Origin of the sequence: Peribacillus butanolivorans, from assembly GCF_001273755.1 — a bacterium.
Taxonomy (GTDB): Bacteria; Bacillota; Bacilli; order Bacillales; family DSM-1321; genus Peribacillus; species Peribacillus butanolivorans.
Map to the genome: position 1 here is coordinate 1,856,216 of NZ_LGYA01000001.1, position 57,671 is coordinate 1,913,886.

Below are 57,671 nucleotides of genomic sequence, written 5' to 3' on the forward strand. Positions count from 1 at the left end.
TAAACAGGGTATTAACGGTTACTGGAAAAAATGCGAATGGATGGCTAAAGGTAAGCTTAAATGGTCAAACAGGGTATGTTAGTGGCCAATATGTAAAAATATCAAACTCTTCATCTAGTACAGAAACTGTAACCTATACAGCAACTGCTAACCTGAATGTCCGTACAGGTCCTTCTACTTCTAATAAAATTATAGCAACAGTTAAACAGGGTACAAAGTTAACGGTTACTGGAAAAAATGCGAATGGATGGCTAAAGGTAAGCTTAAACGGTCAAACAGGGTATGTTAGTAGCAAATATGTAAAAATATCAAACTCTTCATCTGACGCCATTCAGGTTGTTGCAAAGCCTGAAAGTATTCCAGTGCTAGTCAATAAAAAAAATAAGCTACCAGAAAACTATGTACCAAAAGACTTAGTGTATACATCGATACCGTTTACTTTTAAAGAAAAGACAGAAAAGAGAAAAATGCGGAGTGAAGCAGCTGCGGCCATTAGCAAATTATTTACGGAATCCAAGAAGCAGGGAGTAAGTCTTCTCGGTGTATCTGCTTACAGATCACATGCTACACAAGTTGCTCTATTTGATTCTTATGTAAAAAGGGATGGTTATGCCAAAGCAATCACATACAGTGCATTACCTGGAACAAGTGAGCATGAAACAGGCCTTGCTATTGATGTGACAGGAGGCAATGGTAAATGCGCGGCACAGGATTGCTTTGGAGGTACTAAAGAAGCAAAATGGCTACAGGCACATGCAGATGATTATGGATTTATTATCCGATACCCTAAAGGAAAAGAATCAGTCACTGGGTATAAATATGAACCATGGCATCTTCGATATGTAGGTAAATCAATAGCTCAAACTATTATGAGCCAAGGAATTACTCTTGAAGAATATTATTATACTAGAGCCGTTCAAAAATAAAGAAATGCTCCTAAAGATATATTGGTTCTAGTGCAAAAACTTTAATAAACTATACGCAGTAAATAGCCTCATCAAAAACTTGATGAGGCTATTTATATTTAGGTATACTACCTAGATCTATGATTTATGTAAGAGATAGACAAATAATGTGCTTTTCTTAATGAACTAACGGGTGCGTTAGTTCATTAATAGGGGTTGCTTCGGCAGCCTTTTTCTTATGGCACTAAATGGGCAGGATAATTCAGTAATGTCGCATAAGACATATAGTGAACAAATAAAAAAAGACAGTGTACTACTGAACTATGCCCCGGATGACGAACATATTTCACTTTTTGCATTAATTTCATTTGTAGCACATGAGGTAATAGATACCACGAAAACCATGCACGAAAAAGTTAATGATTGGATAGATGCAAATATAAAAAATATTGAATGAAAATGATATCAATATCAATAAATTAGGGGTTGAAGTGAAAAGGCTTCAGTTGTAGACTTAAGTTTGATCAAAATCCTGTATTAATTTAAGCAGTATTTTTCTTTTTTACATTTGTTGATGTTGTAAAATTCCAGTCGTGTTACTCCACTAAAGGGCCATTTTCTTGAATACGATATAAGAAATTGTTAGAGTTGAGTAAATCAATAGATTCTATCTTGCCATCATTTTTTCCTACTAGTCCGATAGGATTTTTCTCTTGGTTCTCCCAGTTTATCGAATTGTAGAGCATCCATTCTGATCAAACTTTATTTCAAAACTACAATATAATCAATCATGTACAACGAGAAAATTTTGTTGTCATGACTATTATATGTACGTAATTATGCTGAAAGGAAAATGAATATTACAACAAAGAAAAATAACAGGAGCATATGTTTATGAGACCTACAAAATTAACGAATAGCATTTTAATTCTACTTGGTATCTTTTTAATAGGATATCTTTTTATGAACTTACTACAAGAAACTAAGGCGGAAGGAAACAAAAAAGGTAAAACAAATGGAACATTAGTGGAGTATTCTAAATACCCGGAAGTGGATCTAATTACAGATATAACGGATAAAGAAAAGTACCACATTTCCATGCATTACCCAAAGTTTAAAAGCAAAAAACTGAATGAGGAAATAGAAGAATATGTATCTACTATTGAAAAAGGTTTTATAACAACTGTCAATGAGAATAAGAAGTATATTAAAAATCATAGTGCCAATTTGTCCTTGACTATGGATATCTATACAATGGCAGAAAACACCTATTCTATTGTATTTTCTGAAGGAAGTTATGTTGTTGGTGCAAATGCTCAGCAAAAAGCAAAAGTTTATTTGGTCGATATAGATAAAGGGAATTTTATTCAACAAACAAAAATTTTTAACGATACAAAACAAAATAGGGAGCAACTATATACTCTCTTAAATGAGAGTTTCAAAGAATCGAGCGAATATGAACCGTTATTATTCGAAGAGAGTTTAAAAGAATGGACAATGAATAAGGAAAACAATTTTTCAAACCTGTATTTCACTGACAAGTCAGCAGTATTTAAATTTGATAAATATGAAGTAACAGCAGGAGCAGCAGGGATGCCAGAGATTTCCATACCATTAGAGAAGATGCGAGATTTACTAACAGATGAATGGAAAGATAAATTATGGATTAATAACACGAAAAAAGACGATAAAGGCGATTCTAATGATAAACAGATAGAAAAAGAAGAAACACCTGATAGAACTTCTCCAACAGGTGGTAAACGAGTGGCGCTTACTTTTGATGATGGTCCTCATCCAAAAAACACCTTGAAGATTATTGATATATTGGATAAATATGATGCGAAAGCAACATTCTTTATGCTAGGAAACAGGGTTAATTTCTATCCAGAAATCGCTAAAAAGGTCGCGGATGAAGGTCATGAATTAGGTAACCATACATGGGATCACAAAGACCTTTCTACCTTAAGTAAGGAAGAAGGCATTCAGGAAGTCGAACAAACAAATGAAATAATAAAAAGTACTACAGGAAGAGAATCAACGGCATTTCGCCCACCATATGGGGCTGTTAACGAACAAGTCCAAAAATCCATCAGCAGTCCATCTGTTCTGTGGACAATAGATACATTAGATTGGCAGTCACATAACCCAAATGAAATATTAAAAATTGTTAAGGAAAATGTAAAAGACGGTTCCATCATTCTTATGCACGATATTCATGATACAAGCGCACAAGCAGTAGAACCAATTTTAAAGTATTTAAAAACAGAAGGGTATGAATTCGTGACGGTGTCTGAACTATAAGATACAGTTTAAATCGTTAGACAAATTCTTAGACGACAGAGACTTTACTGGTCCTCTGTCTTGAGCCACGGAGATGTCTACGGAATAATTGATATTAAAATGATCAAACTTTTTTATAAAAGAATGATTCAATTGAATATATTAAGAGCTTGTTTTGATCAATCTTTTTTCAAAACAAGCTCTTTCTTTTTGTTCGTTTATCAAGGTTATTAGTATTGATTTGATCAATCATTATTCCAAAGCTACAAAAGTTGGATGTGAAAAATAGCACTTAAAATAAGTGCAAATTACCTCCTAAAGTGACAGATAAGGTTGTAACTTTGATTTATCAGGATTCTTAAAACGTCCCTATTGGGTGTACACTATTGAGATTGTGAAAGAATGTACTTAAACTATAGGGGCAGGTTACTTGAAGAAAATGTGGTATTTTATAAATAACTGAAGAAAGGAGACTAGATATGGAGGATAAAGAGAAAATCTACTACAAACGAGGTACGGATGAACTAAGGTTGAAAAATATCATTGCCCATAAACTTGTTCAAGAGTTTAACAATTGTCCAATCGAAGATTCAGAAAGAAAAGAGGAAATTATAAGGGAATTATTCGGAAGTGTCGGAGTAAATCCGAGTATTGAGCATAATTTCCACTGTGACTTAGGATACAACATCCACATTGGAGACAACTTCTATGCTGGATATAACTGTACTATATTAGATATGGCAGAAGTAAGGATTGGTGAAAACTGTATGATTGGTCCTAATGTTGGACTATACACGGCTGGTCATTCAATTGAACCTAAAGATAGAAACAAGAGTGGTTATGCGATTCCAATAACAATAGGAAATGATGTGTGGATTGGTGGAAGTTGTGTTATCTTACCTGGAATCACTATTGGTAATAATTCAATTATTGCTGCTGGTTCTGTTGTTACGAAAGATGTACCTACTAATTCAATAGTGGCGGGAAATCCAGCGAAGATACTGAAAAGTATATAAAGTTCTAATGTTCCAAGAAAGATTGTGAAATATTGTACTTAAAGTAACGGGTGCGTTAGTTCATTAAGGAACGAGTTTTGTAACAAATAGCGTTTATGAAATTATCAACATGTTGTTTTTTGATAAAGTTGTTTTAGCAGCATAAATGTCTGTTTATGGAACCTTATTTATGAACTAAATAACAGATAGCTAAAGAATGCTTTTTTAATTTTGTTCAGCAATCGGACCAGATTATGGAGCAACGCCTTTAAAGAAAATTGGATTTCTAGGTTAAAGTTTAGAAGAGATTGTGAAATTTTATACTTAAAGTAACTGGCAGGTTAATTCAATAAGCAAAAATTAAAACATTTCTTTTTATGATTATAAGAAGGAGTAAATATTTAAATGCTTCTATCATTTTTATCTGCTTAGTTATTTTTGTAGTAGCTTTTGTTTGTGTTACAGTAATAATTGAATTACTTTTAGCAAATTGATATATTAATTTATAAATATGTAATCAATGATGTGCTCAAGTAAATAAGGATTGTGAAACAGAAAATATAGCCTTGGCTGAAAGCTATATCACCCCTTCTTATTGAACCCTACCACGGAGATGTTAGATAAAAATTAACCGAGTCGTTTCGTTACAAACGTTTAGAGGACTTAATATTTATTATTAATGTCGAACTAAGGTGGTACCACGTCTATTAGCGTAAAGACGTCCTTTTTTAAGGACTCTTTATGCTTTTTTTATTTTTTAAAGTTATTTCATTTTCTCAGGAGGTAAAGACGATGTCACAAATAACAAACGATTTTTCAAAATGGTATATTGATACGATTCAAAAAGCTGATTTAATGGATTACACCCCAGTTCGTGGTTGTATTGCATTTAAGCCAGATGGCTATGAATTATGGGAACATATTCAAGAAGAGATGGATAAACGGTTTAAAGAAACCGGTCATCGCAATGCATACTTCCCAATGTTAATTCCAGAATCCTTCTTCGAAAAGGAAAAGGATCATATTGAAGGATTCTCACCAGAGCTTCCTTGGGTAACAGAAGCAGCAGGAGAGAAATTAGAAGAACGTTTAGCACTGCGTCCAACTTCAGAAACAATGATTGGACATTTGTATTCAAACTGGATTAAAAGTTATCGAGATCTTCCAGTTTTAATTAATCAATGGGCAAATGTATTCCGTTGGGAAAAGAAAACTCTTCCATTCATCCGTACCTCTGAATTTTTATGGCAAGAAGGTCATACTGCTCATGTGGATCAAGAAGATGCGCGTAAGGAAACAATGCAAATGTTAACTATTTATAAAGAAGTCGTAGAAGGATTACTTGCGATTCCAGTTTATGATGGGCAAAAGACACCAGTAGAACGCTTTGCTGGTGCGATTGATACATTCTCCATTGAAGCAATGATGAAAGATGGAAAAGCCGTACAAGCAGCTACCTCACACTACTTAGGTACAAAATTTGCGGAAGCATTTGATATAAAATATTTAAATAAAGAAAATAAACACTCATATGTTCATACAACATCTTGGGGTACTTCCACACGTTTAATTGGTTCGGTCATCATGGTTCATGGCGATGAACAAGGTCTTGTTTTACCACCAAAAATAGCACCGACTCAAGTTGTTTTGATTCCAGTTGGTCCATGGAAAAAGAACCATGCAATTATGGAGAAATTAGATGAAATCTTTGCAGCTTTAAAAGCGAAAGGAATTCGCGTTCGTCTTGATGATTCTGATCAATCACCAGGCTATAAATTTAATGAATGGGAGTTAAAAGGTGTACCTGTACGTATTGAACTTGGTCCACGTGATTTGGAAAATAATCAAGGTTTAATGAAAGCACGTGATGTAGAGGAGAAAGTTTCCGTACCTTTAGAATCAATTGTTGAAAGCATTAAAAAAGAACTTGAAACAATGCAAACTCGTCTATTTGAAAAAGCAAAAGCTTTCCGTGCGGAGAATTCACACACACATATCGATACAATCGAACAGTTAAAACAACATCTAGCAGAATCCGAACAAAATGGAACAATTCCTGGTTGGATATTAGCTGGTTGGTGCGGAGAGGATGCTTGTGAAGAAAATGTAAAAGAAAAAACAAAATTCACAACACGAAACATTCCATTTAACCCACCGACAACAAAGCACACATGCCTTCATTGTGGTAAAGAAGCAAAACATACGGTTTGGTTTGCTCGTGCTTACTAATCTACGATTGTTAAATATTATGCTTAAACTATCGGGGGCTTTCGTGAAAGAGGAATTAATTGATTTTAAGACTAAGATCATATTTTAGGTATTCCAAGGGCGCTTTTCCGAAGTAACGGTAAAAGTCCAATTTCTCAATTTTAATGCTGAGAAATTGGGCTTTTTATATTTACTTATAGGGGTACGGTCAGGAAAATGCGGATTTACAACGCTAAGCCCATTTCCAAGACGATTTCCCCATTTTTAACAACGCTAAGAAAGTTTCAGTGGTCTTAGAGAATCTAGTGAGTTCACTTTCTCTGAATTAAAATGGTATTCTCCTAGTAAATTGATATGTTCCCAGCCTAAAGGTGACATATGATGCAATAAGTAGTGTCCCTTATTCTTTGAGGATTATTTTTTTAAACCAGCTGCAAAGTAGGGACCATTAACCGTAATGGTCGTTAGGATACGAGCCATTTCTTGAGGAGATTCTTTCCTGCCACTTTCCAACCATTGTTGAATTACCCCTATTATTGCAGTTCCCATATAAGAAGCTAAATATTGTCCTGGAACAAGGAAATTTTCTTCCTTTATAAATGCGTTTGGATTATTTCCATAGAGTGTTTCCCACATAAATTCTTTCAGTCTTGTTTGAAATGATAAATCCCCTTTTGGACCTAACACAGCTTTCATAAATCCACTATTTATATTTAAATACTCAGATAATGAAACTGTAAGGGAAAATGGTGCCAAAGGCTGAGAGTCAGTTTCAAGTGCGGCAATAACACTTGGGAAGTTTTGTTTTGTAATTTTGGACATATCAAGCATAATTTTCTCCTCACATTTAGTCATTAAATCAAATTTGTCTTGATAGTGTGCATAAAATGTGCCTCTATTAATTTTCGCCCTAGTTGTTATGTCTTTAACCGTAATGGCTTCAAAACCCTTTTCATTTATTAATTCTACTAGTGCGTGTCGAATTGATTCTTTTGTCCGAACGACACGTAAATCAGTATTAATATCACGCAAGCAAATTCCTCCTTAATTTTACCCAACACAATTATTAAAGGTGTTCCGTAATCAACACATTTGCCATTTTTAATTATTGAACAAAACCTAATCCAATTTTATAATTTGAAGAGTAATACACAACAGGTTGTTTATTATTATAACTAAACATCTAGGAGGGGTACAGCCAACATTTGAACGATAATATACGCTAAGCAAAATTCGACATCAACTAAGCCAAGTTTTCAATCAAAGTTGGGGATACTGTTTTAGGAGTTTATGGGGTTCCAGCAATCAATTTCTAATGAAAGGAAGTAGATGTAAAATGAACAAATTCTTGGGTCGCCCTGACCTAAAACCGACGGATATAGATGACATTAAACCAGGATTGAATAAAATAGTAGTGAGAACAGTGCATTACGGTGATCAAGAGATGATTATGGAGAAGGATGTTCCCGTCAAAACGCGAAGTGGGATTACACTTTATGTGAATGTTTTTCGCCCCGACAAACCCGGAAAGTTCCCGGTGGTAATGTCAGCTGATACTTATGGGAAAGATAATAAATCCCGTTTTGGCTCATTGGGTCCTCTATGGCCGACCTTAGGCGCTATCCCGATATCTGATTTTACTGCTGAAGAATCGCCGGACCCCGGTTTTTGGGTTCCAAACGACTATGTGTTGATCAAAGTTGCCTTACGAGGAAGTGCAAAATCGGAGGGAGGGTTTCGTCCATGGTCTCGCATTGAATCCGAAGACTATTATGATGTCATCGAATGGGCCGGCGTTCAGGAATGGAGCAACGGTAATGTGGGAACAAACGGTGTGTCCTATCTGGCAGTTACCCAGTGGTGGGTGTCATCTTTAAACCCTCCTCACCTGAAGGCGATGATACCTTGGGAAGGGCTCAATGATGTGTATCGGGAATGTGCATTTCACGGCGGAATACCAGATACGGGTTTCTTCCAGTTTTGGGTTGAAGGTCTTTTTGCAAGATGGCCGGACAATAAAGATAATGAAGATATGAGAGAAGGACAAAAAGAGCATCCATTGTTTGATGACTACTGGAAGAACAGACAAGTGAAGTTGTCCGATATCAAAGTGCCAATGTTGGTTTGCGCCAGCTGGTCCACCCAAGGCTTGCATAACCGTGGCACCTTTGAAGGCTTTAAACAGGCTTCATCCGAAGACAAGTGGTTGTATGTCCATGGTCGCAAGGAGTGGGAAACCTACTACGCGAGAGAATCGCTGGAACTTCAGAAAAAGTTTTTTGATTATTTCCTGAAGGGTATTGAGAATGATTGGAGAGATACCCCACGGGTAAGCCTCGAAGTTAGAGAGGAATTCTACAAGGGACAGCGCCACTTCGAGAATGAATGGCCGATTGCCCGGACAAATTATACCCAATTATACCTTGATGGCAAAGCAATGGCGTTGCAGAACGAACCGTCCAAGGATGAAATAAAACTGAGCTACAAAGCTGATCCAGGACAAACAGAGAATAATGAGTTAAGATTTAAAACCACCTTTAAAGAAGACACCGAGCTTACTGGATATATGAAGCTCAAGCTTTGGGTCTCTGCTGAGGATACCGATGATATGGATCTTTTTGTCGGCATTAAGAAGTACGATAGAAGGGGTAATGAAGTTTACCTGCCGGACTATAATCATATTGAAAACGGTCAAGTAGCCACTGGATGGTTGCGGGTTTCCCATCGAGAGCTGGATACGGAAAAATCTACTCCTTATCAGCCATGGTTGAAGCACGAGAAATTATTGAAGCTAAAGAAAGGCGAGATCGTGCCAGTGGAAATTGAAATCTTGCCTTCGAGTACACTATTTAAAGCTGGTGAAAGTCTGGTGCTTGTGGTTAAAAGTAGCGAGATCATTGCTGAAGGCAGCGCGCAGATGAAAACACGTTACGAACATACAGAAACAGTGAACAAAGGAAATCATTTGGTTTATGCCGGCGGAAAGTATGATTCATTCCTTTTGGTACCGGTGATTCCTCGGAAAGATTATTAGGTAAGTTAATGGTAACTTTAATCAATATACAAAAATGATTGTGTAAACTTTTTTCTTAAAGAAGATCTTCCGTTATCGGGCGCTTTAATGAAGTAATGAAAAAGCCTAATTCCTCTGTTAATTTACGGAGAAGTTGGGCTTTTTAGTATTGGAAGTTCCTTATCGTTGTAAATCCGCATTTTCCTGACGGTACCCCTATATGAAAGGAGGTAGAAATGTGACAGAGTTTGAGGATATTTACAGTCAATATTTTCGAGATGTTTACTCGTTTGTATTATCAGTAAGCCGTAAACAGGTAATTCGTATCGTTGACGTATTAATTCTTCAATTAAAATTCACATCAATAAGATTTACAAAAAGCTGAATGTAAAAAGCCGTTCACAGGCAGTCATTTATGCCGTTCGAAATCAACTTGTTCCGTTTTCTTATTTAAAAATCACTTATAAAAAAATGTCCTGTCCCTTATTATGTCACTCTTGGTATAGTACTTTTGTTTTATGCAGGTATAGAACCAATAACAGCAAGAGTTACATCCTATGTTTAATTTTCAGAAAAGGAGAAATGTGGGATGATAAGGGTTAATTGGGTGATATTTCTGAATATTGAATAATTTGAAAAATTTTAATAACCTGATGTTGAAAGACAGATCAGTGTATTAAATGTGAAGTTAAGTCATCAGCACAAAACCCTCACATTTTTACAAATATATTAATCTACTATTTAGTTAGGAGGGGGAGAGGTTTAATGAGGAAAAGGAGAAAAAAAACAAACAACAAAAGTAAGGTCGTAAAAAGCTTAGCTGTATTTGCTCTATCATCTAGTTTTATTTTAGGTTCACTTGGACATGTATCAAATGTTACCCAAGCAGTTGGTAATACGAATGTTGATAGTTTACTTGCTAATTTAACATCAGAACAAAGAGAAGCTCTTAACCAACTTTCAACAAAAGAAGAGACAGGCCTTCAAATTTCTTCAGATACAGATTTAAATTCTACGAAACGGACTTCTGTCATTGTCGAGTTTGCAAATAAACCCGCAAAAGTTGCTAAGATTGAGGCGGCATCAGAAGGTCAACAACTATCAGATTCTGAAGCATCAAATTTAGTCGATCAAGATCATGAAAAATTTCAAAAAGATTTAGGACAAGTTTTAGCTGATAAAAATAGTAAAAAAGTAAATTATAAGATTAATCGCTCATATAAACATGCATTTAATGGTGTTTCAATGAGTTTACCTGCTAACAAAATTAAAAGTCTATTAAAATCAAAAGCTGTCAAATCAGTTTGGAGTAACGAAACGTTTACGATTGATCCGCCTGTTCAAGGAAAAGATAATGAACAATTAAAAGCAGATGAATTCAATATCGCAAATTATACTCCTTATGATGGATTAAACCGGTTACATGCTGAAGGCTTTACCGGTAAAGGAATTAAGGTCGGTATTCTAGATACAGGTATTGATTATAACCATCCAGATTTAAAGGATGCTTATAAAGGTGGATATGATTTTGTAGATGACGATAGTAATCCGATGGAAACGACCTATGCTGATTGGAAACAATCAGGTAAGCCAGAAAAGAATGGATCGTCGGTTTATTATACTAATCATGGTACACATGTTGCTGGGATTATTGGAAGCCGTGGAGTAGCGAAGGATACTGAGTATACAACAGTTGGAGCAGCACCAGAAGCAGATATTTATGCTTACCGAGTGCTTGGACCATATGGCAGCGGACAAGCTGATGACATAATTGCAGCTGTCGATCGAGCTGTGAAGGATGATATGGATGTTATTAATATGTCACTAGGTAATTCACTTAATGATCCATTATATGCAACTTCAATTGCTGTAAACAATGCAGTATTAAGTGGAGTAACAACCGTTGTTGCAGCGGGGAATAGTGGCGATAAAAATTATACGCTAGGTTCACCAGGTGCTGCAGCCTTAGCGTTATCTATTGGTGCATCATCTGTTGCAATTGATATTTATCAATATGCAGGTGCACATAATGGGAAGAATTACAATTTAAGACAATTAGCAAAAAACTATAAAGATGATTTGTCTACATTAAAAGGAAAAACTATCCAACTTGTTGATGTGGGGCTCGGAGATAACTATACAGGAAAAGACGTAAAAGGGAAATTTGTACTCATGAGCCGAGGAGTTTATACATTGGACTCTAAAATTGCGAATGCCAAGGAACAAGGTGCTGCGGGCGTTATCATGTATAATGATGAAGCAAACAAGGCCGAGGGTGCAATTCAGTCTTTCTTAGGTGAATCAGTTAATGCGATTCCTTCATTCTCTGTTTCAAATGAAGAAGGATTAACGATCTTGGAAGCATTAAAAACTGGTAAAACTGATTTCACATTTGGCGATTTTACTAAGATACAAACAGCATCCGATGAGTTAGCATCATTTAGTTCTAGAGGTCCATCTCGAATGAATTATGACATTAAACCGGAAATAACTGGACCAGGTGTTTCGATACTTTCAACCGTCCCATTTTACGTAAACGATAAAACAGTAGATGGAACAAAACCGGAAGATTATAAATATGCATATCAGCGTTTATCAGGAACTTCAATGGCAACCCCTTATGTGGCAGGTGTTTCAGCATTATTATTACAATCGAATAAGGATCTTGAGCCTGCAGACATTAAATCAATTTTAATGAATACGGCTGATCCACTTTCAAAAGCTTATAGTGTATTTGAAATCGGTAGTGGTCGTGTTGATGCATATGAAGCACTTCATTCTAATGTCGAATTTGAAGTAGTCGATAAAACGCCTACAAATATCAATGGAAAACAAAAGTTAATCAAAGAATTAACGGGTGGAATCAGTTTTGGTTCATATGGATTTGATGACCAAGATATTCGTGATTCACGTAAGATTACATTGAAAAATAGAAGTGAAAAAGCAAAAACATTTAGTGTAAATGTTAAATTCCAAACAGGATTAAGAGGTTCCAAAGATGCAGCTCAAAATGGAGTGACCTTAACAGGTCCAACTTCAGTCAAATTAAACGGAATTAGTCAAAAATCAATTGAATTTGACTTAAACATTCCGAAAACAGCTGAAAAAGGAACATATGAGGGATATATTGTCTTTACAAATAATGCAGATCCAACTGAAACGTATCAAATTCCATTTGGCGGACGTGTTATTAATGAAGGGATTGATACCTTAACATTACCAAATCCAATGTATTCTGGTGATACACGTTGGCCAGAAAAAGCCAGGCCATACCTTGGTTTTCAATTCTCATTAAAGTCCTTTATGAAGACTTTAGATGTAGTATTACAAGATTCATCGGGTCAAGATATTGGTTTAATAGGGTCTTTTGATCCTCGAACATTGAATGAAAACCAAATTTATGGTATTGCTAATGGATTTACTGGGATTTACTATCCGTTTACAGGTGATCCAAAAAATCCGATTAACAGTGATTATGTTTATGCAAAAACAGGTAACTATAAATTAAAAATGACTGGAACAAATGATCAGGGGAAAGTATTTACGAAAGTAGCGGATTTCATCTTCGAAAAAGGCAAACCAACAATGACTTCAAGTTTTGATTCGTTAGATCAAAAAGTTATTGAATATAAAGATAGTCAATTCGATTCAAATGGAGAATATTTATATGATTTCAATATTAATGTAAATGATCCTGAAGTGGCTGATGCTAATCGTCTTGGAATTCCAATTGATCAATCAAGCAATGCAGTGGTTTCATTTTACGATAGTGCATATTCAAGTCCAGCAATTAACACTGATAAAAATGGAAATTACAACGATCAAATACTAGTGAAAAAAAGGTCTACACCTTTAAAAGTTCAGTTTTATGCTTATGATGATGCAAGAAACTTTACTTCAGGTTCTGGGTCCATGCTAAGGGTAGCTTATGTTTCTAATACTTACCCTTACTATTACTTAAAAGCAAATAAACAAGCTGCTTCAACCGGAGATACTATAAATTATTCTATTCGTTCGAATAATATTAAAAACCTAAAAACATCAAAGATTACAATTCCAGTATTAAAAGACAATGGTGACTTAGCTACAATTAATAATGTTGTTGTTAGTGATGCAGTTAAGAAATATGGGGATGCACAAGTATCTGTAACATCAACATCTGATGATGTTTATACGAAATATACAATTACTTTTAACTATTTAGGAAAAAAAGCATTACCAAAGGATATTCAATTAGTTAATTTCGATTTAAATACAGCTAAACATTATTCGCCAGGTTCAAGTTTCTCTGTCAGTTGGTTTAACATGGAAATGACTGGAACTACAATTGATCAATCAAATGTAGTAACAAATAATGTATATACTTATATGGATAGTGTTAATATGAAAAACACATATTCAAGGATAAAAGGTAACTTGAATTTAGAAGGAACGATGGATCCTTTAACAGGCCAACAGAATTACAAGTTTGATCAAACCAAAATTGGTGCAAAAGCAACTGTAACGTCATATGATGGTAAAACTGTTTTTGAGGCTGATCCAGTAAAAAATGGAAACTACATTTTAGATGGAATGAAAGCTGATAAAAATGCTTATACACTAAAAGTAGATGCACCAGGTCATTTTACGATGTATAAGTCGTATAAGCTATCAGATGACGTTCGTGGAGAATTAATCGGAATCGACAGAGTTTTTTCCACTCAACCTAAAGCTGGGGATGCAAATAAAGATAATGTAATTGATGTAATGGATGTTTTATATCTACAAACATATTGGGGAACAAATAAATCAGGTGCAGATTTGAACTTCGATGGAGTTGTTGATAAAAAGGATATGGATCTTCTTATTAAAAACTATGGATTGCAAAATAGTACAGTTCCGAATGCACCTAAAGCGAAAACTAAGTATAAAGGTTCTACATTAGATACTGTGTTAAATCAGTTAGGATTAAAATAATCCTAAGCTAGTTTCTATAATTAAACGAAGAACCATTTTATGGATTACTACAGTAAATAGACAGTAAATAAATAAGATTTTAAGTAGCCTTAGCCCTGTATTTTATTGGGTTAAGGTTTTTTAATACCTTTTGAAATCAATCTCTCTGCGTTCAAAAAGCATCAGTTCCATAAGGGTACATTTTAAATATCTGGCTGACCTTTATAATACGAAAGGGGCAGGATAGTTCAACAAGCATAGTGTATTCGTACTGTACGTTTATCATGAGTAAAATTCCTTAACGTTGAACTGCACCCCAAGGCAAGCGTTTACTCTAACAAAACAAGGGCAACAATAGGGATTATAACCATTGATGGGATGTTGAACTATGGTAAAAGATATTAAAATTAGTGCTCGGCAATTTGCAATATTAGTTATTTTATTTTCTATAGGTACGACCATCTTGGTGATTCCTGGAGTTATGGCTCAAGAGGTAAAACAAGATGCTTGGATTGCAGCTGTAATCGGTACAGGCATAGGCTTATTGCTGGTGGCTTTATATATCGCTGTAGGCAGGATGTTTCCCACTAAGACACTGGTTGAAATAAATGAAACACTTTTTGGCAAATGGTTAGGTAAGGCGGTCTCACTTACGCTTGTTTTATTTTCACTTTACAACACGACAGAACTATTGTTTTATGTTGGGAGTTTCTTAACTACGCAGATTATGCCTGATACACCAATTGAAGCGATCCATATTCTTTTCGCATGCATCTTAATTATGGGAATTCGCCTTGGTCTTGAACCGTTGGCTCGTTCTGCAGAATTGTTATTTCCTATCTTTGTTTTTTTATTCATAGTTCTAGTGGGCTCAGTATTTTTACCTCCTGTTCAATTTAAGTTTGAAAATATACAACCCGTATTTGAAACAGGAATAAAACCGATGATTCATGCTGTTTTTCTTTTTACAAGTACCTTTTCTTTGCCATTGATTGTTTTATTAATGATTTTTCCTGTTTCAGTGAATCAACCAAAAGCAGCTGAAAAAAATTTTTTTATCGGAATACTAATCGGCGGAATCTGTTTAATCATCATGATCACTTTAACTATTCTTGTTTTAGGTGCAGATAGTAGTGCCAGACAAACGTATCCAAGTTATCTTGTGGCCAGAAAATTAAACGTTGGTGATTTTCTTCAAAGGATTGAAGCAATAATGGCTCTCATGTGGATTATCACGATCTATTATAAAATGGCTTTTTACTTTTACGCTACAGTCATAGGTCTTGCACAAACATTGAATATGAAGGATTATCGGCCACTTACGCTACCTTTAGGGATGATCTTGATTTCGTTTTCCTTGATTGCACATCCTAATAGTGTCTATGTAGGCACATTTGATAAAGAAATTTGGCCCCTTTGGGCTACAACCTACGGACTTGTACTTCCTATTCTCTTATTAGCAGTCAATGTATTCCGAAAAAAAATACATCAAAAATAAAAAACATTCCTTTGATCACTCCCGATTTTTAGAGTATAGATCATTAACGTTTTTCATTTTTTTATAGGATTTTGGATAGGAAGGGCTTAGGGACTAAAAGCATTCATTTCCAGCAACTACAGCTAATTTGAACCATCTACCCGCACTCAATGAAAGTAATCTATTTAGAAAAATTCACTTCTATAATTCCCGTATTGTTCTGAATAGGAGGCATCATTCCAGCGCCCTTTTATAAACAGAATCAGAAATCACAATAAGTCTTATGCAACTAACGGGTGCGTTAGCTGAAGATCGGAGCTGCCTTTAAGGCAGCCTTTTTTCGTGGTAGATGGTGGCCGGCGAGAATCGCCGCCATAGAAGTTTCTTATGCAACTAACGGGGCAGGATAGTTCATTAAGAATACATGCTAATTTTGGAAATGATTGTTATAATGAAGTGGAATATTCGTTAGGAAGGTTGTTGTTCAAGGTGGAGTTTAGTTATGAAATCTAAATAGACAGTACTGATTATTGCTTTGGGTATTATATGTATAGCTATCTTTATAAATCTATTAAAGAAAGATTTATGGGATGTAAACGAAGAGTTGTTAAAAGAAGAAGTGTTATCAATTGGACATTCCGTTGAAACAATAAATTTATTAGAAGTAACACCGTTTGACTGGGATGTAGTATATTCCTTTCCACCATATACCCCGAAAGATAATATATATGAAACGGTAGGTTATAAATGGGATACTATTAGCGCAACTGTAAATGAAGGAATGAATCAAATTGTATTTTTAAAAGATGGAAAAGTGGTCTGCTATTTATATGGTTATCCTGAGAATAATGGATATGGTATATCTTTTGAATCTGAGAATACTAAAGATGTTGGTTATATGCTTAATAGTAAGGATGATTTAATATTTCAAGTAGAACGAAAAGACAGTATCGTATATTTGAGAAACTAGGCAAGGATATGATTTCTTCAACTAACAGGTGCTTTACTTCAATAAGGCAGGTTGCTGAGGCAGCCTTTTTCTTATGGCACTAAAGGGGCAGGTTAGTTCATTAAATAAAATGAAATTTTGTAGTGAAATTAGTATATTAGGGAGGATATTGAATAAATGAGTAATTGGTTATACATACTTTATGCTGTAATTTTAGGAATAGTATCTTGGTTTACTGGGGAGATAGTAACCTTTGTTATGTTAGGGGTTATTCTTATTGCTTTGAATAATATAAATTCAACTCTTAAAAAGATTTATCTTCAAAATAATGAGAGAAGTAATAACGAAGATAAATAGATGTGAAAATAATTTGTTTTAAAACTAACTGATCCGTTAGTTTAATAGGAAAACATAAGTCGACAGAAAATCTGTTGTACCGGTAGGATGAAATTAATACATTTCTTGGTTTTGTATGAGGAGATAGAAAATGAGGTTAGAAGAAATCATTGGTATAGTTAAGGAATACTTTTTTCTGGCATTAATAGCCGTAATTCTTTTAGGGATTATCTTTTTTCTAATGTATTTCATTGTATATAAAAAAATTTTTGGAGGGAAGAAATGCCTTCAAAAGAAGCAGCTGCTTCTTATGTGTTTGCTTATTAGTTATGTCATCATGGTTATTGGCGTGACTTTTTTGAATAGAGGCCCAAACTATCAGGGCGGGATGGATTTGTCTTTTTTTACTTCGTATCGAGAAGCTTGGTATAGTTTTAGTGTAAGGCATTGGCAGTTCATATACTTAAATATATTCATGTTCATTCCGTTCGGGATTCTTTTCCCAATATTGCATTCACGTTTTCAAAAAGCTGTATGGACTATTGGGATGGCAACGTTATTTACACTTTCCATTGAAAGTGTCCAGTTAATAACAGGATACGGTATTTTTGAAGTTGACGATTTATTTAATAATCTACTGGGGGCCGTCATTGGATATGGTATCATCATGGGCTTCATTACAATAAAAGAAAAGGGAATAAAGCGATCCTTTTCTACTTTTCACCTTTATTGCTAGTGGTTATCTTATCCGGAAGCATGTTTGCATACTACTATTTGAAGGAATTTGGTAATCTCTCCATCATTCCAGCTCATAAAGTAAATATGGAAAAAACCACAACCACTACTGATGTTAAGCTCAACGACAAAAAAATGACCGTTCCGATTTATAAGGCGCCAAGCTATACAAAGAGTGATGCTGACGTATTTGCCAAAGAATTTTTTGAGAGAATGCATGTGGATACATCAGACATAGAGGATATTTCTTATCCAGATGAAGGGATGTATCGGATTAATGGAGAGAAATCTTATCATATGACAGTCCAATTCTTGGATGGAAGTTATAGTTTTACAGATTTTTCAAGCTTTGATGAAAATATAGAGCCTGAAGATTCAGATGAAGAATCCTTAAAAGAAATCTTGGCGGAATTTGGTATAGATATCCCAAAAGACTCGCAGTTTCAAAAAGGCGATACTGGTTCGTATGAGTGGACAGTAGATAAAAAGGTAAGTGGAAATCAGCTAATAGACGGTTCTTTAACGGTAAATTATTATAATGATCATACAGTGAAGGGAATCGAGCATCAGTTAATTACCTATGACAAGGTAAAGGATGTTCAAATAAAAAGTGAACAAGAAGCGTATAAGGAAATTTTAGATGGTAAATTTCAATATTACTCTGAAAATAAAATGATAAAAACCTTACATATCGATAAAGTAGAAGTTAGCTACTTTTTAGATTCCAAGGGCTATTATCAACCTGTTTATGCATTCCATAGTACAGTAGATGGAATGGATATGACTATCTTAATTCCGGGAATCTAGAAAGCTTTATTACTGATTTTATCAATATTCCACAATCGGGCGCGATTCTTTAATAAGAAATGCTTTTCTTAATGAACTAACGGGTGCGTTAGTTCTAGAAGGGGTAGAGTTTCCGGCCCCCCGAAAATCGGCAGAGAAAAAGGATCTTCGATTAAAGATCCTTTTTGCTGCTTGTGAACTAAACTTCCCCGTTAGTCTAAACTCAGATATTTAGTTACGACCTGTTTGATCTAGCTTGAGCCAGCCTAGGATTAAAAGGAACTTTTACTAATGACGGCTGGTAATCGCATACCTGGTACCAGAACCACTTGATGAATAAATCCACACTTCGGCCGAAGCTTTATACGGGTCTTTATCCCAAAATTGAGCCGTATAACAAGAGGTTTGACCTTTCATTACCCTCCCGTTTCCACCGGAAGAAGCACAACTTCCAGATGTTCTCCAAGTAGTGCCATTGGTGTAACTATCTACGTATACATTGGCATAATTATCGTACGGAGCAGCAGAATAAAACTTTACGTAACCCCAAGCCGTATGACAATAGGCACTTCCTTTTAGCTGTACATATCCAATTTTCACGCCGTTTTTATATATATATTTTGTTTCATAGGTGATTGGACTTTTATTCGCACAACCTGTTGAGTAAGGGTTTGAACCATCATAAGATAGGGCAGATGCTTTATTTATTGGTGTAATTGCAAATATCATTGAAAAGCATAAAACAAACAGTAATAGCCATTTCTTTATAATCCCTTGAGATAATGTCATTTTTTTCTTCTCCTTTAAAATAAGTTTTTAATACCAACTAGTCGGTATTAATCAATTTATTATATGATGAAGAATTTGTTACGATTAATACAATATTCAGATTTATTTTAAAAAGGGGGTTGCTATGTTAAATCATCATCAGAAACAATAAAAAAAGAAGCTTCGAAGAGCTTCTTTTTTTATCGACCGAATAGTCGATTCCTTAACATAGAGGAGATCGACTTTTTAGCTTGGAATTCTCTTAGCCTATAAAATTTCCGAAATGGGCGGTATAGCATTGTTGCTACCGTTCGTTAAAGTCTTTTTTGAGTTTACTGACGTTCGCTGGTTGTTATGTACATTTATGAACGTGTCTAAAAGTTACAAGTAAGACACTAAATAAAATCCTTAGAATCTCCCTGTCACTTTGACCGATAATTTGCGTATATTTTAAGTGTTATTTTGCACATCCAACTTTAAAAACCCAGCTACCTTCATATAAGAAGATTAGCTGGGTTTCTTAATTATTTATAGAACTATTCGGATACGCCTAGTAGCGACTGCTCATTGTTCAATCGCGCCCGTTTCTTGAATAACTATAGGTTCACCTCATATTTATCTCATTCTGTTTTATTTTTCTCCCATTATTGGAGGTATAAATGTAAAGAAAAGCAAGAAGTCCATATAAGATACCTCCTAACAAGAAAAACGGTTCAACAATTATTAATAGTAAAGAAAGTGGTTCTGCTTCCAACAAGCTTTGAATTATCCCTGCACCACCGCGCAAACCCAATACCACACACGCTCCCCATGCTGAAGTGAGCAACAACCAGGATGGAAACCTTCGTCCCCATGCTTGAACAAGTGCAAGTGCAGTAAAAGCAGCAATTATACATAGGGCAATTGCAACCAGATTAATGATGAATAACACTTCGCTCATCGTCCTGCCTTCAAAACCAAAAGTGCCTCCTGCAGCCCAGTAAATGTGGATTAACCCGAATAGAGTCGACCAAACAAACGCTGCATAACCAGTAAAAACCAACCAACTCTCTGTTTTGTCCAGAGGATGACGATCATTATTGTTTTTGATTGTAATAACTCCTTTCATTATGAGGGATAACAGAACTCTCTTTAAAATACGTATAGTTTTATATATTGTTTCATTTAATAATTTGTTAAGTTCAATTAAATTTTTCTGAATATCCAGATTATATTTGTGCATTAGTACAATCAGTTACTGCATTATATGGCCCGATTGCTGAACAAAAGTAAAAAAGTATACATTTCATAAATAAGTTATTATTTGTTCCAAAACTCATAAGTTCTAGAGACTTGAAAAAACACCTCAAATTCCTCTCAAAATAACCCTTAACAATGTCCGGAAGTTAGTCTAGAGTGAAATTACAGAAGTTAAATAACTTTTAGACAAGCAGAAAGAGGTAATACATAATGGCTATTATCGGATACGGACGTGTTTCAACTAAAGATCAAGACTTGGCTTTACAGGAAGAGAAGTTAAAAGAGTATGGTTGCGAGAAGATATTCATGGAGAAGGAAAGCGGTGCTAAATCTGACAGGAAAGAACTTGCGAAGGCATTGGACTACTTGCGTGAAGGTGACAAGCTGGTTGTATATAAAATTGACCGCCTAGCTAGAAGTACATTTGATTTACAAAAGATTGCTAAGGGTTTACAAGACCGTGGGATAGTCTTAGTATTCATTAAAGAAAATATCGACTTCTCCACTCCAAATGGAAAGTTAATGTTTACTATGCTGGGTGCTATTGCTGAGTTTGAACGTGATTTAATTAAGGATAGAACAGCAGAGGGACGTGAAAGGGCAAAGGCACAGGGTAAGCATATGGGACGTAAAGGAAAGGACGAGAAGGACGTTAAGAAGGCTTTAAAGTTGTATGAGGAAAGAGAGTCTAACGGTTTAAGCGTTAATGATATAGCTAAAATGACAGGTGTTCCACGTTCTACAATTTACGCTAAAGTGAAAGAGGCGACTAGCAATAGCTAATCGTCTTTTTTGTGCATTTTTTTTATTCTGGGGAAGTGCTGTATAAACCAACCATAGAAGGGATATTTCGCACACATTTACACAAGTTTTAAATTCAAGAAACATAGAGTTTCTAAGGTTTCACCCCATCTTACCCTGTTGTGCTTTAGATAAAAAGAAAGCACCCGTAATGGATGCCTTACTTTTCAATCTTCATCTTCGTCATAAGTTGGATCAGTAGTGATGGTAAGCGTTTTATCCAAGCTTACTTCAATTTTAGTATCCCAGCTAGTGTTATCCACTTTAAGGATATCGTCGTTTACTGAAAATTTTAGAACCATTTCTTCTTCATGAAGTACTACATAGCTTTTGTCATTAGAGTACACTGTAAAATCTGGATGTGCTATAAGTTTCCAGCCATCGACTAATTCTTTTTTGATAGTTTCCATGAAAGTCCACCTCATTTTATGTAATACCTAAATTATACAATAACATGATGCAAAAGTAATAGTTGGAAGTTCTTCGTACAGGATAAAGTACCATACGAATATCTCGTACCCCATTATGAACTCTATTTTGTAGGTGATTGGATTGTGTCTAAAAAGGCTCTACACTATTGAGATTGTGAAAGAATGTACTTAAACTTGTTGCAAAATTCAGCTTTAAATCAACATTTATTCAAGGGAAATATGAATCTGACATTACCTTGGAAATGGTATCTGCGCTATAACCAAGTATTCTCATTTAGATAGATAATGGAGGGATTTAGCTTATCAAATGGCTCTAGCATAATTTATAATGGGGACGATATGATGATGGAGTATGACGTCATCTTTTAGCCGTCAAATGATACCTGAGAGTCAGATGAAACGTAAAAAGACCTATCTCTCGTAATCTTACGGTGAGTTTAGGTCTATTTTTTAGTAATTTATTACTACCATTCCAGTATTTTAGATGTATAATACTTTGTGGAACATATTATATTAGGAGGAAATGCTTTGATAAGATTAAGGAAATATATCTCATTTTTACTTGTTTTTGCTTTGATCTGTAGTTTGTTGCCAAATTATGCAGGAGCAACATCTAATGATCAAACTGAAAACAACAAGCAAACTGAGGAAGTAAACACAGAGAATTTAAAAGAAATAGTTGAGGAAAGAACTGCTGACTCAAAAACTTACAGCAATGGAGACGGGAATTTTGTAAAAGAAATTTACCCGGAAGAAATACACAATAAGATTGGTAAGAATTATCAGGATATCTCTGAAGATCTAGTTAAAAAAAAATAAAACTGGATATTTAGAAACGGAAGCAACAAATTTACAGGCTGAGTTTCCAGAGGAACTTGGGAAAAATACCCCGATAGTATATAGTTCGGGTGAACATAATTTGTCATTTAAATTAGCTTTTGCAACTGATGGTGAGAATAAATCTAATCCAACAGACTCATCAGTTACGGAACAAAGGGAAAATGCTGTAACCTACAAATCTATTTATAATGATATAGATTTACGTCATATAGCTTTGAACAAAGAAGTAAAAGAAGATTGGATTATGAATAAATACAATGGAATTAACGAATTCCATTATGATATTGAAACAGATCTTTTTGGGGAAATCGAAAAAGATGGATCGATTGGATTTTATGAAACTGATTCAAAAGAAGAAAAAGTATTTGAATTACCTAAGCCAGTAATGGTTGACTCCAATTATAATGAAACACTTGGTGATGGAGTCAGATCATTAGATATAAAATACGAATTGAACAAGAAGTCTGAGGGTGGATATGATTTAGCTCTAAAAGCTAATAAAGAATGGCTAGCTTCTTCAAAACGTGTATTCCCAATTTATATTGATCCCTCGGTTTCGATAGACGTATTGGGCGATACCTTTGTATCGAGTGCCTATCCAAAAAACAATTACAATAAAGAATGGGACCCATCGCAAGGAGAATATGTTTTAAAAACCGGATACTATGATAGCACGACAGGAACTAATTATGCATTTGTAAAGTTTAGTGTTGTAGGAGACTTAAAAGGAGCTGTAATCGATAGCGCAGATTTACAAGCTTACGTTACACACGCCTATTATGTATCTCAGAAAAATGGATTATGGGTAGATGAGGTAAATGGGCAATGGTACGCAGATGAATTAACTTGGAACAATAAGCCTTCTTCGACAAAAATCACATCTACCTCTGTGGGACGTGATGAATGGGCGCATTTTAACGTTGCAAATACTGTTCAAGCATGGGTTTCAGGAGAACGTTCAAACTATGGATTTAAATTCCATACGAATGGTAATGGTCAAACTTATTGGAAGAAAATCACAGCTGCGGAAAGTGCTAATAAAGTGAAAATAGTGATTGCTTATCACTATGATCAAATGGCTACACCGACTATGACGGCTACAGCAGATGGAATTGATATGAAAACCGGTTCTGTTAATGTGAAATGGAAAGCTGCATATGGTGCAAAAGGTTATGATCTTCAAATGTTTGATGGGAAATCCTATCAGAGTGTTTATCAAGGGACAGCGACATCATGGTCTTCAAAAGGACAAATGGTGTTCCCAAAAGCACCTTATAAAACAACAAGTGTTTATAGCACAACTAAATCGGGTGTTGAATTACCACTTGATCCCACAGAATTTTATTCTGTAAAAGCTGGAACAACAGTTACTTCTAAAGCTTATAAATTCCGTGTAATACCACAATACCCAACAGGAAATGGGCCTGCTTCAGCAACTGTATCGAGTTCAATCCCTGTTCCATCAGGTGAACCAGATTTACCGACTGTTACTGCAAATAATTATCCTGAATCTGATTCCGTCAATAAAGGACGTGGCTGGTTAGATATAAAATGGGAAAAAGTAGCGAATGCAACGGGCTATAAAGTTCGTATTTGGAATGGTTTGAAGTATGAAAACTTTACTGTTGGAAAAGATACATTATCAGTTAGTACAAAGGGCAAAAAAATCTGGCCAACAGATGCCGAAATCAAGGCAGGTAAAACCGATTTACATCAGGTTGAACTAGATAAAGCATCGAGTGTTGGAACAGGTAGTGAATTACCGATTGATCCAGGTGTAACATATGGAAATACATCTAAACGTTATAGTGTTCGTGTCATTGCGATGTCTGCTGCTGGTGATTCGCCTCAATCAGATGTTAATTACGGATATATTCCTTTATATGCTCCAAAAGATGTAACAATTAAATCAAATGATGATAATTTAGTACAAAACAAAACGAGTCTTTCCTTGTCATGGAAAGCATCTGAAGGTGCAAAATACTATGATATTATCTTGAATGATGGAAAAACAGAAGAAACTATTAAAGTCAAAGGAAAAACGAGCTATACTACGAAACCTAAATATGATTTAGGAAAATCACATACAGCGACAGTACAGGCTTATTTCGATGATGATACAACAGCTCCGGAGACAGAAGAAGGTAAATTGACGGGAAAACGTGGTCTAAGTCCTGTTTCAAGTAAAGCAACAGTAAAACCAGAAATGCATGAGGATTTAATAGGTCTAGAAGATTATTTTACCTATGAAGATCAAAATTTTGGGAATGCGGCAGCATCTGTTAACGTAACAACTGGGAATATGGCATTACAATTTACCGATGAATCGTTGTATACTCGCAGTGACTTAGGATACGACTTTACACGTACGTATAATTCTCGTTCAACAAAAGATTCAGCATTAGGTAAAGGTTGGACGTTTATTGGAAATGAATCTTTAAGAATTTTAGAAAATGGCGATGGTTCATACACAGACGAAGATAGCACAGTTCATTTGTTTAAAAAAGAGGGCAATCAATTTACTTCTCCAAAAGGTCTATATGAAAAGCTAGAGAAAGTAAATGATACGACGTATACAATGACGGATAAAAATCAATATGTTCAAACATTTAAAGTTGGTCAAAAATCACCTGACTTTTTCATCGCGTCTTATCAAGATGAATATGGCAATCAAATTGAATTCACACGTAATGATAAAGATCAATTAACAAGTGTCTCAGAGACAAAAGGGATTGAAAAGAAAGAAAAAATTCAAATCTCATATACAGATAATAAAATTAGTAAAGTCCAATATGCGGATCACTGGACAACATTTAAATATACAGGTGATCAATTAACACAAACAACCATCGGTAGTGATAAAGCTGAACGTACGATTGTGGAAAACTTTACCTATAATAATCAAGGTCAATTGGATAAATATGTAGATGGTAAAAACAACGAGACAGTTTTCACTTACAAAGAAAACGAAATAACAATTTTTGATAAACAAGCGAAAGATGAAGAACTTTCTGTTACAAATACTTACCAATTTAATGCGAAAGACAACGAATTTAAAGTGATTGATTCCAGTGACAACGAAACTGTATATAAACGAGATGAGAAAAATAATACGTATGCCGTTTCACAAGTAATTGAGCCATCAGAAGGAGAAACAAATTCTACAACATTTTTTGATTTAGATAATCAATACAATATTGTGAAGGTAACAAATCCAGATGGCACCACTGAAGAAATTACGTACGACCAGAATCGAAATTTATTAACATCTAAATCGCCTAATGGAACAACAAAGAATACGTACAATGGTCGTAATCAAATCACAGAAACGGTTGCGACAAATGGCGAAATAACAACGAATTCGTATGAAGGTCCTTTTCTTATTTCTTCGACTGTAAAAGATGAAACTACAAAATTCGAATATGATTCTTTTGGTCGAGTAATAAAAACACTCTATCCTAATGGCACGTATGATGCTGTAGCTTATGATGATAACAATCACAAATTGACAATTACAGATAAAAAAGGGAATACAACATCCGTGACATATACTATATACGGACAAAAACAAGAAGAAACAGATGCAGAGAGCCATACAAAAACATTTACGTATGATTCTCTTTATAAAGATTCATTAACTTCAATAGCGGATGGTAATGGTCATAAAACAACTTATAAATATGATGACAACAATAATTTATCGACGATAACAGACGCATTAGGGCGTGAAAAATCGTATTTGTACAATGACAATGACCAAGTAACAAAGGTAGAGATACCAAAGATGACATTCCAATATGGCTATGACATCAATGGTGAAAAGAATAAATCTATTTTACCTTCAGGTATTAATACAATTTATAATTATAATGAAAGTGGTCAAGTAGATACGGTTCAAGTAAAAAATCCAATGGGAGAAATAATCTCAACAACAAGTTATCAATATGATGAAAACGGAAAGACAAGCAAGGTTTCACATGATGGAAAAGACTTAAAAACATACGGTTATACATCTGAAACGAATCTGCTAGCAAAATATACGCTAGGCTTATTCACTCAATCTTATTCATATGATGATCAAGAACGTGAAACAAAACGTCAATCTGCGTATGATAAAGGGTTATCTGTGACAAAGGAAACATTGTTTAAAGATAAAAGTGATGACATCGGCCATGTGAAATATAGTGTGGATGATAAAACACTACACAATTATCAATACGATACAAAGACAGAAGAAAATCAAAGTATACTTAATTTGAATGATGGTGTCTTAAAGCAAGTTGCACAATTTAATGATGCCAACTTATTAAGTTCTTTAACGTATACAAGTAAAACAAAACAACCATTTGACATTCAATATGATTACACGAAAAATGGTAATATCTCAAAAGAAGCAGTAGATGGTAATGTTTCAAGGTTTGAATACGACAAAAGTGAGCAATTAACGAAGGAAACATTACCAAATGGTGATGTGAATACGTATGAGTATGATGGAGTTGGTAATCGTACCAAAGCCAAGTTGAAGGGAAAAGAATATACATTCTCGTACAATGATGCGAACCAAATTACAAAGAAAAATGCCACAGCGTACAAATATGATGCCAATGGTAATTTATTAGAAGATGAAAACTATAAGTATGCGTACAATGAGCGTCAACAATTAACAAGCGTCAAAACGTTTGCTGGAAAAGACATCGTAGCCTATACGTATGATGAAGATGGTTTACGTTTAACAAAAACAATTGGAACTACAAGACATGAATATTTCTATAATGATGATGTATTAGATATGGAAATTGTAAAAGAAAATAATCAAATCACACAGTACCGTTCATATGAATGGAATGGCTTCAGAGCCCTTGGTATGATTGTGAAGGCGAAGAACGATAAAGGTGAATTTGAAACAAAAGCGTATCAATTTATCACAAACCATCGCGGGGATGTATTGAGCATTCGTGACGGTGAAGACAAAGAAGTTGGGTCATATGAATATGATGCATACGGGAATGTTTTAACCGTTGAAGGTACAATTGCGAAAGAAAATCCTGTTCGTTATGCGGGTTATTACTATGATGAAGAAACGAAAAATTATTACTTGCAAGCTCGTTATTATAATCCTGAAAACGGATCCTTCTTAGCGTTAGATCCTTACCCAGGAGATAAAGATGAGCCAATTTCACAAAACGGGTACACATATGTTAATAACAATCCGATAAGTAATGTTGATCCTGCTGGTAATTATGGTTTCAGTGTATATTCTAAAGGTTGGTGGGGGTTTAAATACAAAGTCACGTTAAGTAATAAAGAAACAAAAAGAATTGCTCAAAAGTTAAAATATGGAGTGATTGATGCAGCCTTAATTGGAGTGGCAGCCTTACTTAGCAAAGCTATTCGTAATTTTCTTGGAGCAAACAAATTAATTTCAGGAGCGGGTATAATTGCCAATTGGGGCGCACAAAGGTTTGGACAAAAATTGGAGGATAAAAATAAAGGCAAGGGAGTCATACTTTATGGCAGAAACTATGGTTGGACGGTGACTGTTCCTATAACAAGTATAGTCAGCAGAAAATAAAGTAGTATAAAAAAATTAGGACTGCTGGTATTAGCGGTCCTAATTTAAAAGTAGTATTTATTAGGGGGTGTATAGAATTTGAAGAAAATAAAATTCAAACTAATAAAAAACGACAATAAGAATGTATTTTCCATGATTTTTCATGAAACTGTAATAGATATTATTTTAAAATTATCGGTTTTGGTGATTTTGATTATAATGTTCATTACTGGTTATTTATATGTGCAGATAATATTTTATCTATTAGGACTTTATTATATTATTAATAGTACAAAGCGATTCAAGAAAAATAAGTCTAGTGTAGATTTTATCTATACACTCTTATTTGGCTTTCTTTTTATAGTGGTAGGATATTATATGGTACCTATAAACATTCTGAATAAATGAATAATTTAAAATATAAACAACAATCTTATCAAAACGGTCCTATCTCTTTCGTTCATCTAAAGCAACCTATACCATGTGGTTTGAAATCCTGCGAATAAGCGAGTATTCGTGAGCATTATCTATTAAACTGAGGGAGTTCATTAAGAAGAAGTAAAAAAAGTCAATTCCTTAACGTTGAACTGCACCCCAATTGTTAGACACAACTAACAATTGGAGGTGCAGTTTTTTATGGCGAGATTTTCTTCAGAAGAAAAAATACAGGCAGTAAGACAATATATAGATGGTCATGAGGGAGGACAAACAATTGCTAAATCTATTGGTGTTCATCCAAGTTTACTCCATCAGTGGATTAAACAATTTGAACTTTTTGGTGATGATGCTTTTGAAAAACGCTATACACTCTACCCCGCACAGTTTAAACTAGATGTACTCAATTATATGAACGAACACGGGACGTCTATCAGGAAAACAGCGGCGATTTTTAATATTCCATCTTATGAAACGCTTAGAAAATGGAAAGTTGCTTATGAAACAAAAGGATTTGATGCCCTACAATCAAAGAAAAAGGGGCGTCCATCCATGAAAAATAAAAATAATCAGACATCAAATACTCAAGTACCCGATGAAGGATCAATAGAGGCTTTACAGGCGGAGAATGAACGTTTACGTATGGAGATTGCCTATTTAAAAAAGTTGAATGCCTTAGTTCAAAACAAGGAAAAATCACCAAATAAGACAAGGCACAAGTAGTCTATGAATTAAGGAATGCATTCCCGGTGAAAGCACTTATACAGCTCGCAGACATTCCGCGTAGCACGTATTACTATTGGGTGAAAAACTTCGGTCGTCCTGATCCAGATGCAGAACTGAAAGTATTGATTAAATCTGTTTTCGATGAACATGAAGGTCGGTTTGGTTACCGTCGTATTCGTGATGAACTTAGAAATCGCGGACACAAAGTAAACCACAAAAAGGTACAGCGTATCATGAAAGAACTAGGGCTAAAATGTCTTGTCCGTATGAAAAAATATCGCTCTTACAAAGGAACTGTGGGAAAGATTGCACTAAATATTTTAGATCGCAATTTCAAAGCTGAAAAACCAAATGAGAAATGGGTTACGGATATTACAGAGTTTAAATTATTTGGAGAAAAGCTATATTTATCGCCGATATTGGACTTATTTAATGGAGAAATCATTACGTATACAATCGGTTCAAGACCAACCTACTCACTCATTTCAACGATGTTAGATCAAGCTTTTGAACGTTTAACAGACGATAGTCTCCTAATTCATTCAGATCAAGGCTGGCATTATCAAATGAAACAATACCGTAATGCCCTTAGGGAACGTGGCATTACGCAAAGTATGTCTCGCAAAGGGAATTGTTACGATAACGCTGTTATGGAAAATTTCTTTGGTATCATGAAATCGGAACTACTTTATCTAAAAGAATTTGAAAGTGTGGAACACTTTAAACAAGAACTAGCAAAATATATAGAATACTATAATCACAAACGAATCAAGGCAAAATTAAAAGGCATGAGCCCGGTACAATACCGAGCTCATGCCCAACGGGCTGCCTAACGGAATAACCTGTCTAACTTTATGGGGTCAGTTCACGTAGAGGATATCGACTTTTTAGGTTGGAATTCTCTTAGCCTATAAAATTTCCGAAATGGGCGGTATAGCATTGTTGCTACCGTTCGTAAAAGTAGACTTTTACGAACGGTTCTTTTTTTATAAAATCGACTCATTTTTCCGTTCGTTAAAGTTATAAAACACTTTATGAACGTTCGTGATTTTGCATATACTTTTACGAACGCTTTTGGTAGAATAATAGGAAAGTAAGTAGAAAAAGGAGTAACAAGATGGAAGTTCGTAAATTCGGATACATAAGAGTGAGTAGCAAAGATCAAAATGAAGGACGTCAACTTCAGGCCATGAAAGAAAAAGGATTAGATGAACGAGATATCTTCCTAGATAAACAAAGTGGGAAAAACTTTGACCGGGCTCAATATCAATTGTTAAAACGTATGATTCGGAAAGGGGATGTCCTATATATTCATTCACTCGATCGTTTTGGCCGGAACAAGGAAGAAATTCTACAAGAATGGAATGACATCACGAAAAATGTCCAAGCAGATATCGTGGTCATGGATATGCCATTGTTGGACACTACTCAATTTAAGGATAGTTTAGGGACCTTCATCGCAGATCTTGTTTTACAAATCCTTTCCTGGATGGCGGAAGAGGAGAGGGACCGTATACGAAAACGGCAGCGTGAAGGAATTAATGTGGCTTTGCAAAATGGTGTGCCCTTCGGCCGACCGAAAGCTCGAGTAACCGAAGAGCTTAAAGAAGTGTATGATCGTTGGAAAGCAGGAGAGATAACAGCCGTTAAAGCCATGGCGGAATTAGGTGTAAAAAAGACGACTTTTTATAAGTTGGTTAAGGAATATGAAAAAGACTCTAAAAAAAGCTATATATTAGAAGAAACTCGTCAAAAAAAGTAGCCTTTGCTCAACGGGAGCAAAGGCTTTTATACGTATTTGATTATACTTTCATTTAGGTCAGTTCTAGTTTACGCTGGTTGTCCGTAACTAGACCATCACAAACTCAGAATGATCTTTGTAGAATGGAATGTACTTCTGCCCCTATCTACCATTATTTCTATACCACGTGTTAACGCTTTCCATTCATGTGATTACTTTTCCCAATCAAGGATCTCCGATAACTCAATGTATTCTTCATAATACTTTTCTTTATCAATTGCATTTTTCAATTCATTTTCAGAAAAATCTATTATATTATAATCTTGGATAATAAAAGAATCGATATAATTCTTTTTAAGAATTGTTGCAAGATGCCTTGGAAACCCTAAATTTTGCAATTCAATTATTATTTTATCCGTAGTTCCATACTCCAAGTATTCTGACCAATCTTTACTCATAGGGAGTCCTTCACCTTTATTTATATTATTAATAAGTAGAATATAATTAGATAAGTAATATTTTATTTTAAATCTTAATACATTTTCTATATCAGATACCACATTATTAACAATTTTATTAATATGTATTCGATTTTTAGAATCAAATAGTTCCGATTGATTATTGTTTAGAAAGATTTCCTTATTGTTGGATACAAAATCCTTAATAACATCTTTAATAATTATATTTAAAGGTTTTGAATTTATCCATGAGTTCATTAATACTGCGTAATAGGTAAGAATATTTTTATTTTTCGCTAAAGGTTTAGTTCCTCCTGATTCTTCACCCTTCCAATTATAGAAATTATAAAGGATATTCAATATTTCTAAGCAATTCTGATAATTTACTTCTAAAGGTATTTGAGGCAACAATTTCCCGAAAGCTACAATATCGTTTTGATATTGTAGCTTAATGGTCATGCTTTGAGCCAAAATATCATTAGGGACTTGGTTTCTTGAATCAATTTTGTTAAGTATTGATGCTCCATCATTATTATTATCAATGAACATACTTCTTAAAATCGAATCAGTCTTAGACAAATCATGATAAGCCAATATATTACCATAGGAATCAAGCATTTTTTTCTCGTTTTCAGAGACGTTTTTTCGAGTGAATGGTTTTCCAACAATCGAATTACCGATATTAGTATAAAACCTCCCTCTATTGGTCATTAGAATGGATTCAACCTTGCCTATTTTTTTTTCTTTTATAACTTTTAGGTCTTTTTTTGGACTATCCCATCTATTTCTCTTATCTACTATTCTTAAACAAACTATATTTCCACTTAGATCCTTAGTTAATCTTCCTGCACGACCTGCTAAGTTCCAAAAATCTACATCAGAAAACTTTCTAAGTCCAATTGCATTACTTAATATAAAAATGTTTTTGGCAGGTAGGTTAACGCCCTCTAACAAAGTAGAAGTGCAAAAAATATTATCTATTATTTTATCACGAAACAATAATTCAATCTTTTCCCTAATTCTTTGTGGTAATCCCCCGAAATGAAATGCTATTCCTTTTTTAAGACAATCCACTAAATAATATTCTTCGTGCATAGTTGTTTGAACCAATTCAATTAAAGAAGACAAATTAGTGTTTTTTTTATCATTAAGATTTTTCGCATATTGTAAAGCGTAATTTATTGTGTCATCAACTGTATTGCAATATATTATATTTTGGACATTATTCCCTATTAAAGTGATAGCATTCTTTAAATTATTATGTTCATTGGTAGAATAGGAGTCATACGGTAAATCTATTTCCTCACCGTTTTCGGCGAACATAATTACTCTCTTTTCTATACAGTCAATAAAGAATCTATTTTGAGCCACAGAATTTTCAGTAACACTTAATGTTTCTTCGGTACTATTCCCAAATAACTGTAGGAATATTTCACTATTAATAATATTAGGAGAAGAAAAATAAAGATTTACACTTTTTCTTTTAGCCAGCATTAAGGCGTGATAAAAGAGCGGAGCTCTTGAATCGTCTTGGGTTATCAGTTTTTGAGCTTCGTCAACAAAAACATAGTTGATTGCAGGATTATCATTTGATAAATATGAAATTAATCTTTCGGGGGTGAATACAAAAATATATTTGTTCCCTTTACTTTTATACAATAATGGTACTGTTGGATGGGAGAGTATTTTGTATTTTGGTTCGGAAATTTCTTTTTTAAGCTTAGTTGTTACTTGATTTATTAATGCTCTAGTTGGTACAAGAATAACAATATTATCAGAAGCATTTCTTTCTTTAATAAGAAATTTGATGAATGATTCTATAATAAATGACTTTCCGAAAGATGTTGGTCCAGAAAAGCTAAAGTGATTACTATCTTTTAACTCCTCAAAAACTTGGTATTGAGCGTCAGTAAAAATATTTTTTGAGTCTGGAGCAATTTGATAAGTCTTTTTGATAATAGACTCAACCATTACTTCATCTAAATCAATTTCCTCACTATTAATTGCAAGTTGCAGAGAAGGGAAGTTTCCTAATTTTACAAGTACAGTAGCAGCTTGCATCTTGAAGAATTTATCTTCGCTATAAAAATTGTATAACAAACTAATGATTTTATATGCCAAATTTCGTGCCTCTGTTAAATCTGACCTGCAAAGTATATCTCCAAACCTTAATAGGTCAGTATACTCTTTTTCAGTTAATGGGTTGTTTATAGAATTACCGACAAAGTGATAACCATATGTTTTTTCTAATTTATGGACTAATGTTTCTAAATATGAATCATTAAGTGCTTTTTTCGCAAGTTCCTTAAGTAAACTCATGTTGTTATTCCTTTCATTATGTCTTCTCGGGCTTTGTCAAGTTCAATAAAAGGCAAAGCATATATATAGAAAGAATGTCCGAACAGGTCATATCTTTCTATCAATTTTTCTATATGCTTTAATTCTTTTGTTAATTGCAATTTAACATTTGCTTCAATTGCTTTTCTATAGTCTGAATTACTTGATCTTTTCTGCTCATCCGTCGGGGTTATTTGGAACCCAATAAAAATACCAAAGGCATCATCTACCTCAAAATCTTCATCACTAGTTGGATAAATAAGTTTAGTTAGGAATTCTTTTTCTTTTTCAGTCCAGGTCTCATGATCCAAATTATCACTAATTAATCTCTTTTCAAAATTGATACCACTTTTGGTATCACCTTTATCATTAATTTCATTTTTGAATTGGTATATTGATTTAAAGGCGTCATACATAGCTCCGCCCAATTCTTTAATAGTCTTTGATTCACCAAATACTAATTGAAAATTACCATCAGCAAGTTTTAAGAAATGCACACCATCTGAACCATTCACGTACATACTTGTTGATGTCTTCATTTCCAACTTTGAAAAGATTTTCGGAGCGTTCAAATGCCCTTCTAAAAAACAATATAATAAAAATTCTCCCAGCTCCCCAGTATTCTTTTTATACTCAAGGAACTTTTCCCGAGCTACTTTTGAGAGAGTCATAGGTTTATTAGCATATGAATTTTTCACTTTTCTTGAGATGGCAAAATCTGCAACTGGTTCCATAAGTTCATTGATAATTCTATTATAGTCGAACTTATTTGAGTTTATAGGAAATAAAAATAAATCAATTTTGTTTCCTGTTTTACTAAATTCATGAGTATCAAGATGTTTAAATACTTTTAGAAAATCAGATGAAGCCAAGCTCAATTCCATAATTTTTTCTCCTTATTAATAAAGAAATTATATTAAAATCGTTGTAAGTAACTCAAAGTTAACATTCCTTTTATTGGTTTATTTTATCAAATATTTATAATATTTAATATATTAACAAAAAAATCCAATGATTAATTTTAGCTGTTAAATAAAAGTAGTTGTTTAATATAAAACACTCTGGGGATGAGTCATTCTCTGGACTTTCTGTTAACAGCCCTTCAAAGTCTTTAAACATTGTTTTTGTCAGTTGAGATTTAGAAATAATCTTGGCCTACATTCTTCAAAATTTATGTTTGTTCCGGCATGAAGAATCCAAGCCATTTCACTTTCCCATGGTCATGAAGAATAAATCGCCCCTTCATATACTGGGAACTTTTGTTCTTTAATATCAAGTTTTGTCTGATTAACAATGTTTAGAAGGTAATACAGCACACACAACTGGTACGCATCGATAGCGTCTTTTGAGTTTCAGCATTATCAAAATTGGCATAAGCTCTAGGAACAACTGTAAAGCACAATGTAGCTATGATGATCAATTTTTTTATTAGCAAGGTGGCACATCGGGATTATTAAAAGAGGCAGTAAAACAACCGTATGAGGTCCAACATACGTCCTTTAACTTTATATGGAACTTAGGACTTCCATTTATTTTGTTTCTGATTGTTACTACTCTTTTAGGAACGGTTTGTTTCCATTTGGGAAAATCTATCTTTACAGATTCTGATTCAACCCTAGATATTGGGATAAAATGCATAACGACAATTGGGCTAGCATATGTGACTATAATGTCTGGATTAAGAAGTTTAGATCTATTGTTTCTAAACTTTGCAGTTGCAGCCATCTCAATCCTTATATTCATCATTTTGATAGGAGTTTTTAGAGCTCCCTTTTCTAATTATTCTAAGTCATCCTGAATCCAGCAATCTTGGTTTTTGTATATTTAATTTAGTTATAAGGCCCTTTATCCAAAAAGGGCTTTTTTCGTTTAAAATTATTATTATTTGTCGATAACTTTAATAAAAGGAGGCGGTAAAAATTTTTATTATAGAGCTAATTGTAGCCATTGTTTTAACAGGGGCATTTATTCATTTTCGTCTGACAAAAAGTAAGGAACATTACAAAGCTGCATTGCTAGCACGCCATATAGGGGTCCCACCAACATTTTGACGTTAGACCCACGTTAAGCCATTTTATGGTAGATGAATAGTGTCGTTTTTTACTTTAAGCTGTTTCCCTTAAAGGTAAATAACCTTACTAAAAGAGAATTTAATTTAGGGATGGATTAAGGGAAAGGGAAGTATTTTATTTTGTGTTACCAGAGGGATGTTGTTACAGCCTCCTATACTGATCGTTTTAGGGAAAATCCTTAATTATCAATGGTTTTAGCATTAGCGTGGGAAATGTGATAATTGGTTGGTGCCACCTCATTTAATGATGGCGTTAAAACTCTATGATATGTACGGAAACGAAGTTGAAAACCATAGATTAACCTCGAATTAAAAAAGGGGTTTTTGGACAAAAAGCGGATTTAACAGGTTGGCCGCTTTTTTTGATTTTGATTTAATGGATCTTGATTTCCCGGAATTTTGACGAAAAATGATAATTTTTTTCCTACATGGTGTAGGTATAATTTTCGTTTAATGATTCGCTATAATGAATTTACAGAAAATTCTTAATATAGAAATAAGGGGGTTGTAAATATGGCTATTCACTCTATTGGCGTTGTCGGTGCAGGATCCATGGGGACAGGCAAATTATGAGAGATATTGAGAAATGCTTTTTGGAAACCTCTTTAAAAATACGAAATAGCGAGAGTTAATTTTTAAGGGATTTCCTCTGCTGAACATTTCATAATTATTTAAAAAATATCTTCTTGTTAATGTAAGCGTAAACAATATCTTATTTAGCAACCACATTTTGGAGGTGGACGATGAAACTGATCCATGTTCTTGCGTTATTGCCGTTTATTGGTATGTTGGGAGGCTTGCCGTTTGTCAACACAGTAACTCCGTATGTTCTCGGAATGCCATTTAACCTTTTTTGGATTATTTTGTGGGTCGTTCTTTCATCGGTTATCATGGCAATTCTTAATATTATTGACCGGGATCATAGAGAGGGGGACGGTCTGTGAACATTGCTTTAGGCATTATATTCAGTTTTTTGGCGATTACCATCTATTTGAGCATCCAGGCAAAGAAAGGGAAAGACATGAGTTTGGAACAATGGTCCGTCGGGGGGAGAGGCTTTGGGGCGATTTTAATCTTCCTATTGCTTGCCGGAGAAATTTTTACGACCTTTACCTTCCTCGGTGCTGCCGGTTGGGCCTATCGCAGTGGGGTTGCTGCCTACTATGTTTTATGCTACCTGGTATTGTCTTTTGTATTCTCCTATTTTCTGTTGCCGCCTATCTGGAGATATGGGCAAAAACATAAACTTGTCTCTCAATCGGATTTTTTTGCCAGCAAGTACAATAGTCCGTTTTTGGGGGTTCTGGTTACTCTTGTAGGGGTAATGGCGATGGTTCCCTACCTCATGCTTCAATTTAAAGGTCTAGGTATTATTGTCTCGGAAACCTCCTATGGTTCGATTTCGCCTTCAACCGCAGTTTGGATTGGAGCTGTTTCCCTCACTGTATTTGTAATGGTATCGGGGATTCATGGATCGGCCCGTACAGCGATTATTAAAGATTTTATGATCTTGGTAGTAGTTTTGTTTTTGGGAATTTATATCCCGTTTCACTATCACGGAGGAATACAGCCGATGTTTGAAGCAGTCAATGCGGCCAAGCCCGGTTTACTGACATTTCCTGAAAAAGGGTTAAGCTTATCGTGGTTTATCTCCACCGTTCTCATAACTGTTCTGGGTGTTCATTTATGGCCTCATTCGATAACGGCAGTTTTCTCCGCCAAAAGCGGGAACGTTTTTCGGAAAAATGCAGCGGTTCTACCATTGTATACGCTTATCATGGTACTTGTTTTCTTTGTAGGGTATACAGCGATCTTGCAAGTCCCCGGATTGGAAGGGGCGGAAGCGGATCTATCCTTGTTGAGATTATTGATCAAAACGTTTGACCCATGGATCGTAGGATTTATTGGAGCGGCAGGGCTACTAACAGCTTTAGTTCCCGGATCGATGCTTTTAATGACTTCCGCTACCTTGTTGTCGAAGAACGTATATAAGGTTTTTGTTCCATCGGCTACCGAAGCCCATGTGGCAAAAGTAGCAAAAATGCTCGTTCCGGTCATCACTTTGATAGCGCTTTCCCTAACCTTAAGCAGAAGCAACACGCTCGCCAATTTGCTGCTTATTGGATTAAGTACGGTAACGCAGTTGTTCCCGGCCTGTTTTTTCAGTTTATTGACAAAACAGTTTGTGAACAAATATGGGGCCATTTTTGGGATAGTATGCGGGGTGTTGGCAACCTTCTACATGACGCTTACGAATACAACGATCGGCACTTTGTTTCCCGAACTGCCGCAAGCTTTCAAAGATCTGAACAGCGGAATCATTGCCCTGCTGATTAATGTAGCGGTTATGTTAGTGGTAAGCTTTGCAACACGAAAAGCAATAGCCAAAAAAGAGCAAGTCTTAATGGAGGAAGCGCCCGTACGGTTTGAATGACGAAAGTTTTGAATTTGAATACTCGCATAGGAGGGAATCTGAAATGGCACTTGGTTTGGAATTTTTTATGGAAGCAAAGGTGTTGACCGGCTCCGACGTACAGGAGCTAGGGGTGACGCAGAAGGGAAAACGGCGTGTCATCCCTATCACGGGAGGCACGTTCGAAGGACCTAATATCAAGGGAATTGTTGTGCCGGGAGGGTCTGATTGGCAGCTAATTCGTTCCGATGGAGTCAAGGAGATTGAGGCACGATATACACTTCAAACGGACGACGGACATTTGATCTACGTTGAAAACCGGGGGATTATCTATGATCCTGAACAGGCAATCGAAAAGCTCAAAAGAGGAGAGTATATGTCCCCCGAAACCTATTATTTCAGAACGACGCCGACATTCGAAGCTTCCGGGGAGAGGTATGCCATGCTTACCCGAACGTTTTACGTCGGGGTAGGGGAGCCGAATCCAACTGGCGTCCATATCAAATTTTATCAATTGACATAACCGGGAAAGGGGAAGAACCTATGATTCTTGCGGATCTTGTAATCCGTTTTAAACAGTTTAAAAAAGAGATTCCAATCATTGAAGAAATCATTCTCATCCAAACGGAATAGTAGAATTTTGTAATACCAAGGGGCCCATTTTCCCGCTGGTGCCGGTTATCAGAAAATGGGCCAGTTTTAAAAAGGTAAGAAAGAAAATACTGTCACGCCACAGTCCTTGATACTGTGGTATTTTTTGTACATGGGGTACCACCACATGCCCATCAAGCTAAGGCAAATTATTATCACCAAAACGAAAAAAACACTATTCTTTCTGTAATACGATAAAAAGGATGGTGTTTTTTTATGTGTCACGAGGTTTCAGATGAACTCACCCTCTTTTCACAGGAAATACAACGATCTTTGTCTCCACAAGTTCTCCAACAGTTGGCCAAAAAGGTAGGTTTTGTTCAAAGGACGAGTAAGTACCAAGCTAAAGATTTAATAGCGTTGTGCGTGTGGTTAAGCCAAAAAGTAGCGAGTACTTACCTGATACAGTTATGTAGTTGTCTAGAATCTTCAACCGGAGTCTTGATAAGTCCTGAAGGACTTAAGCAACGATTTAATCCTTCTGCTGTCAGGCTCTTACAACACGTATTAACTTACTTACTTACTCAAAAACTATATACCTCTCAGGTTCTTCCTCATCGTTACACTTCTAAGTTTCAGCGTATACGAATCTTGGACTCTACGACTTTTCAACTTCCAGATGTGTTTGCCTTATCCTATCAAGGATCTGGAGGCAGTAGCCATACAGCTGGCGTTAAGATTCAATTAGAATATGATCTTCTCAATGGTCAATTCCTGCACGTTCACTCAGGACCAGGTAAACTAAATGATAAAACCTACGGTTCCACTTGTTTACAAACGGTTCAAACAGGTGATTTATGTATACGAGATTTAGGATACTTTGACTTGAAAGATCTCCATCAAATAAATGAGGAGGTGACACCAACCAATTATCACATTTCCCACGCTAATGCTAAAACCATTGATAATTAAGGATTTTCCCTAAAACGACCATTTTAGGGAAGTTAAATACTAACCATCTAATGGTTGTAAAATAGATGATTTTCGTTCCCTTAACCCTTTCCTAAATGTAATTCCCTTTTCACAAAGCTATTCACGTTAACGGGAAATAGCTTAGAGTAAGGAAAAACTCTATTTTGTTACCAGAAAATGTCTTAACGTGGGTTTTACGTCAAAATGTTGGTGCTACCCCTAATAGGTGACAGAGTCAGTACGCCGAGATTCGCAATTTGCACATCTTCTTCCCAAGGATACATGCTAGTAGCACAGACTAAGCGATTTTTTTCAAAAGAGCCAAATACTGCCTATTGATCCAACTCTACATAAGCGTCATCCAAGTCTTGTTCAGTGGCGGGGGATTCAAACTCTGAGAAAAATCGCATCATCCTGCTCTGTTAATTGGCGCAATGTACCTTCCAAGTTTTCTTGTAGCAAGACGTTCTTTTCTGTTTCTGAAAAATAAAAAAGATAATCTGCACCCATGCATTGTGACTTCTCCTTCATTCAATTTCTGGCGGAAGTCTAGCTCAGACAGTTCTTGTTCTTTAGAAAGGTTTAACTTATCGCATTTTTTACCCAATTCTTAGTTATCTCAGCGAATTTATTTACTGCAGGTGAAATAGGCGTTCTGATAGCTAATCCAATCGTTCGTGTTTGCTCTAATTCAAGTGGGATGACCTTTATGGAATCCAATCCTTTTGGGATAATCATTTCCGGTAAAATACTAATACCTAAATTATTCTCAACCATAGAAAAAATAGAATTTTCGTTCATATTTTCAAATCGAATATTTGGCTGAATGTTGTTTTCTTTAAAAAATAATTGTATATCGTCAAAGCATTGATAAGTTGGCATAATGAAAGGAGCATTTTCTATATCTTTAACTGATAGATGTTTGTTGCTATGTAAAGGTGATTGCTCTGATACTACACATAAAAGTGGCTCAGTCTTTAACTTTACAATATCAAATGAATGTAAAGAGGTAGTTTTGTTATTAATAAAACCACAATCCACCTCACTATCTAGTAACCATTTTTCTATCTCAGTATAATTTCCTTCTATTAGTTGAATTTCTATATTAGGATATTTCTTCTCCATTTCCTTAATAATATAAGGAATCCAGTTTGTAGATATACTACTAAATACCCCTACCTTTACCGTTCCTTTATTCAATCCGTTAATAGCGTTTACTTCCTGCTTTAACATATCGTTATAATATAGAATCTCTCGAATAGTGACTAATAAATCCTTCCCATTCTGAGTTAACTTAATTGCAGAGTTGTTACGAATAAATAAAGGAAAGTTAAACTCTTTTTCTAAACTGGTAATGGCATGACTCACAGCAGATTGTGTTAATCCTAATTCTTCCGCAGTTTTTGTAAAGCTATTTAGCTCTGCTGCTTTACTAAAAATTTCATACTTAACTAAACTCATCGTTGACACCCCAAGAATTTTTTTCATGTATTTCATTATAATTATTCGCTGTACTAATGGCAAACATGTACTTATAATCAGGATTACATTTAACAATTGATTAAAAGGAGCTGTATTGTGGTGAAAAAAATTTTAATTACAGGAGCTGCTGGGAAAATTGGTCAACATATAACTAATACTTTAATGAAACAAACAAGCTTTCAATTAAGATTGGCAGATATTAATTTATTTCCTTTAGAAAAATTTAAGAAGTCGTCAGGTCATGAAGTTATTTTTCTAGATGTATCTAGTTTAGAAGAATGTCAGGAAGCATGTAAAAATATAGATATTGTGATTCATCTAGCAGGAGATCCCTCTCCAAATGCAGATTTTTATACTACTTTATTAGAGAGTAATATTAAAGGTTCATACAATATATTTAAAGCTGCCTCAGATAACGGTATATCTAAAGTAGTAGTTGCTTCCAGTGCTCAAACAGTTGAAGGATATCCACTAGACTTTCAAGTAACAGAATCATCACCCGTTAGACCAAAAAATATGTATGGGGTTAGTAAATGTTTTGTGGAAGCACTTGCATCGTATTTCGCTTATGAGAAACAGTTACAAAGTATTGCCATCCGTATTGGTGCTTATGACGATTACAAGACTGAAAATCAGCCACTTTCAGCTCGAGACATGAGTGCCTATATAAGTCCAGAAGATTTTAGTGAACTTCTACTAAAAACGATTTCAGCTAAAAACCTACCACCTTTTTCAATCTTACATGGTATATCTAATAATCGTTTTAAACGTTTAAACCTTGAAGAAACAAAAAGGTTAGTAGGATATACTCCCAATTCAGATGCATTTAAATTGTGCGGTATTCAGTTTTTTGACCGTTAGATATTGCATACAAAACACATTTAAAAGGAGAATTTTCTGTGAAGAGCTTAACAAAAAACACCAAAAAGAAAAAGATTATTTACTCAGAACAGATAGAAACTAAAAGAAAAAAAACTTATAAAGACTACTGGAATGAAATTATTAAAGCTCTCATTGCTACTAAATAAATTTTATATTCGTCGAAAGCGTATAAGCCAAATTTAATGCAACTAGTAAATTTTTCAGCGCAATTTGATTAATGATTTAATATCTTTAAGTGAACGGAGCAGAACGAACATTTTATTCAAGAAATAGTTAAATAAGTTAGTCGTATGTCTATGTTCATACGCGCAAAATTGCTGGATATGGAAGAACCTATACCCTGCTTATTTTCATCGCGTCGTAACCTTTTGCGATCATAAAGGCACTTATATACAGACCATTTCAATTGGTCGAATGGGGGTGCCAGATGTTACTGACGTTCTATTTTGGCAAGAAATTGACGGTATTATTTGTCCAAAATCTGACGGAGATATTGGCCGATAGAAAGGGGAAGCCAGTAAATTACTTTAGCTTCCCCCTCAACTAAATATCAACCTGATAGGTTTCGTAAGGAAAAGGCTAAGAAGGAATTACTTCAAATAAAGGAAAATTGGAAGACAGGAGTATCATCTTTTACAAACAAGACAGCATTCCTGTAATAAATTTAATTGTAAAAAGGATAAGTTTGTGAATAAACGCACTTAAACTAACGGGTGCGTGTGCGGCCGAGCCTAGGTCGTATCATATAACGGGTGGGATTCCCGTCGAGCAAGAACTAGCCATTCACTCGTAGCGAGTCTTGGAGGGCTAAAGGTAACTTTGGTCTTTAAGCGTAGACAGTTAGGTAGCGGGCCGAAAGCCAAACGGTTGAAGGGATTGAGCTCCGAAATGTTAGTAAATCGAGAGGGCTGATGCCTTATGCATAGCAGAAAGCTACATTTTACCTTTCGTTAAGGCAAGAAGGGTAAAGCCTCTCCGGAGTCAGAGACCTTGGCACGTTATACATTGATATGATACGGCAACTCGGGAGGCCCTACCGGTCTTTTCTTTTTTTTAGAAGAGTATGGTGTACAAGCGATAACAAGTGAGGAAACCAAATGCCGATGTTAGGGAGTCGGATAGCAGCGTAGTACCTATGAAGTTGGGTAATGCCGATGGAGGAAAGGCTGCTACCAAAGTATCACCCTTAATAGGGACACATTTACTACACACAGAGGTAGAATAAATGGAAACAAAACTACTAAGGATAGCAGAATAGCAAAGTCTGATAGAAATTAGCTGCATTCTGTGAACGATAAGTTGGAGGAGCCGTGTGCGTTAATAGCGCAAGCACGGTTCTGAGAGGGGATGGAGTTCAATTTACCGCAAGGTAGAAAGACTCCTTTCTACTCGACTAGTTCTTTAAGAAGTATGGAAAATGATTAAACTTTTTTATAAAAGTATCATTTAATTGAATATGTTAAGAGCATGTTTTTATCAGTCTTTTTTCAAAACATGCTCTTTTCTTTTGTAGCTAGTATTGGATATTGAACGAAAAGCAATAGCGTGGTACCGAATTGATACCATCTCATTTAAATCATAGCTCATGGTCCCACTTATTGTTTCTAAATCTCTTGAACAGATGCTCAATAATTCACAGAATTGTTGAATTATTATTATATAAACTTACAGAATTGTTGTATTATTTAGATAAGTTACATTTTAGCTTGTTAATTCTATAAAACACTCTCAATCCATAAAAAGAAAGGAGTATTTATTTTGCGAAGATCTGTCAAGAAAAAATCATTTAAAGAGTTAATGCAAGAGAATAGACAAGAACTACTTAATGATAAACAAGCATTAGAAAAAATTGAAAAACGTATAGAAAAACGCCATGAGTTTAAAAAACTAGCTTAACTTAACTAGATTTCTTTGTATTTTCATAGAAAGAGTTCAGATTATAAATAAATAATCTAAGAGGAACTTACGCTTAAAAACGCCCTTGACGGCCAAGGGGTTTAGTTAAAGAAGCCTAACGGCTATGTATAAAAGCTAGTTTTATAAAATATCCCCACCATATTCTTCTCCTCGATATTTTTTTTCATCTTCATTGCGCGATCTCGAATACTTAAAATTGTATCTCTCATATATAAGCTTCCATCTTTCAACTAGACTTTCCTCGAATATTTCAAAATCTTCTTTCGTGATGTCCCCTTCCATAGATAACCTAGTTCTTTCGGTATTACATCTTAAAAAATCATCAATAGAATTTATTAACAGTTCATTATCTTCGTTTAATGATAATAGGTATAGTTGTCTAACAAACATTTTATGTAATTGTGCTTTACGTTCTATATCACTAATAGGCAATAGACTTTTTGAAGTTTCTTTAAAGGTTTTATCCTGAAACCGTGATATTACATTCCAATACTGTTTATCAAAAGCTCTACGTGAAATCCAGGCAGGCTTTCCTTCACGCCATAAAGTAATTACAGTAGTATGAATCCAACCTAATAGAGAATAGTAAATTTCATTAAAAGGGATATCCGTAGGTAAATGGAGAATGTCGCTCATTTTCTCTTTTAATTCTTCACCATGACTAGTAGCTAAACCATCTGTCAAAACCACTCTTTTTATTAATGCACCTAATTCTTCATCATCATATTCCAATACAGAGGTTACTATTTTTAATACCCCTTTAGGTACTGAGTCTTTTTTAGTCCGAATTTCTTTGATACAGGCTAAAACTTCATGTTCCGTATTTGATGTCCCAATTCTTTTTGCTAAACAATCTGATAAAACCTTATTAGTTACTAGGTGAAATTGTGCATAGTTAATATCAACTTCTTGTTTTTTTATTTCCTTCAACCAGATATGTAATGTATTCCATAAATCTTTACTATGATCACCAAAAGGTATATTGCTAGAAATAGAGTGTTTGTCTTGTTCATAAATGGAATGTTCTTTATTATTTTTTGCAAATTTAACTACATCATCGTTAGTCTCTATTCCAACGACTGCTCCTCTTTGACTATTAATTAACCAGAATAGGGCTCTCTCTGGTTGAAACAAATACCCAGCCATTTGCCCAGGTGCAGTATGTTGGCTTGAAATATTCAATCAAATTCCTCCTTAACATAGTATTGATTTGATAGAACATCAGTTATATATAAACCAAAAAATAAATGTATGATAAGTTAAATATTACAAGATAATGTTAATTTAAACCATGTTTAATCATTGGTTCATAATAATTAATTAATATAACAATTTAAGAGCTACTAATCACTCAAAATACTTTATCTTTCATAATTGTCTTCACTACATAAATTTGTTGAAATATAGAAAATAAACTTCATTAATGGTTTGTTTAAACGACTTCACCGGAAGGGAGCGCATCCAGGCTTATCAGATAAGGAGGAAAGTTCGTTTATCTAATAGCAGCAGAAGCCATGCGCCGTTTGGAGGATGCAATACAGTAATTTTCAAGTGTATATTATTGTGTTTTTTCATTCTATCAATTAGTGTTTAACATTATTAGCGATTTTAATATGTTAAACACACATTATAAATAGAAAACGCGTATATATGTATTAACATTTGATAAAAGCAAGCCAGATTTACTATCAGTGTTTAGTTTACATAATACTGATTATTAACAGTAAAAAGTCTAGTTTCTTTTCTTCCTTGAAGTGGAAAACGAAGAGGATATATGTTATGTTTGGGTCTCTACATAGTATATTTACAATTGAGGTGTATCAAATTGAATAAAACAGAATTAGTGAAAGCTGTATCAACACATGCTGAACTGACACAAAAAGATGCTGCAAAAGCAGTTGATGCGTTATTTGAAACGATTTCTAACACCCTTGCTAAGGAAGAGAAAATCCAATTAATTGGATTTGGTACGTTTGAAGTACGTGAACGTGCAGCAAGAACCGGCCGTAACCCACAAACCGGTGAAGAAATAAGCATTGCTGCTTCTAAAGTTCCAGCTTTTAAACCAGGTAAGGAATTAAAAGAAGCCGTTAAATAAAAGAAATATATATTTATAATATTGTAAAAATACTCTGGGGATGAGTCTCCAGAGTATTTTCTATTTAAACGATGGTTTTTGAATAGTAGAAATCCGGAGCAGAATCGCAGCTAACTCCCTTAAAATTACATTTTTTCAAAATGTAGCTGATAAACCAATTGTGTTCTGGGGATTGTTCCTGCTCTATGTAATAACTTTTCTTTTAACTGTAACTACTGTAGTGATTCCTAGTATAAAAATTAGTATGTTTAACTGGAGTTTCTATAAAAACTCATTATTATTTAATTCCCGCAAAAAGTAACAAGGTAATAGTTGGGGGTTGAGATAGTAAAGAATGTTTTTAATTAAAATTTTTTTATGGCAATGCCCTTTTTAATTAGTGTAAATCAATTCCGGTTCTTCGTATAAATATAAAAATCTTATTCAAATAGGGGAAGGGTCAAAGTTCGGTGGGGAAGTAGGCGCTAGTCTTAAATTGCAAGGAACACCATTTAATCAATCTTTTTTTATAAAACAATGATTCAATATTAAGTGTCTTTTTTGATTAATCTTTCAAAACAGGCTCTTTTTTCGTTTATCAAGGTTATTAGTGATTGCTCAAGCCTTCCTTCGAAACTACAGTAGTCATAAAAAATTAAAAGTAAGAACACACCTATATTGTCTAATTATCGTAAATTTGGGATATGAATAACTTAGAAGCTGTGTTTCTTGGGAGTGGTATAAATGAAGAAAAGTCTAGCAAGCGAATATCCAGAATTGGCCAATGAATGGGACTATGAATTAAACGGTGATATAAAGCCTTGTGATGTTCCTCCAAAAGGAAGACAGGATGTATGGTGGAAATGCAAAGAAGGACATCGTTATGAGGCTAAATTAGCATCTAGATCTAATGGAACAGGATGCCCATATTGCAAAGGTTCAAAAGTGTGTTTTGAACGTTCATTATTAGGAAGAAGACCAGATCTAGTAGCCATGTGGGACAAAGAGAGAAATAGTTCATTAACTCCAGATAAGGTACTTGCTGGATCCAATATTGTGATTTATTGGATTTGTAAAAAAGGTCATTCGTTTGATATGTCAATTAAACAAATGACTAGAAAAAGAAGGAGTAGTGGGTGCCCATACTGTCGAGGTTTAAGGGTGAATGAAACAAACAGTCTAGCTAACCTCTATCCGCATATTGCAAATGAATGGGTTGAATGTATTGATTATAAAAGTAAGAATGCAAAAGATGTCCCACCTGGTTCATCTTACAAGGTTTTATGGAGATGTAAGAAGGGACATGAGTGGAAAACTACTCCAAAACATCGGACAAGTGGAGGAACAGGGTGTCAAAGGTGTAATACAACGAAGAAAGTGTCAAAACAATCATATGCACTCTTTTATTATTTAAAAAAATATTTTTATGATGTTGAGATGGAAACACCACTTTTAGGCACACGTATGGTTTTGGATATTTACATTTCTTCGATTAAGTTAGTAATTGAGTATGACGGAGGTCTATTTCATAAGGATTATAAGCGTGATATAAAAAAAGACATTGCGTTACTAGAAAAAATGCCATATACAAAGCTCATTAGAATTCGAGAACCGGAATGTCCTATATATAAATCACCAAATCCAAATACATTTTTTTATGATCTTAAAAATCATTCAATGAAAGCATTTCAAACGTGTCTTGAAAAGATATTTATTGATCATATTCAACAAAGTCCTGATATAAATATTGAAAGAGATAATGTGTCAATTTTAGATTTAATGGATCGTTGGGAATATGAAAATTCCTTAGCCATTGTTAGACCTATACTATTAAAAGAATGGGATTACCATAAGAATGGGGATTTAAAACCGGAAAATTTTAAAGTTGCAAGTCATGAAAAAGTAAATTGGGTTTGTATTCATGGGCATCAATGGTCTGCTACAATTGCAAGTAGAACACATGGAGGCAACAACTGTCCAGATTGTGGAAATAGAAGGTTGCATACGGATAATAATTTAGCTGCTGTAAATCCAGAACTAGTTAAGGAGTGGCACCCAACTAAAAATGAAAAAGGTCCCCAAGATTACTTTGCAAACTCTCATTTTAAAGTTTGGTGGTTATGTAAAAAGTGCAGTCACGAATGGGATGCACAAATATACAATAGAAACGGTAATCGTAGTGGATGTCCGAATTGTTATGAGAACAATCTTAAAAATAAGCAATTTTAAATAGAAGAAACAAGTTAAATTAAAGGCTTTTGACATCGAACACGAAAGCGCTAATGTCTAACGTAAAATGAACTTAAAAGAGGCGCACGTCGTGCACCTCAGTTCTCAATTCTATTAGTGTTTCAAAGGCTCTCAACTATTTTGGTTGGTGGTCTTTTATATATCTGAAAATTGGTTTTGATCACAATTCATAGGGCGATGTACTTTTGGAATTTTACAGCTGCTGCCTGCTCCTTTGGTCAAATGTTTGTGTGCCCTCGACTTTTACATTCTCTTTTTACTTTGAATTTAACAAAAGATAACTTCAAGAAAAAAGGAGAAAATGGATCTATATTTATTCTTCCGTTAATTCAACTAATAAATTTTCAAAACGATTAATTGTAATTGTTGCTTCCTTCATAATTTGAAAGTTCATTTTTATTATACTTTCTAAACGGAATTCATTTTCATTTATTTCCGGTTCATAAGCTACCTTTTCTACAATTGATTTAAGAAATTCTTGCCTTGATATTGATTTTCTTTTTGCCATTTCATCAATTTTTTTCATTGCTACTGGGTCTATATTTCTTAATAAAATATCCATTGTTCAACTCTCCTTTTGGGTAGAATACAGATTTAAAGGCTATAGAGTGAGAAAGAGCATAAGGAAAAACTGATATCACCCAGGGTGATATCCTAGGCAAAGCCTAGTGTTTTATATGATATCGTTAATTTCTTTCAGGTGGGCTGACATGGGACTCCTGTTTGATATAGGTGGGCTGACGTGGGATACCTGAACTTTCTCAGATGGACTGATGTGGGTCTTAAATAATAATTAAAAAGCAGTCATTTAGTGATATCACTAAATGTTAATCAATGTCCCCTTTGTGTCCCCCTATTTTCGACCAATGTCCCCTTCAAGTCCCCCTATTTAATTGAAGGTTATTTAAAAAAGAGAAGGAAACCTTCTCTTTCATTTCACTTTTTCATTGGTTTTTTCGACGGAATTTAGCGATGTTGTTTCTTAGACTTTCGCCTGTATTTTGACCAATTTGATAGGTGCGTTTAACCATTTTTACTGATTGACTGTTTTGCACATTATCAGCAATTAGGCTTCCAACATGACGAGTTTCTCGGTCAGTTCCTTTTTCTTGTAGTGGTGTTTCCTTATTAGGGTCTGCTTCCATATCAGATGAAACCGAAGGATAATTTGATTGTAAAAAGGAAGGCGATGAAGGACTGAGACTGTCGTAGTCACCTGACATTTTCTCATTTTTTTGCATAGCGCCATTGTTCATTTGGCTTGGCGATGCAGATGAAATGGAGTGTGGACTGTTTACAGCTGCATTCCGTTTTCCATTACTAGAGACATCATTCAGTGTCATTTGATCATGCAACCCTATTACTTTCCCTTTTCCTGTTTGTCCTGCTTCTTGTTGTTGATGTGCCATTTCTTGTTCAATTGAGTAAGCAACTTCTTGCGTTTCAGTTTCAATTTCTCTGGAACCTTCCGAACCTTTTGGATTTTGTTTTTCTTGAATTTGATCTTGTGCCTTTAAATCTGCAGAATGACCACTTTCAGAACTATACGAAGTCTGTTCTGTGGATTGGTCCTGTCCTTTTGATTTAAGGCCTTGTGCCATTCCTGCAACTCCTGCAATACCACTTACACCTTTCAATGTGGCCGATTTACCTTCACTTGATAATCCTTTCAAATTATTTGCAGTACCCTTTGTTGCACCGGTTACGCCTTTTGCAACAGCATAACCACCGGCTACGGCTCCCCAGCTAGATTTCAGTCCTGCATCAATACCAAATAACCGTTCAACGATATTGGGACCATCAATTACAGTAAGAGAGAAAGCAAATAATGCAATTAAATAGGCGACACCATCCAATTTATCGGTAATAAACTCTGTACCAATCAGATAGATTTTCATTGATAGGAAAATCATAATTGTCACTAGAAAAGTATTTAGGATACTTTGAAGGATTTGCTTTGTCTTTTGCCCTGAATGAATATCAGTAGGGGCTATAATGATTGCTAATACGTAGTTGAATGTTAATTCAAAAAACAGTTTTGCTAACTTAATAGCAATTGTCAGCATTGTAAAAGCTGTTATACCTAAAGTGATTGCAATTGTCCAAAAGTTCCAGTCCCAACGGTAATATTTTTCTTTAAAGGCAGTAAAGAAACCATTATCTAATTTAACTTTCTTGGCATTACCAAGATCGTCATACTCTAAACGATGAGAATAAACCTCACGCCCTATATCTGTCATTTTTTCCCCTGCAAGTTCAAAATCTTTATCAATAGATTGAGTGATATTAATTTTAAAAATTCGATCTTTTGGAATTCGGTTCGAATGTTTAAGTTCAGTTGTTTTCCAACCCGTTGCATCAAATTGAGCAAGATCAGTCATATTATCTTTAATAACTCTTTGACTAATTGAACCTTCTTCAACAACATCAAGAGCATCAATAGCTTTATCTGTGAATTGGTTTGCTTTTTCCATACCTTCTTGTATCAAAGCGAAAAAAAACATTATCATAAACACATTCACTATAATGGCTTCGCGATCCAATTTTTTTTGAAAAATGAGCTGATATCCTGTGTAGAGAAGCGAAAACCCCATCAAGATCACAGAAAGGGGAATAAGAAATTCTACAAAACTTGTAATTTCAACACTGTCGTAAAACATTTTTAATCCCAGGATTGAATCCGTTATGTTTGATAGGGAATCAACAAGCCATGTAAGCCCTTTTATAATGACCCATCCTATCCAACGAAGCATATAGCTGATAGGATTGGTTACTTCGAGAAAATCAGAGAATTTTTCAAGTATCCTTGCTACTTCTTCATCCATGCAATATCCCCCTAGTTAACCTATTTCAAATATTCCTGCTGCACACTTTGAACAAATGTTGCTACTTCAAAATGAATATCATCTTCTGAGAGATCGATAAAATCTAGTTTCTTTTTTACTTCACCATCTTGATAAAAAGCAAATGTTAACGAATTTTGTTTTAGGCCAAGTTTTGAAGTATCTTCTTTAGCATGATAAATATTTAAATCAATGTTTTTTGCTTTAGCTACACGTTCAATTTCCTTAATTTTAAAATCTTCTTCTTCTTTTCTACTCTCAAATGGTGACCTTACATATAAAAAGCCTGTTTCAAACTTCTCAGCTTCCTCTAGACTCAATTCAGTTGTTTTACCATTTCCTTTTACACCATCACTCCCACAAGCTGAAACATTCAATACAAGGAATAAAACAAGACACCCATTAAGAATCTTTTGAAAGTTCATTTGTAAAATCTCCTCTCAATTTTTATAATAAAATTGCACCTTTCACAGTTTTGCAGGGAGATTCAATTTTATAGACATAGAAAATCATATCTTCTGTTCCTTCTAAAATGAAAGCCTCAGTTAAAATGCCATCTTTTACTTCAAACTCATTTATATGTTTCTTTAATAATGCAGTTTGAATTCGATTTAAGGATTTTTTCATTTTCATGATAATTTTTTCTCCTTCCGGTATAATATAGGATTAGGTATATGCTTCCTCTTGTAATAGGGGGGCTTTTTCAGGTTCTTCATACCAGTTATTTATAAGAATATAATTGAAAATGCTCACCTATTTGCTCACCTGACATTGAAATATCATGACACTAAGTGAAGTTATTTTAGGTGGCTTTGACCAAATGTGTTGATATTATTACCTTGTTACTTCTTATTAAATTATGAATTGAATGGGCAGCATGATGTAATAAGGGGTTAAAAACCTTGTTATATCAACGTCTAAAATGATAATATGCTATTCTTGTCCTCGGATTTGTCCTCGTTTTTAAAAAACACGGCAACCTGTGACAAAAAAGCTAACTATAGGAGAAGGTCTTTCATCAGTTTGCTAAACTGTTGGGAGGCCTTTTCTTCCATATTGGCGGTCATGTGAGCATAGATATTCATTGTAGTATTAATATCTGTATGTCCAAGTCGCTGTTGTATTTCTTTAATGCCAACTCCAGCTTCAATCAATAATGAAGTGTGCGTATGTCTAAATGAGTGTGGAGTAATGTTCTTTTCTATTTCTGCTTTTTTTAGAAGCCTTTTTAGCCGGGTCTCAATAACTTTTCTTAATTGTGGATGCCCATTCTCTCGAGCGAAAATAAATCCGTTATCTTGGTAAACAAGTTTGTTTTTTAATTTAATTTCATTTTGTTTAAGCCGATGCTTCTTTAACATGTTGATCAGCATTTCATCAATCCTGATTGTTCGGGCAAAGCCCTTTGTCTTTGGCGTTAAAAGCTGAAATTTTTCAAAATGATTGTTAGGGTTATAAAGAGTTTTAGTAACTCTAATAGAACCTTGCTTTTCATTAAAATCCCCCCCATTTTAAGGCCAATAATTCACCTATTCGTAATCCGGTATATGATCCATTTCAAGCCCGTCTGTATAGGATAATTTAAGAAAATGGGCAAGCTCCTCTTTTTCAAGAAAGACAATATCCTCTTCTGCTTTCTCCACTTCTTCAACACTTTGCTGCTTTTTAGGCATTTTGAAATCCTCAGTAGGATTATTTTTTATCAGGCCTTGAGTTAATGCTTTCCGAAAAAGCATTTTTCCACAAGTATGAATACCATCCATATAATTTTGGCTGTATTTTTCGTTTAATTCCAGAATCCTTTCTTCATACATTTTCTTAGTAATGCGGCTGATTGGATAAGGTCCCCAAACAGAGGTAAAATGCTTCATTTCCTTTTCTCGGGCTCTTACGCTACTAATCTTGACGCCAAGAGTGGCAAGATAGAGTTAAAAGGCATGAAGAAATGGAAAGCCTTTCTCCCGCTATCGAAGAAGGAGATTTGCAAGCTTGCATTCGCTATTGCCAGCTGTGTGAGGAGAGTGTTGTTGACAGGACATTTTCTTACCGGGATGTTTATATTAAAGTTGCAGCAATGAACCAAGGATATGAACCGAGATATGAGGGTGAAACAGGGATCGATGTTTGGTATCACAATCTAAAGGCGACATATAGATATCTGGAAGAAAAGGGGAAGGTTACGAATACGAAGGAGCCTGTTTTAAAAATTTGGAAACCATAGTATTTCTATATAATTACAGTTGAAAAGTCCGATAATTTGTACTAGGGTTATCGCCTTTAATCCTATTAAGCTATATGACAACGGGTTTGGAATAGTAGAAGCATTTGCTAGAGGTTTGTTGATTTTATGGCCACCTATTAAAGAGGCTGAAATATAAAAAGAAAGCCCAATATAATAGAAAGTCTATCAGTTCAAAGGTACCAATGAAAAAGGAGTTGACCCCGTAAGGCCACCCCCTTGCAAACCGTTATTTTATTGTAAGCGTTACAGAATTATAGTTTTTCCCATTACCAAGTGGATTGTAGTTTTTCTCAATGTTTCCTGCGGCGTCCACAGTGAAATAATTGATGGTTGTTGTCTTTTCAATTTTTAATGTTTCTGCAAATTCACGGGTGCCGCTTAATTTAATTTTAGCTGATTGGAAGGTAGGGCGGCTGCCGTCAAGCGTATAATAAATGGTGGCTGGCTCACTTGTTTCAATCTTAACATCAACCGGACCTGTGTATTTACCGTTTCCAGGTGTAGCTTTTGAGGAAGGCGGCTGATGGTCTTTTGCACTGTTGTAGGCTACTTTAATTAAGCCAATCAACCCATTGGCAAATTCCATTGCTTCTTCATGACCTTCTACAAAGGCTGGCTGGAAACCAACTGCCTGCCATCTTTTTGTATCCTTATTCCATAAATCTGCCCCTACTTCGAAGTTCCAGGCATAAATCCCCTTTTCATACCATAGGTAGTCCGCAGAGTTACCTGCAGCAGAGTATAGTACGTCAGGAATTGGACCTGTACGGCTAGGTAGAATGGCCGTTCCGCGGTGGTCTTGAATATCATTTAAGATGTTATCAGAAGCTGCCCAGTAAAACGCTTCTTCACCAGCTGATGGGCGTGGCAGTGTTGTACGTTTTGAATCGTAAGCACCAGGGGACCACATGAAGTAGCCGCCATAACTATGAATATTCATTGCAAACTTAATATTTGGGTTTTTGTCAGCAAGCCAGACAAGGTTTCTTCCTTCAGGCTCAGAGTTTTCAGCTGGTCCAGCGTAAGTTTCTCCCGTACAACTTGTACCTCCGCCAATATAGCCATCAAAAACGGAACCAACAGAATGGTTGCGGTTAAGGTCAACTCCCCAATTATTACGGTACCCAGGGTCAGAGGCAGTGGGACCACAGTGATTGGTCATATTCTTACGCTGCATATTGTAATCATTGAAGCTGTAATTGGCACCATCAGGGTTTACTGAAGGTACAAGGAATATATCAAGATTATCGACAAGCTTTCTTGTCTCACTATCTTGACTATAGTTTCGCAGTAGTCTTTCCGCCGTTTCGATTGTTACGAGTGGGGTCACCCATTCACGGGCATGCTCCTGAGCATATCCAAGAACACCTGGTTTAGAACCGTCACGATGCTTGCCGATTCGGATCGCTTTTACTGTAAAAGGATCACGGGAAACGTCTGCCCCTGCTTTCAAGCCGTCAGTTAATATCGCAGCATTTGTAGTTGGTGCGACAACACCAGCACCAGTATTACCGCGGTATGTAGTCGCAGTGACAAGTTGGCTAGCATTCTCATTCAGTGCTTTAACCACTTGTGCGGCAGTACTTGTTGCCTTTCCTGACGAATCAGTAGCTAAATCTACTAAAATCTTGGTACCATCCACAGTCACTTTTAGTGGTGCATTATTGGTTCCCGGATTCTTGAATTCTACCGATACAACATTCCCGCCTTCATGCCCCCATGCTTTTGAGGAAACAACAACTGCGAGATTAGTCGTGCCGCCGATAGTTGCTTGGGCAAGACGTCTGTAACCATTTGTTTTATTTGGCATATCAATGATTTCTACCAAGTTCGGGAATTCTTTTGCAAGTTTTTCGGCACGTTCATATAATTCATTTGGTGCCATATAGTGGTCAACAAAATCCGTAACATAATCTGTTTTTGGATGTTTCGGCTCTTTCCCTAACCATTCAGTAATGGTGCTCGTAGCTGTTCCTCCAAGATTACTTTCAATTTTAACAGATGAAGGAATAGCGCTAACTGGTAGAAGCAAATAGTGATATAAATATTCACCGTAATCTACCAATCTAGAAAGTGTAGCAGATTTTTCTTCACCGTTCTCGGTCCAAGTTGCTTTAAGTGCTGTGCTAGCAGTCGCACCGGCGCTTGATTTCACTTCGAGATATAGGAAGGTGCCTGATTGATTGGTAAAATGGTTTGCCCTAAGGACTTTAAGTGTATCCTCGGAAGCTGCCAGACTGGCTTGCAGCTGGACAGTAGATTGCCGCTCTGCCACGCGTGTGCTCCATTGATTTTCGGTGATCAGGGTCTCTTTTACATTGATGCCAAAGGTCTTTAACATGGCAATTTCTGTTGGTGTGACAACGGCATCCACTTCATAGACTCCGTCGTGTGCTTCGATTCTGTGGGTAAGGTCAATTCCAAGCTCAAGAAGCTTGTCCTTTGCCTTATCATTTGGTACTACAAGTTGAACAATTGAGACCGTTTCTTCCTTAGGAATCGGCTGGTCAGGCTGTTCGACCGCTGCAACCGGAATACTTAGGCCTGGATAAAATGTAGAGAACCCTAGTCCGGTTATGGCAGTCATCACCACTAAATTCCTTTTCCATTTCTGCTTTTTCTGTTTTGTCAAAAACTGCACCCCCAAAATGCTAGAAATTTTAATACAAGCTTATTGTAAATTGAATGTACTTAATATCTTGTCGTAAAATCAGGGGCAGTTAAAAATCCTGTCTACAAAAATTTTATTGAGAAAATATAATACTTTATTTTAGAAGGTTAAATTTTAGGTTGTTTTTCCTATTTAAAAAGTACTGTGCCACTCGAAAAATCTAGTAATTTTAGGAGCACAAAATTACTAGATTTTATTCCATTATAATTCCCATAAACTGTATATTGATAATCAACTGTTTTTATTGTTTAATATTGTTGCTTTTTGTTTAATTTTGTAAAAGGAAAGTTGTAATATATTTCATGTGAATTGCGGCTCTATTGTTAAAAACCATTAAATGCCTATCAACCTTTGTGCCAGTCCAACATTTAATAAAGAAACAAGAATTATTATGAATAGGAATGATGGGGAATGGCAAAAAGAAACCGAGGAAAAACAATCAGCTACTTGCCTTCAAATGGCAGAGGGACATGCCCACTGTGTGAAAGAACAGGAGTAAAGCTTCTCTACCCGCACAAAACTGAAACAAACCAATCCATCAAAGTCTGCAAAAACTGCCGCCATAAATAAAAATCTCATAGTATAAAAAATCACATTCAGATGACTGTCCACACCGCGTGGACAGTGTATTTTTGTGGTGCCTGTCACCATTGATACTACTATAGTATTGCAGGTTCTTTCGTTCGTTGCTGAAAAAGAAAGAGAGGATATTAATAGGAGGCAACGAGAAGGAATTCAATCGGCCAAAGCAAAAGGCAAACATCTAGGCAGACCGAAAATAAGCCTAGTATCATTAAATGAGAAACAGAAAGCAATTTTAATAACTAAATATGAATCATGGAAAAAGAATGAAATAACGGCAGTTGAATTTATGAATAAAATGGATCTATATAAAAATACATTTTATAAAATCATGAAGGAATATGAAGAGTAGGCACTAGCTATCTTTGATCAAACTTTATTTCAAAGCTATACTACGAATTTTATGAGGTGGAAAAAATACCAAATATATAAAAATATGTCGCCATCTAAAATAATTTAAATAAAAACAATAGGGAGATAATATGCTAGATAAAATAAAGGACATTAACCTAGCTCTTAATAATAAAAGTTATTTATCAGCACTTGCACTATCTTTAACTTTACCTGATATTTGTGGGAAAATTGAATATCCACATTTTAAATACAACAACGGAAAACGTAATGTAGGAAAACAATATGCAGTAAGGTTTGATGATTGGGTAAACCAATATTATGCAGACAACACAGGTTGGACAAATGATTTCGCTAAAGCAAAGAATCCATATTTTACAG

At 35.0% G+C, this 57,671-nt stretch carries 43 protein-coding genes, 3 pseudogenes and 1 other annotated feature (1 of these 47 cut by a window edge); of the genes and pseudogenes, 30 read left to right on the forward strand and 16 right to left on the reverse strand.

Annotation, left to right across the window (positions count from 1 at the left end):
• From AKG34_RS08785 to proS, 5 genes are all read left to right on the forward strand, one after another.
• Nucleotides 1-926: D-alanyl-D-alanine carboxypeptidase family protein (locus tag AKG34_RS08785; RefSeq protein ID WP_083450727.1), on the forward strand; the 926-nt coding region annotated here is incomplete at its 5' end.
• A 247-nt stretch (nucleotides 927-1,173) separates the two neighbouring features.
• Nucleotides 1,174-1,362: a hypothetical protein gene (locus AKG34_RS08790; RefSeq protein WP_057214954.1), complete on the forward strand. Its 189-nt coding sequence runs from the start codon at nucleotides 1,174-1,176 to the stop codon at nucleotides 1,360-1,362.
• A gap of 437 nt (nucleotides 1,363-1,799) precedes the next feature.
• Entirely contained in the window at nucleotides 1,800-3,206 is a 1,407-nt protein-coding gene (locus tag AKG34_RS08795) for a polysaccharide deacetylase family protein (protein WP_053345729.1), read from the forward strand.
• Between the two features lie 458 nt (nucleotides 3,207-3,664).
• Nucleotides 3,665-4,201 (forward strand): sugar O-acetyltransferase, encoded by a 537-nt coding sequence (locus AKG34_RS08800; RefSeq protein WP_053345725.1) that lies wholly within the window; start codon nucleotides 3,665-3,667, stop codon nucleotides 4,199-4,201.
• A gap of 490 nt (nucleotides 4,202-4,691) precedes the next feature.
• Nucleotides 4,692-4,909 (forward strand) — a binding site (T-box leader).
• 63 nt (nucleotides 4,910-4,972) lie between these two features.
• Nucleotides 4,973-6,409 (forward strand): proline--tRNA ligase, encoded by a 1,437-nt coding sequence (gene proS, locus AKG34_RS08805; protein WP_053345730.1) that lies wholly within the window; start codon nucleotides 4,973-4,975, stop codon nucleotides 6,407-6,409.
• Between the two features lie 393 nt (nucleotides 6,410-6,802).
• Here proS and AKG34_RS08810 read toward each other — a convergent pair whose 3' ends face one another.
• A complete protein-coding gene (locus AKG34_RS08810) occupies nucleotides 6,803-7,420 on the reverse strand; it encodes a TetR/AcrR family transcriptional regulator (RefSeq protein WP_053345731.1) in 618 nt (205 codons plus the stop codon).
• Nucleotides 7,421-7,724: 304 nt separating this feature from the next.
• Here AKG34_RS08810 and AKG34_RS08815 point away from each other — a divergent pair, with 304 nt between their 5' ends.
• The 8 genes and pseudogenes from AKG34_RS08815 to AKG34_RS08845 all read left to right on the forward strand — a co-directional run bounded on the left by AKG34_RS08815 (nucleotide 7,725) and on the right by AKG34_RS08845 (nucleotide 18,640).
• Complete coding sequence (locus AKG34_RS08815; RefSeq protein ID WP_053345732.1) at nucleotides 7,725-9,422, forward strand: CocE/NonD family hydrolase; 1,698 nt, start codon at nucleotides 7,725-7,727, stop codon at nucleotides 9,420-9,422.
• A 318-nt stretch (nucleotides 9,423-9,740) separates the two neighbouring features.
• A pseudogene (locus AKG34_RS28710) lies at nucleotides 9,741-9,842 on the forward strand (LuxR C-terminal-related transcriptional regulator); the annotation flags it as partial.
• Nucleotides 9,843-10,166: 324 nt separating this feature from the next.
• Nucleotides 10,167-14,357: a S8 family serine peptidase gene (locus AKG34_RS08820; RefSeq protein WP_053345733.1), complete on the forward strand. Its 4,191-nt coding sequence runs from the start codon at nucleotides 10,167-10,169 to the stop codon at nucleotides 14,355-14,357.
• A 367-nt stretch (nucleotides 14,358-14,724) separates the two neighbouring features.
• Nucleotides 14,725-15,834 carry a GerAB/ArcD/ProY family transporter gene (locus AKG34_RS08825; RefSeq protein WP_053345734.1) on the forward strand — a complete coding sequence of 370 codons (1,110 nt, stop codon included), beginning with the start codon at nucleotides 14,725-14,727 and terminating at the stop codon, nucleotides 15,832-15,834.
• Nucleotides 15,835-16,417: 583 nt separating this feature from the next.
• Nucleotides 16,418-16,783: a hypothetical protein gene (locus AKG34_RS08830; protein WP_053345735.1), complete on the forward strand. Its 366-nt coding sequence runs from the start codon at nucleotides 16,418-16,420 to the stop codon at nucleotides 16,781-16,783.
• A 156-nt stretch (nucleotides 16,784-16,939) separates the two neighbouring features.
• A complete protein-coding gene (locus AKG34_RS08835; protein ID WP_053345736.1) occupies nucleotides 16,940-17,119 on the forward strand; it encodes a hypothetical protein in 180 nt (59 codons plus the stop codon).
• Between the two features lie 130 nt (nucleotides 17,120-17,249).
• Nucleotides 17,250-17,834, forward strand: coding sequence for a VanZ family protein (locus tag AKG34_RS08840; RefSeq protein WP_053345737.1), 585 nt, complete (start codon nucleotides 17,250-17,252; stop codon nucleotides 17,832-17,834).
• 20 nt (nucleotides 17,835-17,854) lie between these two features.
• Nucleotides 17,855-18,640, forward strand: a complete 786-nt coding sequence (locus AKG34_RS08845; protein WP_152952263.1) for a hypothetical protein — start codon at nucleotides 17,855-17,857, stop codon at nucleotides 18,638-18,640.
• 267 nt (nucleotides 18,641-18,907) lie between these two features.
• Here the strand turns inward: AKG34_RS08845 and AKG34_RS08850 are convergent, their stop codons facing one another.
• Both AKG34_RS08850 and AKG34_RS08855 read right to left on the reverse strand, forming a co-directional pair.
• On the reverse strand, nucleotides 18,908-19,408 hold the full coding sequence (locus AKG34_RS08850; RefSeq protein WP_053345739.1) for a DUF2690 domain-containing protein: 501 nt from the start codon (nucleotides 19,406-19,408) through the stop codon (nucleotides 18,908-18,910).
• A gap of 583 nt (nucleotides 19,409-19,991) precedes the next feature.
• Nucleotides 19,992-20,495, reverse strand: coding sequence for a DUF3995 domain-containing protein (locus tag AKG34_RS08855; protein WP_053345740.1), 504 nt, complete (start codon nucleotides 20,493-20,495; stop codon nucleotides 19,992-19,994).
• 341 nt (nucleotides 20,496-20,836) lie between these two features.
• Here AKG34_RS08855 and AKG34_RS08860 point away from each other — a divergent pair, with 341 nt between their 5' ends.
• Entirely contained in the window at nucleotides 20,837-21,409 is a 573-nt protein-coding gene (locus tag AKG34_RS08860) for a recombinase family protein (protein ID WP_053345741.1), read from the forward strand.
• A gap of 185 nt (nucleotides 21,410-21,594) precedes the next feature.
• On the opposite strand, the gene AKG34_RS08865 is transcribed toward AKG34_RS08860, so the two are convergent.
• The gene (locus AKG34_RS08865) at nucleotides 21,595-21,837 is read right to left on the reverse strand and encodes a hypothetical protein (RefSeq protein ID WP_053345742.1); all 243 of its coding nucleotides are present in this window, start codon (nucleotides 21,835-21,837) and stop codon (nucleotides 21,595-21,597) included.
• A 549-nt stretch (nucleotides 21,838-22,386) separates the two neighbouring features.
• Between AKG34_RS08865 and AKG34_RS08870 the strand changes: the two genes are divergently transcribed.
• From AKG34_RS08870 to AKG34_RS08895, 4 genes and pseudogenes are all read left to right on the forward strand, one after another.
• Nucleotides 22,387-22,677, forward strand: a complete 291-nt coding sequence (locus AKG34_RS08870; RefSeq protein WP_053345743.1) for a hypothetical protein — start codon at nucleotides 22,387-22,389, stop codon at nucleotides 22,675-22,677.
• Between the two features lie 100 nt (nucleotides 22,678-22,777).
• Nucleotides 22,778-28,270 carry a DNRLRE domain-containing protein gene (locus AKG34_RS08875; RefSeq protein ID WP_053345744.1) on the forward strand — a complete coding sequence of 1,831 codons (5,493 nt, stop codon included), beginning with the start codon at nucleotides 22,778-22,780 and terminating at the stop codon, nucleotides 28,268-28,270.
• Between the two features lie 615 nt (nucleotides 28,271-28,885).
• Nucleotides 28,886-30,243 (forward strand): annotated as a pseudogene (locus AKG34_RS26730) (IS3 family transposase).
• A 284-nt stretch (nucleotides 30,244-30,527) separates the two neighbouring features.
• On the forward strand, nucleotides 30,528-31,172 hold the full coding sequence (locus AKG34_RS08895) for a recombinase family protein (protein ID WP_053345748.1): 645 nt from the start codon (nucleotides 30,528-30,530) through the stop codon (nucleotides 31,170-31,172).
• Nucleotides 31,173-31,363: 191 nt separating this feature from the next.
• Here the strand turns inward: AKG34_RS08895 and AKG34_RS08900 are convergent, their stop codons facing one another.
• Nucleotides 31,364-33,928 (reverse strand): DEAD/DEAH box helicase, encoded by a 2,565-nt coding sequence (locus AKG34_RS08900; protein WP_053345749.1) that lies wholly within the window; start codon nucleotides 33,926-33,928, stop codon nucleotides 31,364-31,366.
• Nucleotides 33,925-34,830, reverse strand: coding sequence for a HamA C-terminal domain-containing protein (locus AKG34_RS08905; RefSeq protein WP_053345750.1), 906 nt, complete (start codon nucleotides 34,828-34,830; stop codon nucleotides 33,925-33,927). Before AKG34_RS08905 ends, AKG34_RS08900 begins: the two co-directional genes overlap by 4 nt.
• A gap of 1,930 nt (nucleotides 34,831-36,760) precedes the next feature.
• Between AKG34_RS08905 and AKG34_RS08915 the strand changes: the two genes are divergently transcribed.
• From AKG34_RS08915 to AKG34_RS08930, 4 genes and pseudogenes are all read left to right on the forward strand, one after another.
• Nucleotides 36,761-36,961, forward strand: coding sequence for a DUF3311 domain-containing protein (locus AKG34_RS08915; RefSeq protein WP_053345752.1), 201 nt, complete (start codon nucleotides 36,761-36,763; stop codon nucleotides 36,959-36,961).
• Nucleotides 36,958-38,451: a sodium:solute symporter family protein gene (locus AKG34_RS08920; RefSeq protein ID WP_053345753.1), complete on the forward strand. Its 1,494-nt coding sequence runs from the start codon at nucleotides 36,958-36,960 to the stop codon at nucleotides 38,449-38,451. The genes AKG34_RS08915 and AKG34_RS08920 overlap by 4 nt, the downstream gene beginning before the upstream one ends.
• Nucleotides 38,444-38,953, forward strand: coding sequence for a DUF3237 domain-containing protein (locus AKG34_RS08925; protein WP_201783547.1), 510 nt, complete (start codon nucleotides 38,444-38,446; stop codon nucleotides 38,951-38,953). Before AKG34_RS08920 ends, AKG34_RS08925 begins: the two co-directional genes overlap by 8 nt.
• Before the next feature lie 344 nt (nucleotides 38,954-39,297).
• Nucleotides 39,298-39,981: pseudogene (locus tag AKG34_RS08930) on the forward strand (IS4 family transposase); the annotation flags it as partial.
• A 399-nt stretch (nucleotides 39,982-40,380) separates the two neighbouring features.
• On the opposite strand, the gene AKG34_RS29255 reads toward AKG34_RS08930, so the two are convergent.
• Both AKG34_RS29255 and AKG34_RS08940 read right to left on the reverse strand, forming a co-directional pair.
• Nucleotides 40,381-40,503 (reverse strand): hypothetical protein, encoded by a 123-nt coding sequence (locus AKG34_RS29255; RefSeq protein WP_269083725.1) that lies wholly within the window; start codon nucleotides 40,501-40,503, stop codon nucleotides 40,381-40,383.
• 72 nt (nucleotides 40,504-40,575) lie between these two features.
• Entirely contained in the window at nucleotides 40,576-41,454 is an 879-nt protein-coding gene (locus tag AKG34_RS08940) for a LysR family transcriptional regulator (protein WP_053345756.1), read from the reverse strand.
• A gap of 120 nt (nucleotides 41,455-41,574) precedes the next feature.
• Here AKG34_RS08940 and AKG34_RS08945 point away from each other — a divergent pair, with 120 nt between their 5' ends.
• From AKG34_RS08945 to AKG34_RS26735, 3 genes are all read left to right on the forward strand, one after another.
• Nucleotides 41,575-42,336 (forward strand): NAD-dependent epimerase/dehydratase family protein, encoded by a 762-nt coding sequence (locus tag AKG34_RS08945; RefSeq protein WP_053348049.1) that lies wholly within the window; start codon nucleotides 41,575-41,577, stop codon nucleotides 42,334-42,336.
• Between the two features lie 38 nt (nucleotides 42,337-42,374).
• Nucleotides 42,375-42,503 carry a hypothetical protein gene (locus AKG34_RS29260; RefSeq protein WP_269083726.1) on the forward strand — a complete coding sequence of 43 codons (129 nt, stop codon included), beginning with the start codon at nucleotides 42,375-42,377 and terminating at the stop codon, nucleotides 42,501-42,503.
• 1,612 nt (nucleotides 42,504-44,115) lie between these two features.
• Nucleotides 44,116-44,253: an FbpB family small basic protein gene (locus tag AKG34_RS26735; protein ID WP_083450730.1), complete on the forward strand. Its 138-nt coding sequence runs from the start codon at nucleotides 44,116-44,118 to the stop codon at nucleotides 44,251-44,253.
• A 141-nt stretch (nucleotides 44,254-44,394) separates the two neighbouring features.
• On the opposite strand, the gene AKG34_RS08950 is transcribed toward AKG34_RS26735, so the two are convergent.
• Nucleotides 44,395-45,456 (reverse strand): ABC-three component system protein, encoded by a 1,062-nt coding sequence (locus AKG34_RS08950; RefSeq protein ID WP_053345757.1) that lies wholly within the window; start codon nucleotides 45,454-45,456, stop codon nucleotides 44,395-44,397.
• Between the two features lie 643 nt (nucleotides 45,457-46,099).
• Here AKG34_RS08950 and AKG34_RS08955 point away from each other — a divergent pair.
• Together AKG34_RS08955 and AKG34_RS08960 are read left to right on the forward strand one after the other, a co-directional pair.
• Entirely contained in the window at nucleotides 46,100-46,372 is a 273-nt protein-coding gene (locus AKG34_RS08955; RefSeq protein WP_053345758.1) for a non-specific DNA-binding protein Hbs, read from the forward strand.
• A 723-nt stretch (nucleotides 46,373-47,095) separates the two neighbouring features.
• Nucleotides 47,096-48,580, forward strand: a complete 1,485-nt coding sequence (locus tag AKG34_RS08960) for a zinc-ribbon domain-containing protein (RefSeq protein WP_053345759.1) — start codon at nucleotides 47,096-47,098, stop codon at nucleotides 48,578-48,580.
• Between the two features lie 334 nt (nucleotides 48,581-48,914).
• On the opposite strand, the gene AKG34_RS08965 is transcribed toward AKG34_RS08960, so the two are convergent.
• The 6 genes from AKG34_RS08965 to AKG34_RS08990 form a co-directional block, all read right to left on the reverse strand.
• Complete coding sequence (locus AKG34_RS08965; RefSeq protein WP_053345760.1) at nucleotides 48,915-49,163, reverse strand: hypothetical protein; 249 nt, start codon at nucleotides 49,161-49,163, stop codon at nucleotides 48,915-48,917.
• A gap of 382 nt (nucleotides 49,164-49,545) precedes the next feature.
• The gene (locus tag AKG34_RS08970) at nucleotides 49,546-51,426 is read right to left on the reverse strand and encodes a pLS20_p028 family conjugation system transmembrane protein (RefSeq protein ID WP_053345761.1); all 1,881 of its coding nucleotides are present in this window, start codon (nucleotides 51,424-51,426) and stop codon (nucleotides 49,546-49,548) included.
• A gap of 20 nt (nucleotides 51,427-51,446) precedes the next feature.
• A complete protein-coding gene (locus tag AKG34_RS08975; RefSeq protein WP_053345762.1) occupies nucleotides 51,447-51,869 on the reverse strand; it encodes a hypothetical protein in 423 nt (140 codons plus the stop codon).
• A 22-nt stretch (nucleotides 51,870-51,891) separates the two neighbouring features.
• Nucleotides 51,892-52,077 carry a hypothetical protein gene (locus AKG34_RS08980; RefSeq protein ID WP_053345763.1) on the reverse strand — a complete coding sequence of 62 codons (186 nt, stop codon included), beginning with the start codon at nucleotides 52,075-52,077 and terminating at the stop codon, nucleotides 51,892-51,894.
• A 365-nt stretch (nucleotides 52,078-52,442) separates the two neighbouring features.
• Nucleotides 52,443-52,922 (reverse strand): tyrosine-type recombinase/integrase, encoded by a 480-nt coding sequence (locus AKG34_RS08985; protein ID WP_269083756.1) that lies wholly within the window; start codon nucleotides 52,920-52,922, stop codon nucleotides 52,443-52,445.
• 51 nt (nucleotides 52,923-52,973) lie between these two features.
• Nucleotides 52,974-53,315, reverse strand: a complete 342-nt coding sequence (locus tag AKG34_RS08990) for a site-specific integrase (protein ID WP_053345765.1) — start codon at nucleotides 53,313-53,315, stop codon at nucleotides 52,974-52,976.
• A 74-nt stretch (nucleotides 53,316-53,389) separates the two neighbouring features.
• On the opposite strand from AKG34_RS08990, the gene AKG34_RS08995 reads away from it, so the two are divergent.
• Nucleotides 53,390-53,665, forward strand: coding sequence for a hypothetical protein (locus AKG34_RS08995; protein ID WP_053345766.1), 276 nt, complete (start codon nucleotides 53,390-53,392; stop codon nucleotides 53,663-53,665).
• 247 nt (nucleotides 53,666-53,912) lie between these two features.
• On the opposite strand, the gene AKG34_RS09000 is transcribed toward AKG34_RS08995, so the two are convergent.
• The gene (locus AKG34_RS09000) at nucleotides 53,913-56,318 is read right to left on the reverse strand and encodes a M14 family metallopeptidase (RefSeq protein ID WP_053345767.1); all 2,406 of its coding nucleotides are present in this window, start codon (nucleotides 56,316-56,318) and stop codon (nucleotides 53,913-53,915) included.
• A 676-nt stretch (nucleotides 56,319-56,994) separates the two neighbouring features.
• Between AKG34_RS09000 and AKG34_RS09005 the strand changes: the two genes are divergently transcribed.
• Nucleotides 56,995-57,291 (forward strand): recombinase family protein, encoded by a 297-nt coding sequence (locus AKG34_RS09005; RefSeq protein ID WP_161804915.1) that lies wholly within the window; start codon nucleotides 56,995-56,997, stop codon nucleotides 57,289-57,291.
• Nucleotides 57,292-57,421: 130 nt separating this feature from the next.
• On the forward strand, nucleotides 57,422-57,671 hold the 5' end (the start) of the coding sequence (locus tag AKG34_RS09010; protein WP_053345769.1) for a hypothetical protein. The gene runs 314 nt beyond the window's last position; only the first 250 of its 564 coding nucleotides appear in the window; its start codon is at nucleotides 57,422-57,424; its stop codon lies off the right edge, out of view.

Coding starts and splice junctions, on each gene's coding strand:
- AKG34_RS08790 (WP_057214954.1), top strand. CDS start 1,174: ATGTCGCATAAGACATATAGTGAACAAATAAAAAAAGACAGTGTACTA.
- AKG34_RS08795 (WP_053345729.1), top strand. CDS start 1,800: ATGAGACCTACAAAATTAACGAATAGCATTTTAATTCTACTTGGTATC.
- AKG34_RS08800 (WP_053345725.1), top strand. CDS start 3,665: ATGGAGGATAAAGAGAAAATCTACTACAAACGAGGTACGGATGAACTA.
- proS (WP_053345730.1), top strand. CDS start 4,973: ATGTCACAAATAACAAACGATTTTTCAAAATGGTATATTGATACGATT.
- AKG34_RS08815 (WP_053345732.1), top strand. CDS start 7,725: ATGAACAAATTCTTGGGTCGCCCTGACCTAAAACCGACGGATATAGAT.
- AKG34_RS08820 (WP_053345733.1), top strand. CDS start 10,167: ATGAGGAAAAGGAGAAAAAAAACAAACAACAAAAGTAAGGTCGTAAAA.
- AKG34_RS08825 (WP_053345734.1), top strand. CDS start 14,725: ATGGTAAAAGATATTAAAATTAGTGCTCGGCAATTTGCAATATTAGTT.
- AKG34_RS08835 (WP_053345736.1), top strand. CDS start 16,940: ATGAGTAATTGGTTATACATACTTTATGCTGTAATTTTAGGAATAGTA.
- AKG34_RS08840 (WP_053345737.1), top strand. CDS start 17,250: ATGAGGTTAGAAGAAATCATTGGTATAGTTAAGGAATACTTTTTTCTG.
- AKG34_RS08845 (WP_152952263.1), top strand. CDS start 17,855: ATGTTTGCATACTACTATTTGAAGGAATTTGGTAATCTCTCCATCATT.
- AKG34_RS08850 (WP_053345739.1), bottom strand. CDS start 19,408: ATGACATTATCTCAAGGGATTATAAAGAAATGGCTATTACTGTTTGTT.
- AKG34_RS08855 (WP_053345740.1), bottom strand. CDS start 20,495: ATGAAAGGAGTTATTACAATCAAAAACAATAATGATCGTCATCCTCTG.
- AKG34_RS08860 (WP_053345741.1), top strand. CDS start 20,837: ATGGCTATTATCGGATACGGACGTGTTTCAACTAAAGATCAAGACTTG.
- AKG34_RS08865 (WP_053345742.1), bottom strand. CDS start 21,837: ATGGAAACTATCAAAAAAGAATTAGTCGATGGCTGGAAACTTATAGCA.
- AKG34_RS08895 (WP_053345748.1), top strand. CDS start 30,528: ATGGAAGTTCGTAAATTCGGATACATAAGAGTGAGTAGCAAAGATCAA.
- AKG34_RS08900 (WP_053345749.1), bottom strand. CDS start 33,928: ATGAGTTTACTTAAGGAACTTGCGAAAAAAGCACTTAATGATTCATAT.
- AKG34_RS08905 (WP_053345750.1), bottom strand. CDS start 34,830: ATGGAATTGAGCTTGGCTTCATCTGATTTTCTAAAAGTATTTAAACAT.
- AKG34_RS08915 (WP_053345752.1), top strand. CDS start 36,761: ATGAAACTGATCCATGTTCTTGCGTTATTGCCGTTTATTGGTATGTTG.
- AKG34_RS29255 (WP_269083725.1), bottom strand. CDS start 40,503: ATGGGTGCAGATTATCTTTTTTATTTTTCAGAAACAGAAAAGAACGTC.
- AKG34_RS08940 (WP_053345756.1), bottom strand. CDS start 41,454: ATGAGTTTAGTTAAGTATGAAATTTTTAGTAAAGCAGCAGAGCTAAAT.
- AKG34_RS08960 (WP_053345759.1), top strand. CDS start 47,096: ATGAAGAAAAGTCTAGCAAGCGAATATCCAGAATTGGCCAATGAATGG.
- AKG34_RS08965 (WP_053345760.1), bottom strand. CDS start 49,163: ATGGATATTTTATTAAGAAATATAGACCCAGTAGCAATGAAAAAAATT.
- AKG34_RS08970 (WP_053345761.1), bottom strand. CDS start 51,426: ATGGATGAAGAAGTAGCAAGGATACTTGAAAAATTCTCTGATTTTCTC.
- AKG34_RS08975 (WP_053345762.1), bottom strand. CDS start 51,869: ATGAACTTTCAAAAGATTCTTAATGGGTGTCTTGTTTTATTCCTTGTA.
- AKG34_RS08980 (WP_053345763.1), bottom strand. CDS start 52,077: ATGAAAATGAAAAAATCCTTAAATCGAATTCAAACTGCATTATTAAAG.
- AKG34_RS08990 (WP_053345765.1), bottom strand. CDS start 53,315: ATGAAGCATTTTACCTCTGTTTGGGGACCTTATCCAATCAGCCGCATT.
- AKG34_RS08995 (WP_053345766.1), top strand. CDS start 53,390: ATGGAAAGCCTTTCTCCCGCTATCGAAGAAGGAGATTTGCAAGCTTGC.